General features: G+C 68.7%; 49 protein-coding genes. 29 read left to right on the top strand and 20 right to left on the bottom strand.

Annotation, left to right across the window (positions count from 1 at the left end; genetic code table 11):
• On the bottom strand, positions 1-2,218 hold a 2,218-nt coding region (locus tag QQK25_RS12340; RefSeq protein WP_284188202.1), incomplete at its 3' end, for a penicillin-binding protein 1A.
• A 364-nt stretch (positions 2,219-2,582) separates the two neighbouring features.
• Between QQK25_RS12340 and QQK25_RS12335 the strand changes: the two genes are divergently transcribed.
• Positions 2,583-3,050 (top strand): hypothetical protein, encoded by a 468-nt coding sequence (locus QQK25_RS12335; protein WP_284188201.1) that lies wholly within the window; start codon positions 2,583-2,585, stop codon positions 3,048-3,050.
• 684 nt (positions 3,051-3,734) lie between these two features.
• Here the strand turns inward: QQK25_RS12335 and QQK25_RS12330 are convergent.
• The 6 genes from QQK25_RS12330 to QQK25_RS12305 all read right to left on the bottom strand — a co-directional run bounded on the left by QQK25_RS12330 (position 3,735) and on the right by QQK25_RS12305 (position 6,863).
• Positions 3,735-4,277, bottom strand: a complete 543-nt coding sequence (locus QQK25_RS12330; protein WP_284188200.1) for a ferritin-like domain-containing protein — start codon at positions 4,275-4,277, stop codon at positions 3,735-3,737.
• A gap of 163 nt (positions 4,278-4,440) precedes the next feature.
• Entirely contained in the window at positions 4,441-4,854 is a 414-nt protein-coding gene (locus QQK25_RS12325; protein ID WP_153162925.1) for a response regulator, read from the bottom strand.
• A 263-nt stretch (positions 4,855-5,117) separates the two neighbouring features.
• Positions 5,118-5,366: a hypothetical protein gene (locus QQK25_RS12320; RefSeq protein ID WP_284188199.1), complete on the bottom strand. Its 249-nt coding sequence runs from the start codon at positions 5,364-5,366 to the stop codon at positions 5,118-5,120.
• A 25-nt stretch (positions 5,367-5,391) separates the two neighbouring features.
• A complete protein-coding gene (locus QQK25_RS12315; protein ID WP_153162927.1) occupies positions 5,392-6,039 on the bottom strand; it encodes a YiaD family glycine zipper/OmpA-like lipoprotein in 648 nt (215 codons plus the stop codon).
• 80 nt (positions 6,040-6,119) lie between these two features.
• Positions 6,120-6,449 carry an ElaB/YgaM/YqjD family protein gene (locus tag QQK25_RS12310; protein WP_284188198.1) on the bottom strand — a complete coding sequence of 110 codons (330 nt, stop codon included), beginning with the start codon at positions 6,447-6,449 and terminating at the stop codon, positions 6,120-6,122.
• A 75-nt stretch (positions 6,450-6,524) separates the two neighbouring features.
• Entirely contained in the window at positions 6,525-6,863 is a 339-nt protein-coding gene (locus tag QQK25_RS12305; RefSeq protein WP_153162929.1) for a BON domain-containing protein, read from the bottom strand.
• Positions 6,864-7,185: 322 nt separating this feature from the next.
• On the opposite strand from QQK25_RS12305, the gene QQK25_RS12300 reads away from it, so the two are divergent.
• On the top strand, positions 7,186-9,096 hold the full coding sequence (locus QQK25_RS12300; RefSeq protein WP_284188197.1) for an AsmA family protein: 1,911 nt from the start codon (positions 7,186-7,188) through the stop codon (positions 9,094-9,096).
• A 99-nt stretch (positions 9,097-9,195) separates the two neighbouring features.
• Here QQK25_RS12300 and QQK25_RS12295 read toward each other — a convergent pair whose 3' ends face one another.
• From QQK25_RS12295 to QQK25_RS12275, 5 genes are all read right to left on the bottom strand, one after another.
• Positions 9,196-9,363, bottom strand: coding sequence for a DUF1328 domain-containing protein (locus QQK25_RS12295; protein WP_284188196.1), 168 nt, complete (start codon positions 9,361-9,363; stop codon positions 9,196-9,198).
• Between the two features lie 41 nt (positions 9,364-9,404).
• Positions 9,405-9,608, bottom strand: a complete 204-nt coding sequence (locus QQK25_RS12290) for a CsbD family protein (protein ID WP_153163245.1) — start codon at positions 9,606-9,608, stop codon at positions 9,405-9,407.
• A 247-nt stretch (positions 9,609-9,855) separates the two neighbouring features.
• Entirely contained in the window at positions 9,856-11,601 is a 1,746-nt protein-coding gene (locus QQK25_RS12285) for an ABC transporter ATP-binding protein/permease (RefSeq protein WP_284188195.1), read from the bottom strand.
• 51 nt (positions 11,602-11,652) lie between these two features.
• Positions 11,653-12,744, bottom strand: a complete 1,092-nt coding sequence (locus QQK25_RS12280; RefSeq protein WP_284188194.1) for a zinc-binding metallopeptidase family protein — start codon at positions 12,742-12,744, stop codon at positions 11,653-11,655.
• 21 nt (positions 12,745-12,765) lie between these two features.
• Positions 12,766-13,497, bottom strand: coding sequence for a Crp/Fnr family transcriptional regulator (locus QQK25_RS12275; protein WP_284188193.1), 732 nt, complete (start codon positions 13,495-13,497; stop codon positions 12,766-12,768).
• 153 nt (positions 13,498-13,650) lie between these two features.
• Between QQK25_RS12275 and QQK25_RS12270 the strand changes: the two genes are divergently transcribed.
• The 3 genes from QQK25_RS12270 (at position 13,651) to QQK25_RS12260 (ending at position 16,612) form a co-directional block, all read left to right on the top strand.
• On the top strand, positions 13,651-14,049 hold the full coding sequence (locus tag QQK25_RS12270) for a BLUF domain-containing protein (protein ID WP_284188192.1): 399 nt from the start codon (positions 13,651-13,653) through the stop codon (positions 14,047-14,049).
• A 257-nt stretch (positions 14,050-14,306) separates the two neighbouring features.
• A complete protein-coding gene (locus QQK25_RS12265) occupies positions 14,307-15,215 on the top strand; it encodes a YihY/virulence factor BrkB family protein (protein ID WP_284188191.1) in 909 nt (302 codons plus the stop codon).
• Positions 15,212-16,612: a dihydrolipoyl dehydrogenase gene (locus QQK25_RS12260; RefSeq protein ID WP_284188190.1), complete on the top strand. Its 1,401-nt coding sequence runs from the start codon at positions 15,212-15,214 to the stop codon at positions 16,610-16,612. Before QQK25_RS12265 ends, QQK25_RS12260 begins: the two co-directional genes overlap by 4 nt.
• A 1-nt stretch (position 16,613) precedes the next feature.
• On the opposite strand, the gene QQK25_RS12255 is transcribed toward QQK25_RS12260, so the two are convergent.
• On the bottom strand, positions 16,614-17,645 hold the full coding sequence (locus tag QQK25_RS12255; protein ID WP_284188189.1) for a zinc-dependent alcohol dehydrogenase family protein: 1,032 nt from the start codon (positions 17,643-17,645) through the stop codon (positions 16,614-16,616).
• A gap of 202 nt (positions 17,646-17,847) precedes the next feature.
• On the opposite strand from QQK25_RS12255, the gene QQK25_RS12250 reads away from it, so the two are divergent.
• The 4 genes from QQK25_RS12250 to QQK25_RS12235 all read left to right on the top strand — a co-directional run bounded on the left by QQK25_RS12250 (position 17,848) and on the right by QQK25_RS12235 (position 21,126).
• On the top strand, positions 17,848-19,062 hold the full coding sequence (locus tag QQK25_RS12250) for an RtcB family protein (RefSeq protein WP_284188188.1): 1,215 nt from the start codon (positions 17,848-17,850) through the stop codon (positions 19,060-19,062).
• 156 nt (positions 19,063-19,218) lie between these two features.
• Positions 19,219-19,401 carry a hypothetical protein gene (locus tag QQK25_RS12245; protein ID WP_153163253.1) on the top strand — a complete coding sequence of 61 codons (183 nt, stop codon included), beginning with the start codon at positions 19,219-19,221 and terminating at the stop codon, positions 19,399-19,401.
• A gap of 25 nt (positions 19,402-19,426) precedes the next feature.
• Entirely contained in the window at positions 19,427-19,594 is a 168-nt protein-coding gene (locus QQK25_RS12240; protein ID WP_284188187.1) for a DUF1328 domain-containing protein, read from the top strand.
• A gap of 95 nt (positions 19,595-19,689) precedes the next feature.
• On the top strand, positions 19,690-21,126 hold the full coding sequence (locus tag QQK25_RS12235; RefSeq protein WP_284188186.1) for a sensor histidine kinase: 1,437 nt from the start codon (positions 19,690-19,692) through the stop codon (positions 21,124-21,126).
• Here the strand turns inward: QQK25_RS12235 and QQK25_RS12230 are convergent.
• Positions 21,100-21,735, bottom strand: a complete 636-nt coding sequence (locus QQK25_RS12230; protein ID WP_284188185.1) for a response regulator — start codon at positions 21,733-21,735, stop codon at positions 21,100-21,102. The genes QQK25_RS12235 and QQK25_RS12230 overlap by 27 nt on opposite strands.
• Before the next feature lie 227 nt (positions 21,736-21,962).
• On the opposite strand from QQK25_RS12230, the gene QQK25_RS12225 reads away from it, so the two are divergent.
• Together QQK25_RS12225 and QQK25_RS12220 are read left to right on the top strand one after the other, a co-directional pair.
• Positions 21,963-22,391: a PRC-barrel domain-containing protein gene (locus QQK25_RS12225; RefSeq protein WP_284188184.1), complete on the top strand. Its 429-nt coding sequence runs from the start codon at positions 21,963-21,965 to the stop codon at positions 22,389-22,391.
• Between the two features lie 11 nt (positions 22,392-22,402).
• A complete protein-coding gene (locus QQK25_RS12220) occupies positions 22,403-23,593 on the top strand; it encodes a DUF2252 family protein (protein ID WP_284188183.1) in 1,191 nt (396 codons plus the stop codon).
• On the opposite strand, the gene QQK25_RS12215 is transcribed toward QQK25_RS12220, so the two are convergent.
• Entirely contained in the window at positions 23,583-24,410 is an 828-nt protein-coding gene (locus QQK25_RS12215; RefSeq protein WP_284188182.1) for a metallophosphoesterase family protein, read from the bottom strand. The two genes, QQK25_RS12220 and QQK25_RS12215, sit on opposite strands and share 11 nt — an antisense overlap.
• Positions 24,407-25,375 (bottom strand): diacylglycerol/lipid kinase family protein, encoded by a 969-nt coding sequence (locus QQK25_RS12210; protein ID WP_284188181.1) that lies wholly within the window; start codon positions 25,373-25,375, stop codon positions 24,407-24,409. Before QQK25_RS12210 ends, QQK25_RS12215 begins: the two co-directional genes overlap by 4 nt.
• 265 nt (positions 25,376-25,640) lie before the next feature.
• Here QQK25_RS12210 and QQK25_RS12205 point away from each other — a divergent pair, with 265 nt between their 5' ends.
• Positions 25,641-26,039, top strand: coding sequence for a response regulator (locus tag QQK25_RS12205; protein ID WP_153163261.1), 399 nt, complete (start codon positions 25,641-25,643; stop codon positions 26,037-26,039).
• Positions 26,040-26,142: 103 nt separating this feature from the next.
• Here QQK25_RS12205 and QQK25_RS12200 read toward each other — a convergent pair whose 3' ends face one another.
• From QQK25_RS12200 to QQK25_RS12190, 3 genes are all read right to left on the bottom strand, one after another.
• On the bottom strand, positions 26,143-26,454 hold the full coding sequence (locus QQK25_RS12200) for a BON domain-containing protein (RefSeq protein ID WP_153163262.1): 312 nt from the start codon (positions 26,452-26,454) through the stop codon (positions 26,143-26,145).
• 143 nt (positions 26,455-26,597) lie between these two features.
• Positions 26,598-27,230: a response regulator transcription factor gene (locus tag QQK25_RS12195; protein ID WP_284188180.1), complete on the bottom strand. Its 633-nt coding sequence runs from the start codon at positions 27,228-27,230 to the stop codon at positions 26,598-26,600.
• Positions 27,211-28,716 carry a PAS domain S-box protein gene (locus QQK25_RS12190; RefSeq protein ID WP_284188179.1) on the bottom strand — a complete coding sequence of 502 codons (1,506 nt, stop codon included), beginning with the start codon at positions 28,714-28,716 and terminating at the stop codon, positions 27,211-27,213. The genes QQK25_RS12195 and QQK25_RS12190 overlap by 20 nt, the downstream gene beginning before the upstream one ends.
• 266 nt (positions 28,717-28,982) lie before the next feature.
• Here QQK25_RS12190 and QQK25_RS12185 point away from each other — a divergent pair, with 266 nt between their 5' ends.
• The 11 genes from QQK25_RS12185 to QQK25_RS12135 all read left to right on the top strand — a co-directional run bounded on the left by QQK25_RS12185 (position 28,983) and on the right by QQK25_RS12135 (position 38,072).
• The gene (locus QQK25_RS12185) at positions 28,983-30,305 is read left to right on the top strand and encodes an acetamidase/formamidase family protein (RefSeq protein WP_284188178.1); all 1,323 of its coding nucleotides are present in this window, start codon (positions 28,983-28,985) and stop codon (positions 30,303-30,305) included.
• A gap of 39 nt (positions 30,306-30,344) precedes the next feature.
• Positions 30,345-31,550, top strand: coding sequence for an aromatic ring-hydroxylating oxygenase subunit alpha (locus QQK25_RS12180; RefSeq protein WP_284188177.1), 1,206 nt, complete (start codon positions 30,345-30,347; stop codon positions 31,548-31,550).
• 11 nt (positions 31,551-31,561) lie between these two features.
• Positions 31,562-31,906: a hypothetical protein gene (locus tag QQK25_RS12175; RefSeq protein ID WP_284188176.1), complete on the top strand. Its 345-nt coding sequence runs from the start codon at positions 31,562-31,564 to the stop codon at positions 31,904-31,906.
• 91 nt (positions 31,907-31,997) lie between these two features.
• Positions 31,998-32,477: a nuclear transport factor 2 family protein gene (locus QQK25_RS12170; protein ID WP_284188175.1), complete on the top strand. Its 480-nt coding sequence runs from the start codon at positions 31,998-32,000 to the stop codon at positions 32,475-32,477.
• A 27-nt stretch (positions 32,478-32,504) separates the two neighbouring features.
• Positions 32,505-33,773 carry a styrene monooxygenase/indole monooxygenase family protein gene (locus QQK25_RS12165; protein ID WP_284188174.1) on the top strand — a complete coding sequence of 423 codons (1,269 nt, stop codon included), beginning with the start codon at positions 32,505-32,507 and terminating at the stop codon, positions 33,771-33,773.
• Complete coding sequence (locus QQK25_RS12160; RefSeq protein WP_284188173.1) at positions 33,763-34,302, top strand: flavin reductase family protein; 540 nt, start codon at positions 33,763-33,765, stop codon at positions 34,300-34,302. Before QQK25_RS12165 ends, QQK25_RS12160 begins: the two co-directional genes overlap by 11 nt.
• 165 nt (positions 34,303-34,467) lie before the next feature.
• Positions 34,468-35,250, top strand: a complete 783-nt coding sequence (locus QQK25_RS12155; RefSeq protein WP_284188172.1) for an SDR family oxidoreductase — start codon at positions 34,468-34,470, stop codon at positions 35,248-35,250.
• On the top strand, positions 35,247-36,407 hold the full coding sequence (locus QQK25_RS12150) for an OmpP1/FadL family transporter (RefSeq protein WP_284188171.1): 1,161 nt from the start codon (positions 35,247-35,249) through the stop codon (positions 36,405-36,407). Before QQK25_RS12155 ends, QQK25_RS12150 begins: the two co-directional genes overlap by 4 nt.
• A 52-nt stretch (positions 36,408-36,459) precedes the next feature.
• Entirely contained in the window at positions 36,460-36,792 is a 333-nt protein-coding gene (locus QQK25_RS12145) for a non-heme iron oxygenase ferredoxin subunit (protein ID WP_153163273.1), read from the top strand.
• Positions 36,783-37,799: a 2Fe-2S iron-sulfur cluster-binding protein gene (locus QQK25_RS12140; protein WP_284188170.1), complete on the top strand. Its 1,017-nt coding sequence runs from the start codon at positions 36,783-36,785 to the stop codon at positions 37,797-37,799. The genes QQK25_RS12145 and QQK25_RS12140 overlap by 10 nt, the downstream gene beginning before the upstream one ends.
• Before the next feature lie 3 nt (positions 37,800-37,802).
• Entirely contained in the window at positions 37,803-38,072 is a 270-nt protein-coding gene (locus QQK25_RS12135) for a SemiSWEET family sugar transporter (RefSeq protein WP_284188169.1), read from the top strand.
• On the opposite strand, the gene QQK25_RS12130 is transcribed toward QQK25_RS12135, so the two are convergent.
• Positions 38,069-38,638 (bottom strand): winged helix DNA-binding protein, encoded by a 570-nt coding sequence (locus tag QQK25_RS12130; RefSeq protein ID WP_284188168.1) that lies wholly within the window; start codon positions 38,636-38,638, stop codon positions 38,069-38,071. The two genes, QQK25_RS12135 and QQK25_RS12130, sit on opposite strands and share 4 nt — an antisense overlap.
• A 256-nt stretch (positions 38,639-38,894) precedes the next feature.
• Between QQK25_RS12130 and QQK25_RS12125 the strand changes: the two genes are divergently transcribed.
• The 6 genes from QQK25_RS12125 to QQK25_RS12100 all read left to right on the top strand — a co-directional run.
• Positions 38,895-40,946 (top strand): TonB-dependent receptor plug domain-containing protein, encoded by a 2,052-nt coding sequence (locus QQK25_RS12125; RefSeq protein WP_284188167.1) that lies wholly within the window; start codon positions 38,895-38,897, stop codon positions 40,944-40,946.
• Between the two features lie 19 nt (positions 40,947-40,965).
• Positions 40,966-41,502 (top strand): YfiR family protein, encoded by a 537-nt coding sequence (locus QQK25_RS12120; RefSeq protein WP_284188166.1) that lies wholly within the window; start codon positions 40,966-40,968, stop codon positions 41,500-41,502.
• Positions 41,499-44,909, top strand: a complete 3,411-nt coding sequence (locus QQK25_RS12115) for a sensor histidine kinase, YfiR-like protein-associated (protein WP_284188165.1) — start codon at positions 41,499-41,501, stop codon at positions 44,907-44,909. The genes QQK25_RS12120 and QQK25_RS12115 overlap by 4 nt, the downstream gene beginning before the upstream one ends.
• Positions 44,906-47,845 carry an EAL domain-containing protein gene (locus QQK25_RS12110; RefSeq protein WP_284188164.1) on the top strand — a complete coding sequence of 980 codons (2,940 nt, stop codon included), beginning with the start codon at positions 44,906-44,908 and terminating at the stop codon, positions 47,843-47,845. The genes QQK25_RS12115 and QQK25_RS12110 overlap by 4 nt, the downstream gene beginning before the upstream one ends.
• 65 nt (positions 47,846-47,910) lie before the next feature.
• Positions 47,911-49,023 (top strand): metallophosphoesterase family protein, encoded by a 1,113-nt coding sequence (locus QQK25_RS12105; RefSeq protein WP_284188163.1) that lies wholly within the window; start codon positions 47,911-47,913, stop codon positions 49,021-49,023.
• Positions 49,020-49,937, top strand: a 918-nt coding sequence (locus QQK25_RS12100) for an AAA family ATPase (RefSeq protein ID WP_284188162.1), incomplete at its 3' end; no start/stop codon positions are given. The genes QQK25_RS12105 and QQK25_RS12100, both read left to right, overlap by 4 nt.

Raw genomic sequence — 49,937 nt, 5'->3', positions numbered from 1 at the left:
CCGGCGGCGGCGCATCCGGCCGGGCCGCACGGCGGCTGCGGCGGGGTTCGGGGGGCGGCGCCTCGGGCTCGGCGCTGGCGAAGAGCCCGGTCACCCAGTTCCAGCCGCGCCGGAACAAGCCCGGCGTCTCCTTCGACACGAAGCGCGCCTTGCCATCCACCAGCCGGTTGCGCAGGGCGTAGTGGAAGGCGTCGCCCACGATGGGCAGCGCGCTCTTGGCGCCCTGGCCCCAGTAGTCGCTGCGCAGGGTGATCCGGTTGTCGTTGAAGCCGACCCACGCGCCGCCCACCAGCTGCGGGTGCATCAGGATGAACCAGCCGTCGGTGTTGTCCTGGGTGGTGCCGGTCTTGCCGGCGAGGTCGGCGGAGAGCCCGAACTGGTTGCGGATCGCCACGCCGGTGCCCCGGTCCACCACGCCGCGCATCACGTCGAGCAGCGTCCACGCCGCGGCAGGGTCGAGGGCCTTCTCGGGCGCGGCCGGGGCAAACTCGGCCAGCACGTTTCCATCCCGGTCCTCGATGCGGGCCACGAACATCGGCTCGCGGTATTCGCCGCCGCTGGCGATGGTGGTGTAGGCGGCGACCATCTCGCGCAGCGTCACCGGGCTGGTGCCCAGGGCCAGGGACGGCACCGCCTCCAGCGGGCTCTGGCGCACGCCCATGGCGCGGGCGAGCTTGGCCACCCGGTCGGCGCCCACCTTTTCCACCAGCTGGGCGGTGATGCGGTTGCGGGAATACACCAGCCCGTCGCGCAGCGTCATGGGTTTGCCGCTGGGGGGCGCCTCGTCGGTGGGCTGCCAGCGCTCGCCGTTGGGCAGCACGATGTCCACCGGCTGGTCGATCAGGGTGTCGTCGGGGCGCATGCCCTTGTCGAAGGCCGCGCCATACACGAAGGGCTTGAAGGTGGAGCCGGGCTGGCGGCGGGCCTGCTGGACGTGGTCGAAAGGGTCCTGCACGAAATCCCGGCTGCCCACCCAGGCGCGCACCTGCCCGCCCCGCGGGTCGATGGCGACGAAGCCCACCTGCACGCGGGTCTTGTCGCGACGCAGGGCGTCGATGAAGGCCTTGTCGGCGGCAAGGCGGGCCTCGACATCCTCCGGCGTCTGGCCGGCGGCCACGGCGGCGCGGAATTCCTTCGATTCGCGGATGAATGCCGACACCAGCTCGGGGCTGCCGGCCCAACCCTTGCGCCCGGCCCAGGCCTGATCGGCCAGCCCCTGCAGCTGGTTGCCGCGGCGGATCACCGCCTGGGTGGCCTGGGCCTGCAGGCGCGCGTCGATGGTGGTGCGCACCACCAGCCCGTCGGCGTAGATGTTGTAGTCGTTGCGGTCGGCCCAGCCGATCAGCCACTTGCGCACCTGCTGGGCAAAGTGGGGGGCCGGGCCCGGGGCTTCCAGCTGGCGCTCGAAGTCGATGCGCAGGGGCTTTTTCTGGAGGGCGTCCAGCCGCGCCTCGTCGAGCTTGCCGCGCTTCACCATCTGGGCCAGCACGGTGTTGCGGCGGGCCACGGCACGCTCGGGGTTGATCACCGGGTTGTAGTAGCTGTTGCCCTTGAGCATGCCCACCAGGGTGGCGGCCTCCAGCACATCCAGCCTGCGGGCGGGCTTGTCGAAGTAGGTGCGCGCCGCCATCTCGATGCCCCAGGCGTTGTAGAGGAAGGGCACGGTGTTGAGGTAGGTCTCGAGGATCTCGTCCTTCGAATACACCGCCTCGATCTTCAGTGCGGTGATCGCCTCCTTCAGCTTGCGGTTGATGGAGCGGGCGCGCCCCACTTCATCGGGAAACAGGTTGCGGGCGAGCTGCTGGGTGAGCGTCGAGCCGCCCTGCTTGTCGCCCGAGAAGGTGCGCAGCATGGCGCCGCCCAGGCGGTAAAAGTCGATGCCGTGGTGCTCATAAAAGCGGTGGTCCTCGGTGGCGATCAACGCCGCCGTCACCTGCGGCGAGATGTCCGCCAGCCCCACCCATTCCCGGTTGGCCCACTTGAACACCGCCAGCTCCTTGCCATCCGCCGACAGCACCCGCGCCGGCTGCTCCACCTTGGCCTTGCGGATGTCGCCGATGCCCGGCGTGAAGGGGATCAGCACCAGCACATAGGCCACGAAAGCCAGCACCACGCCCAGCGCCCCCCGTCGCAGCTCGCGCCCCGTAGGCCGACGCAGGCGCGCCAGCAGCGGACGAAGACGGTCGAGGGTGCGCAGCAAGGCGGGCGGAAGCGACATCGGGTGATTGGTGAGACGGGGGAAGGCGGGTTTTTAACACATCCGGGCGCCCGCTTCCGCCCCCTCGGCGCCAGCGCGGGGCTGACACCGCCCCTGGGACGATTCCACCAGAACCCAATGGCGTGGCGATCAGCGCCCTCACGCACGCCACGGCGGCGTATTCGGCCAGCGCATCACGCCGGCCCCTGCGCACCCGGATGTCGTCACCCGTGAGCGCCGAACGTCCGGTGAGACGGCACCGACCGAGGGCACCCCAGCCCACTCCAAAATCATCTGATTGGGATATCATCGCACCCCTTAAATGACATGAAGCTAAAACCTTCGTCATCCAGACCGCTTTTCATCCACACCCAGGAGACATCAGATGAATCAAAACCTCGTATCCCTCGAATTCAGCCCGGCCGAACTCGACGCCATTGACGGCGCCCTGGCGGTGCTTGAAGCCAAGCTCGACCGGCTCATCGTGCTCAGCCCCGAGCAGCGCCACCAGGCCCTCAAGATGGGCGACAAATCCGAGGCCTTCTGCCGCCAGACCGAGATGGTGCTGCGCCAGAACCCCGGCATGGTGCCGGGCGATTTCTCGCTGGAGGAATACCGCCTCGATCTGGCCGCCCTCGACGCCCTGCGCCCCCGCCTGCAGCGCCTGCGCACCCTCACCGACCGCGCTGACGACACCGAACTGGCCCTGGGCAGCGACATCATGAGCGCCGCCCTCGACGGCTACCGCTTCGCCAAGATCGCCGGCAAGGGCACCGCGCTGGATTCCCTCAAGGAAGCCATGCAGATCCGCCTCTCCCGCAAGCCCCGCGACGCGGGCAAACCGGAGGCCTGATCGCCGCCCGCAGCCGGTGCCTCGCCCACCGGCGGGGCAGCCCCGGTGGCCCGGGGCAGGCGCTCAATCCACCGCCGGTCCTGCTCCGGGACCGGCGCTCCCATCCCCAGGCCCGGCCCGACCTTCCCCAAGCCCCGGCCGGCCATCCCAAAGCCCCAGATCTGGCACTCCAGGAATGGACACCTCACTCCCAAAGCCCCAGGCGAGAGACTTTAGGACACCGCCCCGGTGTCGCCCGGATAGGGCACGTCACTCTAAAAGCCCCGGGGTTTGGTCTTTTTGCCCCACGCGAGGGACAAAAAGACCGGGGTCGCCTATCCGGACGACAGACCCCCTGTATCCCGAAGCACCAGACCTGGGACTTTCCGCCCCAAGCGCGGGACTCCGGGCATGGTGCGCCTATCCGGGAGAGGGTCGCGAGTATCCCGGAGATAGTCGCGAGGGGCGCTGGGATAGGCGCCAGGGGCCTGGAGACAGGCGCGAGACATCAATCGCATCGCACGCGGGCAACGCCTCCTCCCGCCCCTCACGCTCCCCCACCACCCACCCTGTAGGTCGGACTTCAGTCCGACATCGGGGCTTGGGCGGGTGTTTGTGTCGGACTGAAGTCCGACCTACAGATGGAGCGCTGGGACAGGCCATGGAAGCCGCCCCCGCAGCACAGCCGCAGGCAGGCCGCAGCGATCATTCGAGCAGGTCGGCCAGCTCGTCGGCGTGTTCTTCCTCGGTGGCGAGGATGCCTTCGAGCATCGATCGGGTGGTGGAATCCTTGTCGCCGAAGAAGCGGATCAGCTCGCGATAGCTTTCGATGGCGATGCGTTCGGCGACGAGGTTCTCGCGGATCATCTGCTTGAGGTCGTCACAGGCGACGTATTCGGCGTGGCTGCGCTCGGTGAGGCCGGCCGGGTCCATCATCGGGGTGCCGCCCAGCTGGACGATGCGCTTGGCGAGCAGATCGGCGTGGGCCAGCTCTTCGTTGGAATGCACCAGAAACTCGGCGGCGATGGGCTCGGAGTGGATGCCGGTGGCGGCGATGGCGTGCTGGCGGTAGCGCAGCACGCACACCAGTTCGGTGGCGAGGGCGTTGTTGAGCAGGTGGATGGCCTGGTCCGGGTCGAGCTCGTAGTCGGGCGTGAGGGCGCCGTCTTCGATCTGCTTGCGGGCGCGGGCGCGCAGGGTCTTCACGTCGGTGAGGAAGGCGGAATCGCCGGGGGTTGCCTTGGCCATGACATTCTCCTGATGGGTTGGGGATCGGAGACGGTCCGGCGGGGCCTTGCGGCATCCACCACCGTCATGCATCCATGATGGGCCGGCGGCAGGTGCTTCGATGTCGGAGAGGACAGCAGCGCGATGTCGGACGAATCCTATCGGCGTGGCGGCGGGGGCCTGTTCAGGCGAGGGCAAGGGCGTGCGCGCCGGCCTCGCCCTCGATGAAACTGAGCAGCTCGTCCATCTGGAAGGACTTGTCGAAGAAGGCCGCAGCGCCGAGCATCCGGCACTTGGCCTGGACCACGGCGTGGGAGTGGTTCGAGAACACCACCGTACGCGGGGTGCCGAAGCGCTCGGGGGTGGCGTGCAGGGCGGCGAGCAGGCCCATGCCGGTGCCGTTGCGAAGTTCGAGATCCACGATGACGAGGTGGGGTCGTTCGCGCTTGAGCACGAGCAGTCCATCGACTTCACTGTCGGCCGTGCCGACGATTTCGACATGTTCGATCCCACCGAGCATGGCTGTGAGCAAGTCACGCAATACGGCCGAATCTTCGATCAAGACCACCCGGAGGGGTGTGGGGGCTTGGGCATCCATGGCAGCGTCTTCCTGAGTTCTATCCGTCTGAAGCGGCGCGTTGCGCATCCGCCTGGGGATGCGCCGCACCCTGTTTCCTCATTTGTAGTTTAGTGAATGCTGATTTTCCGATTCGTCAGGGGATGGCCGAAGTTGGCGTAGGTGAGGTCTTACGCGCCAAGAAAAAGCAGCCCACGAAGGAGCTGCCGGCCCGGGAGATGGAGCACAGGGAGAGGGCTGGTCGATGATCGGACGAGGACGAGCGTCGCCCCCAGCCGGGTCGATCAACGACTGCCTCGGGGCGGGGTTGGACAGGGGCTGGCGACATGCCACGCCACCGGACCGATCATCCGGTGCAGGCGCGCGGTGTCGGCGGCGCAGCGCTGCTCGCCGGAATGACCGAAGACCACGTTCGAGAAGAGCATGCCGACGCTGAGGAGGACGGTGCCGACGAAGGACAGGGCAACCGTCCAGTCCCATTGTCCGGGGGGCGCCCAGGCGGGCTCCCCTGGATGAAGGCTGACGCCACGCATGATTCGACCCCTCCTGCCTGCGGGCTTACTTGCCCGGCTCACCCACGAAGATCTCGATCCGGCGGTTCTTCGCCCGGCCCGCTTCGGTGGCATTGCTGGCGATCGGTTCCTGCTCGCCGCGCCCCGTGACGCCCACGCGCGACGCGGCAACGCCACGGTCCACGAGGAAATCCCGGGCGCTCATGGCGCGGTCCAGCGACAGGGGGCGATTCACGGCCTCGCCGCCGGTGCTGTCGGTGTGGCCGACGATGCGGATGGCGGTCGCCGGGTTGTCCTTCAAGGTCTGGGCGAAACGGGCGAGGATCGGACGCATGTCGGGCTTGATGTCGCTGCGGCCCACGTCGAAGGAGATGTCGCTGGGAATCTCCAACTTGAGCTGGTCGTCGGCGGTGCGGCTGATCTCGACGCCGGTGCCGGCGGTGGCCTGGCTCATGGCCTGGCGCTGGGCCTCCATGCGTTGCGACCACACATAGCCGCCGAGGGCGCCCAGGCCTGCCCCGATGGCCGCATCGCGCCCCACCTTGTCACTGCCGGTGGCCTTGCCGATGAGGGCGCCGCCCACTGCGCCACCCACGGCGCCCAGGCCGGCGTTGCGCTGGGTATCGGTCATCGTCGTGCAGGCGCCCAGTCCGAGGACCAGGGCCAGCGCCAGGGGAAGGGTTCGGTGCTTCATCGTGGGGCTCCTGTTGTTGTCTTGGTGCACCGGCCCGACAGCTGCCGGGGCCGGTGCCTGAGGGTCTTGCACGACCCGGTTCAGCGGCGGCGGGTGAGCACGGCGCCGAGCAGCAGGCCGACTGTGCCGATGATCGCGGCGGCGCGCCACGGGTTGCTGCCGATGTAGCGCTCGGCCGCGTCCTTCGAGTGGTGGGCGTCGCGGCGCAGCACGCCGGCCGCATCCTTGGCCGCCGAGCGCAGGTTGTCGATCAGGCTGGAGGCGGCATCGCGGGTGGCGTCGGCGGCGGCGTCCACCTGGCGGCGGACACCCGGGATTGCGTCGCGGGCGTTGTCCTGAAGCTCGCTCGCAACCTGGCGCAGGCTGCCCGGGGTGGAGGTGCTGGCGGGGGTGGATTCGATGGTGTTCATGACAATCTCCTGTCGGTTTTTCTGGGGGCAGCAGGCCCGCCGCTGGCGACATTGCCGGGCGGGCTCAGGTCACGATCAGTTGGCGCGGACGATGATGTCGTTCTTCACCGACTTCACGCCGGGCACCGTCTTGGCGATCTCTTCGGCACGCGCCTTCTCGGTGTTGGACGGGGTGAAGCCGGAGAGCTGGACGACACCGTTCTTGGTTTCGACGCCGATCGCCGTCACCCGGACCGACTTGTCTTCGGCATGCTTGGCCTTGATGTTCGCGGTGATCGAGGCGTCATCGACATACTGCGCGGCGGCAGATTTGTCGGTCTTCTCGGCGTGCATCTTGTCAGCGGCATACACCGAGGAGGCGGTGGCGAGGGCCAGCAGGCTGGCAACGAGGATTCGGGTAACGGGCTGTTTCATGGCGTTCTCCTGAAGTTCTGGGGTTTGAGGAAACTCGTCTGTCGTTTGAAGGCTGACGTCCGCGTTTCCATGGCTTCACTTTATGCGTGGGCCGGGGGCCGATATGTCCGACAAGCGCCGAATGCAATGTAGGAATCGACCGTCGGCGGCGTGGGAGGGGCGCGGGGGCGGCGCGGCACGTCAGCCGCGCCAGGCCCGCCGGATGGCGGGTTGTGCCGTGTCATACTGAAGGAGGATTCCGACAACGGGCTCGTCCGGCACCGACACCGGTGCCGGACGGACGTGCATAAGATGTGAGCTGTATACGTCTGGTACCACCGCCATGCCCTCATCCGCCTCCCCTTCCACGCGCCGCCGACGACGCCTGCGCACCGCCGCGGCGACCCTCGCCGTCATTGGGCTCGGCGTCGCCCTGTTCGACTGGAACCTGCTGCGCCGGCCGATCGAGCACATCGTGAGCGGCCGCCTGGAGCGGACTTTCCGGATCACCGGGCCGCTGTCGGTCCGGCCGTGGAGCCTGCACCCGAGCTTCAGCGCCGACGGGCTGTCGGTGGCGAATGTCACCGGGGGCAAGGCGCCCCATCTGGCTGCCGTCGGGCGGCTGAGTTTCTCCGTCGACCTGCGCGCCCTGCTGCGGGGCGAGTGGATGCTGGACGGCATCGAGCTGGACGGTGCCAACATCCACCTTGAAGAAGACGCCGACGGCAAAGGCAACTGGCTGCTCGGCAAGGACTCAGGCGGCAGCGCACCCGTGCTGCGCCTGGGCACGATCCGCATCCGCGACAGCGTGCTCTCCGCCCGTCTGCCCTCGCGACGGACCGACGTGCAGTTGCGCGTCGCCAGCGACGACACGGGCGGCGCGCTGCGCTTCAGCGCCACCGGGCGCTGGCAGGGCGAGGCCCTCGACATCCGGGGCAAGGCAGGGAGCGTCGAGGGCTATCTCGATGGCGCCAGGCCCTATCCGGTGGAGGCCAGCGGCAACATCGGCGCCACCCGTTTCAGCGTGGCCGGCAGCGCCGCAAACCTGCCGGACCTCGACGGGCTGGACATCCGTTTCACCCTCGCCGGCCCAAGCCTCGCGCCGCTCTATGCCCTGACCGGTGTGCCGCTGCCCGCCACCCCGCCCTATCGGCTCGCCGGGCACCTGATGCACAGCGGCCAGCGCTGGCAGTTCGACGAGCTGGACGGCCTGGTCGGGTCGAGCGATCTGCGTGGCACCTTCCAGGTCGATCGCAGCACCCGGCCCCAGCGGCTGGAGGGACGCCTGCGCTCGCGCCGCCTGGATCTGTCGGATCTGTCGGGCTTCATCGGCGCCCGCGCCACGTCGGGGCAGGAGATTGCGCCACGGCCGGGCAAGGTGCTGCCGTCCCGCGCCCTTGGCTTCGAGAAGATCGCGGCGGCCAATGTGGATGTGGATTTCGCCATCGACGACATCCGCAACACCGGCCTGCCCCTGGAGGCGGCGGAAGGCCATCTGCGCATCGATGACCGTCGCGTCACCCTGGCGCCCCTGCGGCTGGGGCTGGCCAAGGGCAAGGTGGATGGGCGGCTGGAACTCGACGCCCGCAGTCAGCCTGCCAAGGCCGTGCTGGATGTGCGCGCCACCCGGCTGCAGCTGCGCGAACTGATGCCTGGCACCGAATCGCGCAACTTCACGTCGGGGCTCCTGGGCGGCCAGGCGAAACTCGCCATGCGGGGGCAGTCGGTGGCCGAGCTGCTGGGCAGCGCCGACGGCGAGGTGGCGGTGGCGATGACCGGCGGCAGCACCAACCGCCTGCTGGTGCGGCTGGCCAATCTGGACGTGGCCAATGCCTTGCTCACCTGGCTGTCGGGAGGCCAGAAGGAGGACATCCGCTGCCTGGTGGGCGACATGACGGCCAGCGGCGGCGTGCTCAAGCCGCGCACCCTCGTGCTCGACACGACCCGCAGCCGGGTGATCGGCCAGGGCACGATCAGCCTGCGCGACGAGCAGTTCGACCTGCATCTGCGGACGGAACCGAAGGACGGCAGCCTGCTGGCCCTGCGCGGGCCCTTGTATCTCGGCGGCAGCTTTGCCGCGCCGGTGGTCCGGCCGGAACCGATCCCCCTGGGGTCGCGGATCGCCGGGGCGGTGGCGCTGGGGCTGATCTCCCCGCCCCTGGCCCTGCTTGCCCTCATCGAGACCGGCGGCGCGGAAGACACGCCGTGCGCCGCCCTCCTCGCCCACCGCCGGGAGACGCCTGCCAAGCCCTGAGTTTTGCCCTGGCCGCCCGCGCGGAAACCCGCCGGGCACGCAAGAAGCCGGGGGCAGACCTTTCGATCTGCCCCCGACTTTCCTCGGCTGGCGGCGGGCTTACCCCTTACCGCGAGCGCCGTTGAAGATGAAACTCACGATGGCGAGGATCAGGAAGATGAAGAAGAGGGTCTTCGCGATTCCCACCGCACCCGCGGCGATCCCGCCAAAACCGAAAACGGCGGCGATCAGCGCGATCACGAAGAAGACGACGGCGTAGTGCAGCATGGCGGTTCTCCTGGGTTGGGGTTGGGTTCAGGGCGCGACGATCAGGCGTCGAACTTCTTTTCCCATTCCTTGACGTGCTTTTCGGCCTCGTCCTTGGTGATGCCGTAGCGTTCCTGGATCTTGCCGGCCAGCGCTTCGCGCTTGCCTTCGATCACGTCGATGTCGTCGTCGGTGAGCTTGCCCCACTGTTCCTTGAGCTTGCCCTTGAGTTGCTTCCAGTTGCCTTCGATGATGTCGCGGTTCATGGTGCTTCTCCTTTTCGGGTTGATCTGCGATCCGGGCTGAGGCCCTGTTTCGCGGTGATGCAGTGGTTTCTGCATGGTTCTACTTTAGCGGTGCGCATTTTTCCGGGCAGTCGGCCCCATCCGAATGGAATGTGAGAATGCGCTTACGGCCGTGTGGGAATCCTGAAAAAGGAAATGGCCTGCCCGATGCAGCACATCGGACAGGCCATCAGAGGGATCGGGTCGGCTTCGTTTGCGCCGCGACGGGTCAGACCACCACCACCGCCGGTGCCGGGGTATCGACGTCGTTCCGCCGCCTGAATTCGTCGGGCGTCAGCAGGCGCCAGCCGCCATCGCCGGTGAGTTCGAGCACTTGGGTGTGGTAGGTGAGCAGGGATTCCCGGTGGGCAATGCTCACGATGGTGGTGTTGCGCTCGCGCAGGCGACGGTAGAGCACGGCTTCGTTGGCGCTGTCGAGGGCGCTGGTGGCCTCGTCGAGAATCGCCACCCGGGGGTTGATGAGGAGGAGCCGGGCAAAGGCCAGCCGCTGCTGCTCGCCGATGGAGAGCACCCGCGACCAGTCGAGCTCCTGGTCGAGTCCGCCGCAGCGTTCGATCAGCCCGCCAAGCTGCACGGCCTCCAGCGCCTCGGCGAGGTGGGCGTCGTCCACATCCCGGTTTGGGCGCGGGTAGAGCAACTGGCTGCGCAGGCTGCCGATCTGCATGTAGGGCCGCTGGGGCAGGAACAGGGTGTCGATGTCGGGCGGACGCTGGATCTCGCCTTCGCCGCTGTTCCACAGGCCCGAGATCGCCCGCAGCAGCGAACTCTTGCCGCAGCCACTGGGGCCGACGATCAGCAGCCCGCCGCCGGTGGGCAGCTCGAAGTTGAGGTCGGTGACCAGGGTCTGCTCGCCCTGGGGCGTCTCGACGGTGACGTGGCGGGCCGCGAGGGTGCTGCCGTCGCTGCTGCGGATGCGGCGCTCGGACGGGCCGGCGCCCGGCTCCGATTCGAGCGCCCGGGCGAGGGTGTCGAGCCGGTCGATGCCGGCGGCAAACCGGCTGAGGCTCTCGAAGTTCTCGACGATCAACGAGACCGCACTGAGCACCACCGCAAACGCGCCGGCGGCCTGGATCGCGCGCCCGACCTCCACCTCGCCCGACAGCACGGCGTCGGCAATGATGATGCTCGGCAGGACGACGGTGAGCTGGCTGTAGGCCTGCTGGAAGAAGTTGAGACCGAACTGCTTGCGGATCAACCTGCGGTAGTTGGCATACGCCGCGGCGAACGTCCCCTTGATCTGCTGGAGCTCGGGCGCCTCGCCACCATAGAACGCGATGGATTCGGCGTTCTCGCGCACCCGCACGAGGCCGTAGCGCAGGTTGGCTTCGCGCCGCAGCTGCAGGAAGTTGAGCCGCATCAGCGGCATGCCGAACACGCCAACCGCAAGCGCGGTGCCGACGGTGGCGTAGGCCGCGAGGAAATACACCAGCTTCGGCGAGATCGACCACAGCACATGGCTGAAGGCCACCAGCTGCATCAGCGAGCCGATGACGATCAGCAGGAAGAAGAGCGACCGCTGGGTGAAGACGTTCACGTCCTCGGCGATGCGCTGGTCGGGGTTGTCGATCTCGTCGCTGATGCCCAGCCGGTAATACCGGCGCCGGGCGAAATAGCGGCCAAGGAGCCTGTAGGTGAGCCAGCGCCGCCAGTGGATGCCCATGTAGTCACGGGCGTAGTAGTACAAGGCGTGCACCGGCACGAAGACCGCCAGCACCAGCAGGCAGGTGCGGATCGCCGTCCAGAAGCGATCCCGGTCGCCACCCGCGAGGGCCGAGGTGAACTCGCCGGTCTGGGCGTTGAGCATCACCGCGAGGCGGGTTTCGGCCAGCATCAGCAGCACCAGCACGAGGAGCAGGCCCCACGCCCGGAGGCGCTGCTCGCCCCGCCAGTACGGCGAGGCGATGGCCCAGAAGCGGCGCCACAGATGCTGGGAAAACAGGGAGACGGGTTTCATCACATCCTCACGATCGGGCGCCGGCGGGCAATCAGGATTTGAGTCGGAGCATCATTCCCGTGGGTCGGAGGGCCAGTCGCGCCAGGCCACGCAGTGCGCGCTGCGCACCACCTCATCCACAAAGGTCAGCTTGTCGAGGACGGGGTCAGGCAGGACGAAGGGATAGACGTCGCCATGCCCCAGACTGCGGCTCATGCTGTTGAGAAAGCGCGAGAGCGGCAGCCACGCAAACGTCAGGCGCTCCCGGAAGGGCTTGCTGAAGGACTCGCCCGGGTCGGCGGCGGCCGGGCCCTCGGCTGAGCCGTCCAGGTGAAGCCCCCAGTGGTCGGCGGTATCCAGAGCGTCGACCACATGCAGGTAATGGGCCCAGGTTTCGGCCCAGTCTTCCCAGGGGTGGGACGCGGCATAGGCGCTGATGAAATGCGCTGGCCAGTCGGGGCGGGGGCCGTCCCTGTAGTGTGTCTCGAGCGCCTTTGCGTAGTCGGCGCGCTCATCGCCGAAAAGGGCGCGGTATGGCTCGAGCCAGCCGCCCTGAGCCACCAGCGCATCCCAGTAGTAGTGGCCGATCTCGTGGCGGAAGTGCCCAAGCAGGCTGCGGTAGGGCTCGCCCATCGCCGTCCGGCGTGCCTCGCGTTCGGCGTCGTCGGCCTCGGCAATGTTTACGGTGATGCAGCCGCTGTCGTGGCCGGTGAGCACCGGGTCGCCGCCTTCGACGGCCTCGAGAAACTGGAAGCGCAGGCCACGCTCCGGGTCCTCGGCGAGGCCCGGCCGATCCAGGCCCAGGGTATCGAGGGCGTAGTAGAGGCGCCGTTTGGCCGCCTCCAGGCGCGCCCAGTAAAGGCGGTTGTCGGGCTTCTCCAGGGTGGGGATCACCTCGGTCTGCCGGCAGCAGGAACACAGGGCCGCCGGGTCGTCGGCGGGCACCATCCAGTTGCAGACCTGCGGGCCGGCGTAGTTGGCGCAGGGCTTCCACTTACCTGTGACGCGTTTCCCAAGCGCCTTCCAGGGGCCTTCCGGCGCGGCTTCGAAGGCGGCCATGGCCGCCTCGGAGGGCAGGTAGCCGAGCGCCACCCCGCAGGCGGCGCAGGCGGTGTTCTCGAAATAGACCGGCTGGTCACATTGGCTGCATCGGAATGTCTTCATGGGGAGTGAGCATCTCGGTGATCAGATGAGGGGACGCGCCCGCAACGGCAAGGCGTAATAGTCTGCGAGCCGCTGCAGTGCTTCGACCTTGAGGATGCGCAGACGATTGGCAGAAAGTTCGTGCAGCCCGTAGGCGTGCAGACGCCGCAGCGACTTGTTGGTATGCACCAGGGACAGGCCCAGGGCATCCGCGATGTGTTGCTGGTTCAGGGGAAAATTGACGCCGGATTCATCCCCCTCGCCCACGCTGCGGGCGCGCTTGTAGAGATGGACCAGCAGCATGGCGATGCGCTCCATGGCGCTGCGCTGGCCAACGCCGAGCAGGTTCTCGTCGACGATCAGCTCCTCGTGGGCGCTGAGCCAGGTGAGGTCGTAGGCGAGCCCCGGAAAGCCACGGTAGAGATCCCACAGCTCGTCACGGGGGAAGACACACAGGCGCACGGGGGTGAGCGCTTCGACACCGTGGGGCACCTGGCCGGAGAGCTCCGCCTGGAGCCCGATGAAGTCGCCGGGGAGCAGGAAATTGAGGATCTGCCGGCGGCCGTCGGGCAGGCTGCGGAACCGGAATGCCCAGCCCGCCCGCAGGGTGAACAGCAGGCTGGAGGACTCGCCCTCCCGCAGGATCGCCTCGCCCGGCCCCAGGGTGGATTCCCGCCGGCGGAATTTCTCGATGAAGGCCAGCTCCGCATCGCTGACCTGCGTGAAGCCCCCCTGCGCCCGCAACGGGCACGCCGCACAAGACGTATCGCTCATGACTCCCCCCTGACAATCACACCCTTGTCCATTTCCTGGACAAGGTTCTGTACAGATCAGAAACACCGCTCAACCACAATGTCTTATGACGTACCCAGGATTCGCCAGACGCGCTAGATTTCCTCCGGACTCACTGCGCCGAACGATAATTCAATGGAAAACCTCTACCAGTACGCCTATCTCAGCTGCATCCGCCCTGAGGTCAGCCTCACCCGGGTGTACGAAATCGTTCAGGTTTCACGCAAGAACAACCGGAACGCGAACATCACCGGCATCCTGGTCTTCGACGGCTGGCGCTTTTTCCAGTACATCGAAGGGGCCGACGACACCGTGCTCGATCTGGTACGGAAACTTCGTCAGGATGAGCGCCATCATCAGTTCACCGAGCTGCTCTCCACGCCGTTTGCCGGCCCCCGTCTGTTCCGCAACTGGTCGATGGGTTACTCGGTCACGGCGGATGAGACGCTGCTCACTGCATTCACCCGGCTCACGCCGGGTGAGGTGGTTTTGCGGATTCCCGATCTCGTCGACAGCGTCGACCTCGAACCCTGACCAGTTTCCTCCTTCGGCACCGCCGCGTCCTGCTCCATTCGCCAGTCTGCCTGTCGTCATTTCAACCGGAGCGCACGCCCGAGGCTGTCGGACTGACGCGAGAACACGCGTAGGACAGCACCCACAGCCAGCGCGCCGCGCCAGACGAGTCCTACGCGGATGTCAGCGAGGCCCGCTGGCGTCGTCAGCCAATCCGCCCATAATGGCTGCGTGATGCCAACGCCTCCGCGTTGGTCGCTTCAGCAGGGTTGAGTGCCATGCCCCCTACCCGCTCCCCAACCGCGCCTGCGCGGCGGGCGTCGCGCCTCGCCACGCTACCCGCCGCCCTGTGGCCTGCGGCCAAGGTGTTTGTCGAGCGCGATGCGCCCCGGCACGGCGCGGCGCTGGCCTTCTATACGGTGTTCTCCCTCGCCCCGCTGCTGGTCGTCATCACGGCGGGGATTGCCGTACTGCTGGGCACCGCCACCGCCCGGAACGCCATCGGTGAGTACATCCAGCGCATGCTCGGCCCGGAGGAGGCCCTGGTGATCGCCGCGATGACCCGCAATGCGCTCGAACGGCTCCAGGCCAGCGGCGCCGCCGCGTGGCTGGCGATGGGCAGCACCTTGCTGGGGGCGAGCGTCACCTTCCTCGAACTCAAGGCGGCGCTGGCGTCGATCTGGGACGTGCGGCCCGTCGCCCGCTCGGCCACGTCGACCTTGATCGTCGGGCGCCTGAGCGGGCTCGCGCTGGCGCTCGGCGTGGGCTTCCTGCTGGGCGTGACCCTGCTCGCCGAGGCCGCGATGCACGCGGCGGTAGCGTGGCTTGGGAAAGACATGCCGGGGCTCGACATCGCCGCCGGGCTGGTGGACCTGACCCTCATGAATGCCTTCAGCGCCGCGTTGTTCGCGCTGCTCCTGGCGCGCCTCACACCGGGGCGGACGCGCTGGCTCGATGCGCTGCCAGCGGCACTGGTGGTCACGGTGCTGTTTGCCATCGGGCGTTACCTGATCGCCGCCTACCTCACCCACGCGGGTGTCGCCTCGGCCTACGGCGCCGCGGGCTCGCTGGCCGCCGTGCTGGTGTGGTGCTACGCGTCGGCGCAGATCTTCCTCTACGGCGCGTGCGTGTTGTACGTGCAGACCCGGCGGGACACCCCCGTCGCCCCACAGGAGCCCTCTCCATGAATTCTCTCAAGGTGGATGTCGCGATCATCGGCGCCGGTTCGGCCGGCATGAGCGCTTACAAGGCTGCCCGCAAGCACACCGACCGCGTGGTGGTGATCGAGCAAGGCCCGTACGGCACGACCTGCGCCCGCGTCGGCTGCATGCCCAGCAAGCTGCTGATCGCGGCCGCCGATCACGCCCACGCCGTGGCCACCGGCGAGCCCTTCGGCGTCACCGTCGCCGGCCTGAAGATCGACGGCGCGGCAGTGATGGCGCGGGTGCGCCGCGAGCGGGATCGCTTTGTCGGCTTCGTGCTCGACACGGTGGATGGCTGGCCCGACGCCCACAAGCTATCCGGGGCCGCCCGCTTCGAGGCGCCCGGCCAGCTGAGGGTGGCCGACACGTCCGTCGAAGCGGCACGCATCATCATCGCCACGGGCGCCACGCCCGCGGTGCCGGCCGGCTGGCGGGAGCGCCTGGGCGACCGGCTGGTGGTGAACGACGACGTGTTCGAGTGGGACGCCCTGCCCGAGTCGGTGGCTGTGGTCGGCACCGGCGTGGTTGGGCTGGAGCTGGCCCAGGCGCTGCACAGGCTCGGGGTGCGGGTGCGGCTGTTCGGTCGCAGCCAACGGGTCGGCCCGCTGACCGACCCGGCCCTGCAGGCCGCGGTTGCGGGCTGGATCAACGCGACCCTGCCCTACAGCGGCAATGTCGGCGAACCCGAGGTGGACCGCGACGGGGACGGCGTGGTCGTCACCTGGAAGGATGAGCGGGGCCACGGGCGCCGCGAACGCTTTGCCTTCGTGCTCGCCGCCGCCGGCCGCCGTCCTGCGCTTGCCGGGCTCCATCTCGACAAGGCGGGCATTCCGCTGGACGCGCGGGGCAGGCCGGCTTTCGATCCGGCCACCGGACAGATCGGCGACACGCCGGTGTTCATCGCCGGCGACGCGGACGACGATCGTCCCGTCCTCCACGAGGCAGCCGACGAAGGGCGCATCGCCGGCGACAACGCGGGCCGCTATCCCGACGTGCGCCCGGCGGCGCGTCGCACGCCCCTGACGATCGTGTTCACCGATCCCCAGATGGCCATCGCGGGCGCCAGCCACGCCAACCTCACCCGCAGCGGCGTGGCCTTCGCCCAGGGCGCAGCGTCCTTCGCCGACCAGGGTCGGGCCCGGACGATGGGCCGCAACCTGGGGGAGCTGCGGGTGTATGCCGGCAAGGCGGACGGCCGTCTGCTGGGGGCGGAACTGTTCGGGCCCGACGCCGAGCACCTCGCCCACCTGCTCGCCTGGGCCATCCAGCGCGGCGACACCGTGACGGACGCCCTCGCCGCGCCCTTCTACCATCCGGTGGTCGAAGAGGGGCTGCGCACCGCGCTGCAGAACCTCGCCAGGGCGCTGCGCGACGCGACCTGATTCAATCCATCGCCAGCACCGCCGCACCCTGCAGCGCGCCACGGCGGAGGGTGTCGAGCGCGAGGTTGGCATCGGCCAGCGCAAAGCGGGTCACCGCGGTGTGCACCGGCACGCGGGGGGCGAGGTCGAGGAAGTCGATGCCGTCCTGCCGCGTAAGGTTGGCCACCGAGCGGATCATCCGTTCGCCCCACAGGTCGGCGTACGGAAAAGCCGGGATGTCGCTCATGTGGATGCCGGCGCACACCACCACGCCGCCCTTCTCCAGATGCGTCAATGCGGCCGGCACCAGCGGGCCGGCGGGGGCGAAGATCAGCGCCGAATCGAGGCGCTCCGGCGGCCGCTGGCTGGCATCGCCCACCCACGCGGCGCCCAGCTGGCGGGCGAAATCCTGACTCTCCCCATCGCCCGGGCGGGTGAAGGCGTAGAAGGGCCGCTGCTGGTGGCGCAGCACCTGGGCCACGATGTGGGCCGCCGCACCAAAGCCGTAAATGCCGACCCGCTGCGTGTCCCCCGCCAGGCGCAGCGCCCGGTAGCCGATCAGACCGGCGCACAGCAGCGGGGCGAGCTCCAGCGCCGAGGGCAGCGCCGCGCTCTCCATCAGCGGAAAGCAGTAGCGGGCGTCGGCCACGGTGAATTCAGCGTAGCCACCGTCGATCTGGTAGCCGGTAAAGCGGGCGTGGTCGCACAGGTTCTCGCGGCCACTGGCACAGAAGTGGCAGGTGCCGCAGGTCCAGCCCAGCCAGGGCACGCCGATGCGCTGGCCGGGGGCGAAGCCGGCAACCCCGTCGCCAAGGCCCGCCACCCGGCCGACGATCTCGTGGCCGGGGATGATGGGCAGCGCCGGGTCGGGCAGCTCGCCATCCACCAGATGCAGGTCGGTGCGGCACACGCCGCAGGCCTCGACCTTCAGCAGCACCTGACCGGGGCCGGGCTGCGGGACGGGGCGGATCTCCGGCACCAGCGGCGCGCCCGGGCGGTGGAGGACCATCGCGCGCATGGTGGCGGGGAGGGTTTCAAAGGTGTCGGCGGTCATGGGAACGCTCCGGATTCGGTTCGGGCCCGCCGGCGGCGAGCTGCGCCAAACTGCGCACGCTGGCGAGGGCTTGGGGAATGGCGAGCGGGTGGATCTTCATCGGACCGATCGCGAACGAGCCACCACCTACTTTACGGCCGGAAGCGCCCCGCCAACCGGATCTGGATCAAGTTTGTGGCGGGCGATCGGCGATAATCCGCCCATGCCCACCCACGACATCCTCCCCGTTCCCGGCGGCGCGCCGATCCGGCTATGGACCCACGGCGTCCCCGTCGAGGACGACGCCCGCACGCAGCTGATGAACACCGCCCGGATGCCCTTCATTTTCCGGCATCTGGCGGTGATGCCGGACGTGCACCTGGGCAAGGGCTCGACCATCGGCAGCGTCATCCCCACCGTTGGCGCGATCATCCCGGCGGCGGTGGGCGTGGACATCGGCTGCGGCATGATGGCGGCGCGCACCTCGCTCACCGCGGCGGATCTGCCCGACAGCCTCCACGCCCTGCGCAGCGCCATCGAAGCCGCCGTGCCCCACGGCAAGACCTTCGGCCGCCGCGACACCGGCGCCTGGGACGAAGCCCCGGCAGCCGTCGACGCCGAATGGCGCCAGCTTGCCGGGCGTTTCGCGCGGATCACCGGCAAATACCCGAAGCTCGAACGCACCAACAACCGCCTGCACCTGGGCACCCTCGGCACCGGCAACCACTTCATCGAGGTGTGCCTCGACGAGGGCGGGCGGGTGTGGTTCATGCTGCATTCGGGCTCCCGCGGGGTGGGAAACGCCATCGGCAACCTGTTCATCGCGCTGGCCCAGGACGACATGCGCCAGCACATCGCCAACCTGCCCGACCGCGACCTGGCCTACTTCAGCGAGGGCAGCCGGCATTTCGACGACTACGTCGAGGCCGTCGGCTGGGCCCAAGATTTCGCCCGCCACAACCGCGCGCTGATGATGCAGGCGGTGGTCGCCGCCGCCCGGCGGATCATCCCCAAGCCCTTCGCCGCCGACGTGGAGGCGGTGAACTGCCACCACAACTATGTGCAGCGCGAGACCCACTTCGGGCGCGAGGTGCTCGTCACCCGCAAGGGCGCCGTCGCCGCCCACCGGGGCCAGCTGGGCATCATCCCCGGCTCGATGGGCGCGAAGAGCTTCATCGTCCGCGGCCTCGGCAACGAAGAGGCGTTCTGCTCGTGCAGCCACGGCGCCGGCCGCACCATGAGCCGCACCCAGGCGAAAAAACGCTTCAGCGTGGCCGATCAGGTGCGCGCCACCGAAGGCGTCGAGTGCCGCAAGGACGCCGGCGTGATCGACGAGATTCCCATGGCTTACAAGGACATCGACGCGGTGATGGCCGCCCAGGCCGATCTGGTGGAGATCGTCCACACCCTGCGCCAGGTGGTCTGCGTGAAGGGCTGAGACCTTCGTCCCACGCCCGCGTCGTAAGACGATTCCCACATCGCATTCGGCCCGCGCCGACGGCCCCGCATAGCACGTCAGCCTAAAGTGGAAGCATGCAGCGAGGGCCATGCATCCCGGCCAGACTGCCCCACCGGATCAGCACAGGAGCAGGCCATGAAGCGCGTCAACATCGAGTTCCCTACCCGTCCCGTCCGTGCCGCCCGCCGCGGTGAAGCCCGCAGCGGCTGGAACGAATGGATCGAGGACGAGATCGACATGCGCAAACTGCGCTCCGGCCGCAAGCTCGACAAGGTTCGCCGGTCGATCGCCAACCAGGCGAACGAAGCCCCGCGCTGATCCGCCAACACCCCGGGAGACCATCATGCTCCACTACGCCGTCGTGTTTTTCGTGATCGCCCTGATCGCCGCCGTGTTCGGTTTTGGCGGGATCGCCGCGGGCGCGGTCGAGATCGCCAAGATCCTGTTCTTCATCTTCATTGTGCTGGCCATCGCCAGCTTCCTCATCAACGCCTTGCGCGGCCGAAGCTGACGCGGCGACACCCCGGACCCGGCTGGCGCGGGCGGCCCTGCCCCGCCAACCATGCCGGCGTCTGGCAAGTCTGGCAGACTCCCGCCTAGCCTTCGATGCCGCCCCCGCCCATGCCGCCGTCCGACCGTCTTCCCCTCCGCCAGCAGATCACCCGGCTGCTACCGCACAAGCTGTGGTCCTACCTCCTCGTCACCACCGGCTGCCTGGCGGTGATCAGCCTGCTCGCCTTCGGCCGGCTCCATTCGGAGTTTGGCATCGAGGCCATGCGCAGCACCCAGGATTACAAGGCCCGGCTCGACCGAATCGACGCCCTGCTCGTTGCGGTGCTCAATGCCGAAACGGGGGTGCGAGGCTATCTGGTGTCCGGGCGCAACCCGGTTTACCTCGATTCCTATGAGTTGAGCGAGAAGGAGGTCGGCCCGCTGCTGGAGAAGATGAGCCAGGATTTCCCTGAAGGCAGCCCCGACCGCGCCGAGTTCGAGATGCTCCGCGGCCTGGTGGCGCTCAAGCGCTCGCTCCTCGACGAGTCCATCCGGTTAGGCCAGCCTCCGCCGCTGATCTCGCAGGGCGCGGGCGGACCGGGCAAGGCTTACATGGACCAGATCCGGACCTCGATCGACGCCCTCCGCGCGCGCCTGGAAGAGCGCAACCATCAGGTCGTCGAGGAATCGGTGCGGCGCCTCAGCAGCATCCAGCGCACGGTCACCGCGCTGGCGGCGGGGGCGCTGGGCCTCATCATCGCGCTGTTTGCCGTGCAGCAGCGGCAGGCCGCGCTGCGGGCGAGGATCGCCGAACTGCTCAAGCACGAGAACGACGTGCTCGAATCCACCGTCGTGCAGCGCACGCGGGAGCTGTCTGACCTGGCCAGCTACCTCACGGACAGCCGCGAAGCCGAGAAGGCCCGGCTGGCCCGGGAGATGCACGACGAGCTGGGCGCCCTGCTCACCGCCGCCAAGATGGACGCGAGCTGGCTGCTGCGCAGCCTGGGCGCCAACAGCAGCCCGGACATCCAGGCGCGCTTCCGCCGCCTGATCGACACCATCGGCTCCGGCATCACCATCAAGCGCCGCATCATCGACGACCTGCGCCCGCCGCTGCTGCAGGGGCTGGGACTGGTGGAGGCGCTGCGCGCCGTGTCGGACGATCTGCGCCACGAGTACGAACTCAAGCTCAACCTGCCCGACAAGGACATCCACTGCCCGGAGCAGCAGGCCCTCGCCGTCTTCCGCATCGTTCAGGAAGCCATCACCAACATCCGCAAGTATGCCAACGCCCACCACCTGGAGCTGGGGCTGGAGGTGAAGGGCAGCGACATCCACCTGTGGATCGCCGACGATGGCGATGGTTTCGACGTCGCCAGCCCCACCCTCAACCGGCACGGGCTGGCCGGGATGAAGCACCGGGTACAGATGTTCGAAGGCAACTTCTCGCTGATCTCAGCCCCCGGCAAGGGCACCCGCATCGACGCCCGGATGCCCCTGCTGGATGGCCCTCCACCACCCGAATCAGTCCACCATCAGCCCGTGGCGTAGGGCGTAGGCAGCCAGCTCGGCGTTGCTGCTCACGTCAATCTTCTCGAGCAGCCGCGAACGATAGGTGCTCACGGTCTTCACGCTGAGGTTGAGCAATTCGGCGATGCTCGACACGGATTCGCCCTTGGCAAGGCGCAGGAAGACCTGCAATTCGCGCTCGGACAGGCTCTCGTGGGGCAGCGAATTACCCGCTCCGGCCAGATCGTCGGCCATCAGCTCGGCCGTCCGTGCCGACACGTAGCGGCGGCCCTGGGCCACGGTGCGGATCGCCTTGATGAGCTCATCCCGCTCACAATCCTTGCACAGATAGCCATTGGCGCCGTTGCGGATCATCGGCAGCGCGTAGCGCTCCTCGGGAAAACCGCTCAGCACCAGCACCTTGAGGGATTCATAGCGCTGGCGCACCGCGCGCAGCACGTCCACCCCGCTCTGGCCGGGCAGCGAAAGGTCGAGCAGCAGGACGTCGCAAGGGGTCTCGCGCAGCTTCTGCATCGCCTCCTCGCCACTGGCGGCCTCGAATTCGACGCGAATCCCGAGCTCGTCAGAGAGCATCTCCCGGAAACCCGCCCGCACGATTTTGTGATCGTCCACGATGGCCAGACGCAGCATGAGAGTTCTCCACGATTCAATGATCAAATTGTATCGGACACCCACTGGGCCGGCCGTCTTCGCTGTCTGACATTGATGCAGGACTCGTCCTACATCCAACGCCAGAAACGTAGGACAACACCTACATCGCTATCGGCATTGAACGACTGGCTACCGGGTGTAAACGGGCAGATCATGGAAGCATCGTAGTCCTTCCGCCGACTACGCACGCACTATCGGGAGTCATCATGCACACGATCCGCCGCCTTCAGCGTCTCAGCCACAGCCCTGCCCTGCTGGGCCTGCTTTCGGGCTTGCTGATTGCCGCCTTCGCCGCAGGCGCGATCACCGCCCAGACCCTGTCCTCGGCCAAGCGCCCGTCGATCGAACTCGTCTCGGCCACCACCGGCGACAAGTCGGCATCGGCCATCGACAGCCACGCCATCGGGCGCGACGTCTACTCCATCCGCGGCACGCCCCTCGGACGCCTGACCGCCATCATCCGCGGCACCGACACCGGGAGCAGCTTTGCACTGATCTCCACCTACGATCGGGACGCCAGCCTCGCCGGGGAGATTGCCATTCCGGTGACCCAGCTCGACCTGCAGGGCGATCGCATCGTGCTCGGCAGCGGTGGCGGGCGCGACGATCCGGCACCGCAACGCTGGCTTCTCTGAGCGTTTCAGCCGTGCGTGCGGCGCCCAGGCCCCGCGATCGGCCGTCGCTGCTCAAGCAGCGGCGATGGAGCAAGATGGCCTGCTCGGCGCACGCCTACGTGCGTGGCAACACCGCGCGTTTCTATGACTGGCTGGAGGAAAGCAGCCAGGACGCGATCCCGGCCGGGCCGCCCGTCTGGATCTGCGGCGACTGCCATGTGGGCAACCTCGGCCCGGTGGTGGGTGCCGACGGGCGGATCCAGGTCGTGATCCGCGATCTCGATCAGGCGGTGATCGGCAACCCGGCCCATGACCTCATCCGCCTCGGCCTGTCCCTCGCCAGCGCCTGCCGCAGCGCCAACCTGCCGGGCGCCGTCAGCGTCAAGGTGGTCGATGCGCTGCTGGACGGCTATGCCCGCGCCTTCACCCGCCGCCCCCACCACAAGGACGCCCCCGAGACCATCAAGGCACTCCTCCGTGAGGCCATCGGGCGCAGCTGGAAGCAGCTGGTGCGCGAACACCTCACCCATACGCAGCCGCACATTCCCCTCGGCAAGCGCTTCTGGCCCCTCTCGAAGGCCGAGCGCCGTGCGATCGCCGCGCTGCTGTCGCCCGATGCCCTCGGCCCGCTCGCCGTGGGCCTGGGCATCGCCCGCCCCGACGACGCGGTACGGATGGCCGACGCCGCCTACTGGGTGAAGGGTTGCAGCAGTCTGGGGCGGCCCCGCTACGCGGTGTTGCTTGAAATCGACGAGGCAGGTGGCCACACCCGCCTGGCCATGCTCGACATCAAGGATGCACCGCCGGCGGCCGCGCCACGCACCACCTCCTCCGCCATGCCCCGGGATAACGCCGAGCGGGTCGTGGCGGCGGCGATGGCGCTCTCCCCCGCCCTCGGCGAGCGCATGGTCGCAGTGCGCCTGCTCGACCGCCCGATGGTGCTGCGCGAACTCGCGCCCCATGATCTCAAGATCGAGCCCGACCACATGCCGCCGGCCGCCATCGACGAGATCGGCGCCTACCTTGGGCGCATCGTCGGCGATGCCCACGCCCGGCAGATGTCGGCTGCGCAGCGCAAGGCCTGGCACGGCATCCTGCGCGCCTCCCGCAGCAGCCAGGTGGATGCGCCGTCATGGCTGTGGCAGGCCATCGTCGATGCCCTCGCCAGCCACGAACGGGGCTATCTGCAGCACTGCCGCAGGCACATCGCCCTTATCGGGTGATGACCGTCAGCACGCGATCGGAGAGATCGCGGGTGGCCGCCACACGGAAGGCCTGCCGTTCGCTGTCGTAATCCCGCTGTTCCAGCACGCGCCGGACCTCCCCGGCAAAGCGGTCGACCCGGATCACATTGACCGAATTCGGATGCCCGCCCCGGATGCGGTAAGACGTGGCGGTGCCCGCCACCGCCGTCCAGCAGGCGCCCGCTTCCGGGCCGTAACGCACGGCCAGTGGTCGGCACAGGGGCACATGCACATGGCCCGACAACACCAGATCAGCGCCTGCGCGCGCCCACGCTCGCACGGCCTCGGATGCGCCGTGGACGATGTCGCCCAGATCACCGGCGTCATGCACGTCGAGCGGATGGTGCACCACCACGATCCGCATGGGCGTCGGCCCCGCGCGGCGCAGCCGCTCCGCCACGGCCTCGATCTGCTCGGGCGACAGGCTGCCGTGCTTGTGGCGCCAGGCGCGCACGCTGTTCACCCCGGTCACGAACACATCGGGCAAGCGGCGTGAATCCTCCAGCGCCGAACCAAGACACTGCCGGTAGCCCTGGAAGGGATCGATCACCCGTTGAAGCACATTGAACAGCGGAATGTCGTGGTTACCCGGCACGACCAGCCGCGGCCCGGCTGGCAGCCGCGCCACGAACGCTGCGGCGGCGGCGAACTCTGCCGGAAGGGCGCGCTGGGTGACATCGCCCGACAGCACGATCAGATCGGGCTGGAGCTGCCACGCCAGGGCCAGCAGCGCCTCCACCACAGGCGGCTGCTCTGTGCCGAAATGGGTGTCGGATATCTGGAGGATGACGCTCATCCGCTCGCCTCGTCCTGCGGCGGATCGGGCGCCACCAGCCACAGGGGCTGCGATGCCACCTCGAACACCAGCGGGGTCCGCATCAGGTATTGCTCGCCGTCCATCGCAACCTTGACCTGACGCCTGCGCCACCACCCGCCCTGGGCCACCCGCAAGCGGCGAAAGACCAGCCGCTCGATCTCCTCGGCGTCGGCGAGGCGGCCGAGCGCCCCTTGCAGTGCCAGGCGGACCAGCCCAAGGCGGCCAACCGGGCGCAGTACCAGACCGACCAACTGCCCCTCATCCACCTCGCCGGCTTCCGGCAGGCCGATGTCGCTCAGCTGGAGGCGATTGTTGCCGACGAAAAGCGTCGAGGCGAGCAAGTGCTTGTCCACGTCGCCGGACTGGAGATGGAGGCGATGCAGACGATGCCGGCCCAGCAAGGTCAGCAGCGCGGCGCCCCAGGCGGCCGGGCGGCTACGGCCCCACTGCTGCTTGAAGGACTCGCGGTCTTCCAGCAGTTGGGGATACAGCCCGAGACTGGCATTGACCAGGAAGATCCGCTCATTCACCCGCCCCACCTGGATCGGCCTCAGGCGGCCGCCCAGCACGGCGTGGATGGCCGCCTCGGGTTCGGTCGGAAAGCCATTGTTGCGGCCGAAGTAATTGAACGTCCCGCCGGGGATCACCGAGTAGGCGGCCCCCACCTCGAGGGCGGCCGCGGCCACCGTGTTGAGCGTACCGTCGCCCCCCACCGCCACCAGCAGGCCATTGCGGTCCCGAGCCTGCCCCGCCGCTTGCCGAGCCGTCTGCTCGAGTTCTTCGGCGTGGGTCACGAGCCGCACACTCACCTGATGCCCGCGGGCGCTCACCGTGTCGCGGATCAACGCGGCGATCGCGTCGCCCTCCTGCCGGCCGGAGGCGGCGTTGACCACCACCAGCCACGGCGCGTCGGCATCAAGACGGGGCGCGTCGGCCATCCCCATGACTCAAACTCGCCCCGTCGCTGGGCGCCCGGCTGCGGATGGGGTGGGCTGGCAGGGCAAGGCACGCATCGGTCGGTTCCTGGTTGAGCCCCCGCGGAAACCGCGGGGGACGCCCAAAGCTTAGCCCCGGCTGCCCTGGCAGGAATGTGGGCGGACCGCCCGAGGCGCTGTAGGACGTAGCCGACAGACAGACGGCGCGCGTGGCGCTAACCTGTGAACCGTAGTTGTCACTGTTTCTGACCGACTTTTGTACCGAGCTATCCGCATGTCGTCTGCCCCTACATCGCTGAACACGGTGATTGTCGAAGACAACCCGGCGCTCCTCGAGTTGCTGTCCGGCATGCTGGGCGGCATCGAGCGGGTCGAGGTCGTCGGCACCGCCGCCAGTGAAGCGGAAGCGATTTCGATGATCCGCAGTACCCGCCCCAAGCTCGCCATCGTCGACCTTGAGCTGCGCGCAGGAACCGGACTCAAGGTGCTCGGCGCCATCCAGAGCAACGCCGCCGATTTCGGTGCGCCGCGGACGGTCGTGTTTTCCAATCACGCCCACCCGATCGTCAAGTCGCGCTGTCTGGCCCTTGGCGCAGAGGCGTTCTTCGACAAGTCCTTCCAGATGGACGAACTGCTCGAGTTCGTCCAGGCGCTCGCCGAACGCACCAACTGAACGCGCAGCACCGCAGGGCCAGCCCTCTTGCAGATGGCCCGGCACCAAAAGAAAAGAGGGGCGGTCTTCCGCCCCTCTTTCTTGTTGCCCTTCGGCAGGCCGGTTACGGCTTGACCACGATGTCGTTCTTGATATTCACGACGCCCGGGGTGCCGCGCGCCAGATCTTCGGCCTTGCTCCGTTCCGCGCTGCTCTTGGCAAAACCGGAGAGCTGCACCACGCCCTTGAGGGTTTCGACGCTGATGGCCATCGCGCTCACGGTGGAGTCTTCGGCAAACTTGGCCTTGACGCGGGTGGTGATGGTGGCGTCGTCCACATACTGACCGACGGTGGATTGTTCGCGGGTGACGGCGCAGCCGGCAGCGGTGAAGGCGAGCAGGCCGGCAAGGGCCAGGGAGGCGGCGGTGGTTTTCATTTTGAAACTCCTTTCGGTCTTTATTCTGGCCGGGAAAGCGTGCTTCCCGATTCGTGCTGCTGATTCCAGAATAATTCCGGGCCTTGCGCCGGACTGTCCGACAGGGCGGATTGGCCTGTAGGACAAATCTGGCCGGGCCGACCTCAGCGCCCGTCGTTGTTCAGCACCAGCCGCACCAGCTCGGCCACCGAGCCGATGCCGAGCTTCTCGCGGATGTGGCAGCGGTGCACCTCCACCGTCTTCTTGCTGATGCCCAGCTCCACGCCGATCTCCCGGCTCGAAAGCCCGTCGATCAGCAGATCGAGCACCTCCCGCTCCCGCGGCGAAAGCAGCGCCAGCAGCTGGTTGATGGAGCGCGTATGGCGCTGCTGGCGGTGGAGTTCGGCAGCGCGATTGACCGCGTCCTGCACCCGGTCGAGGAGCGCCTGATCGGAGAAGGGCTTCTCGATGAAATCGAAGGCGCCGTTGCGCATCGCCCGCACCGACATGGGGATCGATCCATGGCCGGTGAGGAACAGGATGGGCAGCGCGGGATTGTCGATGCGCAGCACCTCCTGCAGCTCGAAGCCGCCCATCAGCGGCATGCGCACATCCAGCAGCAGGCAGCCTGGCTGGTCGGCGTCGTAGCCGTCGAGGAACTCCCGCCCGTTGCGGAACACCCGCACCGGATGCCCAACCGATTCGAGCAGCCAGCGCAGGGATTCGCGCACCCCGTCGTCGTCGTCCACGACGAACACGGTGGGGATGGCGGCGGGCTTAGCGGTCGGGGTCGACATGGCTCGATTCTCCGGTAGCCAGCGGCAGGCTGAAGTGAAATTTGGCACCACCGCCGGTAACCCGGGTGGCCCACAGGTGGCCGCCGTGGGAATCGACGATCGACCGGCACAACGAGAGCCCGATGCCCAGGCCCTCCTTCTTGGTGGTGTAGAAGGCGTCGAAGAGGCGATCCGGGTTGGCCTTGGGCAGGCCGTGGCCGCGGTCCTCGATGGTCACGTTCACGGTGCCGGCGGCGGTGAGGGTGGTGGCGATGACGAGCTGGCGGCGCTCCTGGGGCGTGTCGACCATCGCCTCGATGCCGTTCCGGGCGAGGTTGGAGATCACCTGCTCGATCAGCACCCAGTCGCAATCCACCAGCGCGGGCTCGCGCAGCAGCCGGTAGCGCACCGGAATACGCCGGCTGCGCGCCTCGATCTCGATGAAGGGGGCGATCTCCTCGACGATGGTGCGGATGTCCACCGTCTCGCGGTGGTAGCCGCTCTTGCGGGTGAAGTTGCGCACCGTGCGGATGATGCGCCCGGCCCGCTCGGCCTGGACGCGGGTGTTCTCCAGCACTTCCTTCAGGGTGGCGTCGTCGAGCCGGCCGGCATCGGCGCGGCGGATCGCCCCGCCCACAAAATTCATGATCGCGAAGAAGGGCTGGTTGAGCTCGTGGGCCAGCGCCGAAGCCATCTCGCCGGTGGTCGATAGCCGCGCCATGTGCGAGAGCTCCATGTCCCGCTGGCGCACCCGGGCCTCGGCCTCAATTCGGCTGGTCACGTCGCGGAAGGTGACCAACAGGCCGTTCACGCAGTGGTCTTCCAGCAGATTGACGCAGCTGCCTTCGTGCTGGCGCCAGCTGCCGTCCCGGTGCTGGATGCGGTAGGCCAGCGGAAACACCCCGCCTTCGTCCCGCGCCGCCTTCTCGAGCAGCGCCGCCAGGCGGTTGGCGTCGTCGTGCTCCATCCGCCGGAACACGCTGAAGCCGCGCACCTCGCGCTCGCGAAAGCCCAGCACCTGGCGGATCGACGGCCCCACCCAGCGCACGTGGCCGAGGCGGTCGAGGATCGCGATGCCGTCGCTGATGCTGCCGATCAGTCGCCGGTAGTAGGCCTCGCGGGCCACCAGCCGGGCCTCGGCCTCCTTGCGCTCGCGGATGTCACGCACCAGCGCGATCACCCGCGGGTGGCCGTCGGAGATGATGCGCTTGAGGTTCACCTCGGCGGGCAGATCGCTGCCGTCGGGCCGGCGCAGCCACCACTCGAAGATCTGCGGGCCATCGCGGATCACCCGGTGGATCAGCGCCCGCGCCGCGCGGCTGTCGCAGCCGCGCCGGGCCGAGCTGATGTCGCCCACGTCCATGCAGCGCAGCAGCTCCACCGGATAACCGGTGAGGCTGGCCGCCATCCGGTTGGCGTCGAGGATCGCGCCGCTGTCCTCGTCGTGGATGAAGATCGCGTCGTTGGCGTGATCGAACACGTCCTGATAGTTGGTCGCCACCTGCATGGCATCTCTCCGCCGGCCGCTCCTGCTTTAGGCCGATAAGCACTTGTACCTAGTCGCTTAGATGCGACGCCCGATTTACGCCCCGAAACCCCGCCGATAGCCTTGTCAGCACCTGCCGTCGATGACGGAACGACGCTCGTAAATGTGAAATTACAGTGTAAATCGAATTGAAAAATTAGCTATCGGCTTCCGGCCTGCGGGATCTCGCCCACCCCGCGTACCGGTGCCAAGCGTAACCCCAGCCCCCAACGCAAGGAGTGAATTCCATGAGCCAGAAGCCAACCAGCGCACAGCGCGAAGTGGTCGTCTCCACCTACACCCGCGGTATCGTCGGGCCGGGCAACCCGATGCTCGGCCCGGTGGCCGACGGCGGCACCATCCGCGTCGGCACGCCGCCGGGCTGCTGGGGCCCGATGATCACCCCCAAGTTCCAGGGCGGCCATGAAGTCTCCCAGCCGGTGGCCGTCGAAGGCGCCCAGGTGGGCGACGCCGTGGCGATCCACATCCAGCGCATGGAGGTCACCTCGCTCGCCACCTCGTCGGGCGTGATGGCCTTCGTGGATGGCCGCTACCTGGGCGACCCCTTCGTGGCCAAGCTGTGCCCGAGCTGCGGCACGGTCAGCCCGCCCAGCCACATCGAGGGCATCGGCGACGAGGCCGTGCATTGCGACGTGTGCGGCGCTGAAGTGAATGCCTTCCGCTTCACCAACGGCTACGTGATCGTCCTCGACAAGGACAACAACGTCTCCCTCACCGTCGACAAGGCCGCCGCCGAGCGCCTCGCCGCCCACGCCAAGGACAACGCCCGCCTGCCCGAGCACTCCGAGCAGCACTCGATTTTGTCGCTGGCCCGCGCCGACATCGTCGGCCTCGCGGCCCACATGCAGCCCTTCCTCGGCAACATCGGCACCACCCCGTCGAAGGATCTGCCGGATTCCCACAACGCCGGCGACTTCGGCAGCTTCCTGGTGGACGCGCCCCACGCCTACGCCATGACCCAGGCCGAGCTGGAGCAGCACAAGACCGACGGCCACATGGACACCAACTCGGTACGCGCCGGGGCGATCCTGATCTGTCCGGTCAAGGTGCCCGGCGCCGGCATCTACATGGGCGACATGCACGCCCAGCAGGGCAACGGCGAAGTGGCCGGCCACGCGACGGACGTCTCGGGCATCACCGAGGTGAAGGTGGAGGTCATCAAGGGCCTCGCCATCGACGGCCCGATCCTGCTCCAGCGCCCCGACGACCTGCCGCCCATGGCCCGCCCCATGAACCGCGAGCAGCGCGCCGCCGTGAAGGCCCTGGCCGAGCGCTTCGGCCAGGCCACGATCGAGGAGAACGGCCCCATCACCTTCATCGGCACCGGTCGCACCCTCAACGACGCCACCCACAACGGCGTCGACCGCGCCGCCAAGGTCACCGGCCTGTCGCCGGAAGAGATCCTCAACCGCGCCACCATCGCCGGCTCCATCGAGATCAGCCGCCTGCCTGGCGTGGTGCGCGTCACCTTCCAGTGCCCGATGAGCATCCTCGACCGCATCGGCGTCGGCCACCTCGTGCGCAAGCAATACGGCCTCGACGCCGCCTGAACTCCCATCCACACCCACCCAAACTGAAGGAGCACACCCATGAATGCCCCCAACGACCTGAAATGGGCCGCGAAATACCCTGATCTCGGCACCGGCCCGATCCCGGTCGAACCCTGCATCTCGCCGGAGTTTTACGAGCAGGAACGCCAGAAGGTCTTCCTCAAGAGCTGGCTGAAGGTCGGCCGCGTCGAGGAGATCGCCAAGCCCGGCGACTACAAGGTCAAGAAGCTGGCCTTCGCCAAGACCTCGGTGATCCTCATGCGCGGCAAGGACGGCCAGATCCGCGGCTTCCACAACACCTGTTCGCACCGCGGCAACAAGGTCGTCGTCGAGACCGGCGAGGAGACCTTCGGCCGCAACAAGGCCGCGGTGGTCACCTGCCGCTTCCACGGCTGGGTGTACAACGCCCACGGCAGCATCGTGCAGGTGCCCGAGGAGAACAAGTTCTCGGCCGACTTCGACAAGGCCAGGAACGGCCTCACCCCGGTGCACACCGACGTGTGGGAAGGCTTCATCTTCGTCAATCTCGACCCGTCCGAGAACGTCACCCCGCTGGCCGAATTCCTGGGCGGCATCGGCACCCACCTGGCCGGCTTCCCGTATGACGAGCTGTCCCAGTGCTTCAGCTACCACACCTACCTGGACTGCAACTGGAAGGTCGCCCACGACGCCTTCGCCGAGGCCTACCACGTGGCCACCATCCACGCCGGCTCCTTCCCCAACGTGTTCTCGTCGGGCCTGCAGAACGTCGAGCTGTTCGGGCCCCACCGCACCACCGCGATCTGCCTGTCCCTCAACGCCGAGCCGACCCCGGTCGCCAAGATCGCCAACGCGCTGGCCACCGGCTCGCTGGTCGCCCAGCGTGGCGCCTCGATGCTGCCGCCGACGGTGAACCCGGATCGCCGCGACGACTTCTCCTTCGAGCTGTCGGTGCTATTCCCCAACCTGCTGCTGCACGTGTCGGAAGGCATCTGGTTCACCCACCAGTTCTGGCCCATCGCCCACAACAAGACCCTGTGGGAAGGCAAGTACTACGTCCGCCCGGCCAAGACCAACAGCCAGCGCTGGGCCCTGGAACACGCCCAGTGCCTGCAGCGCAACGCCTGGCTGGAAGACACCGCGACGATGGAAGACACCCAGACCGCCCTCGAATCCGGCGCCAAGCAGTGGATGTACCTGCAGGACGACGAAATCCTGATCCGCCACGGCTACCACGCCCTCGAAGCCTACATGCACGCCAAGTAAGGAACACCGCGATGACCGACCTTTCCCTGCCCAAGTCCTTCGAAGTCCTCGAGCCGCTGGTCGCCACCTGGGCGCTGGCCACCCAGGACGAACGCCAGCAGCGCCGCATCCACAGCAGCCGTGGCGAGCTGCGCGCCTTCTACGAGGCCATGCTGCCGCGCCTGCCGGACATCCTCACCCACGTGGACACCTTCCCGCTCGGCGAGCTGCCGCCGGCCTCGGCGCGCCTGTTCCACCTGGCCCTGTCGCTGGCCGAAGTGGCGCCGCACATCGAGCTCTACGGCGGCGACCCGAAGGTGCCCTACAGCTTCGACGAAGCCCGCTTCGTCGCCGACCACGGCCGCGTCGCTGCTTAAGCGCGGACATGACGCCCCCACGCTCGCTCCGCTCGCTGCCCCCCAAGGGGGCGCCGGCCTCCCTTGGGGCGGCCCGGCGGGAGGCCGCGCCATGAAGCCCGCGCCCGATCTCGCCGCCCGCCTCACCCGCCTCGAAGACATCGAGGCGATCCGTGCCCTGGTGGCCCGCTACGCCCTCGGCGCCGACCGCAACAACGACCCGGCCATCCTTGGGCCGCTGTTCGCCAAGCGCGCCGAATGGGTCTGCGACGGCTTCGGCCACTACCGGGGCCGCGACGAGATCGCCGCGGAGCTGGCGCGGATCGGCCGCGAGGCCATCCGCTGGTCGCTGCACTACATGGTCTCGCCCCTCGTCGAGCCGTCCCCCGACGGCCGCCGCGCCCGCTGCCACTGGTACCTGTGGGAGCTGGCGCGGGTCGGCGAGGAGGCCGAGGCCCACTGGATCGGCGGCTGGTACGAAAGCCGCCTCAAGAAAGGCAAGAAGGGCTGGCGTTTCACCCACGTCCGCCTGCACCTGAAGCTCCTGAGCCCGCACGCCGACGGCTGGAAGACCCTGCCGGCGGCCGACTGAACCCACACAGATTCCGAGGACCCAATCATGCGCAAGATCTCCATCATCGGTGGCGGCCAGGCCGGCCTGCTGCTCGGTTTCGCCCTCCTCGACAAGGGCTATTCCGTCTCCCTCTACACCGACCGCAGCCCCGAGCAGGTGCTCAACAGCCGCATCCCCAGCACCGCCTTCCTGTTCGAATCCACCCTCGCCACCGAGCGCGAGCTGGGCCTCAACTTCTGGGAAGACCTCGTCCCCTACGGCGAAGGCATGCACGTGGATTTCCGCGGGCCGGACGGCAGCATCGGCCTCACCGTGCAGGGCCGCCTGGGCGACCTGCAGGGCCAGGCGCTGGATCAACGCACCAAGTTCTCCCGCTGGCTGCAGGAATTCCCCCGCCGCGGCGGCAAGCTGGTCATCCAGGCCGTGTCGGTGGCCGATCTCGAGAAGATCGCCGCCGAATCCGACCTCACGATGGTCGCCGCCGGCAAGGGCCAGATCAATGCCTTCTTCGCCCGTGACGACGAGCGCAGCGTGCACAGCGCCCCGCCGCGCAACCTCGCCGCGATGCTCCTCACCGGCCCCAAGCTCACCGGCGACCATCCGTGGAAGCGCGTGCCCTTCCGCCCGCTGCGCTTCAACTTCATCGCCGGCGTCGGCGAATACTTCTCGCTGCCCTTCTACACCCACACCCGCGGCGAGTGCCGCAGCTTCCTGTTCGAAGCCATCCCCGGCGGCCCGATGGACCGCTTCCAGGACGCCAGGGACGGCCACGAGCTGCTGGAGATCGCCCGCCAGGTGATCGCCGAGTTCGCCCCGGACGACCTGCACCACATGGAAGGCGCCGAGCTCACCGACGAGGACGCCTGGCTGAAGGGCGCCTTCGTGCCCACCGTGCGCAAACCCATCGGCCAGCTGCCCTCCGGCGCCTGCGTGATGGCCATCGGCGACACCGCGGTGCTCAACGACCCGATCGCCGGCCAGGGCTCCAACAACGCCGCACGGATGGTGCGTCACCTGGTCGCCCGCATCGTCGCCAACGGCAACGCCGCCTTCGACGCCGCCTGGATGAAGGACACCTTCGAGACCTTCTGGGACGAATCCGCCAGCTACACCACCGCCTTCACCAACGCCCTGCTCAACCCGCCGGGCGAGCCGGTGATGACGGTGCTCGGCGCCGCCTCCCAGCACCCGCCGGTGGCCGACGCCTTCATGCGCTGCTTCGACAACCCGCGCAACTACTGGCCGTGGATCGCCGATCTCGACGAAGCCCGCCGTTTTGTGGCCGAACGCACGGAGGAACGCTGTGCAGCCTGACACCCACGCCGCCCGCTGGGCGGGGGATGGCCCGAGCGGCGATCCCCAGGCCCTGCGCAAGGCCCTCGGCAGCTTCGCCACCGGCGTGACGGTCGTCACCACCGTCGCGCCGGACGGCAGCCCCGTCGGCCTCACCGCCAGCTCCTTCAACTCGGTGTCGATGGACCCGCCGCTGATCCTGTGGAGCCTCTCCAACCGCTCGCCCAGCCTGGCCGCCTTCACCGAAGGCAGCCACTTTGCGGTGAATGTGCTGACCGACGAGCAGGTGGACCTGTGCCACCGCTTCGGGCGCCCGGTGGCCGACAAGTTCGCCGGCCTCACGGTGACGCCCGGCGCCGGCGGCGCACCGCTGCTGCCGGGCGCGGCGGCGCAGTTTGAATGCGCGCTGGAAGCCGTCTATCCCGGCGGCGACCACCAGATCCTGCTCGGCCGGGTGCTGCGCTTCCGCTGGAGCGAGCGCACGCCGCTGCTGTTCTGCCGCGGCAAGCTCGGCGCCGCGGTGCCGTCCGAGCCGGCCCTTGCCGGCTGAGGCCGGCAAGGGCCGTGAGGAGTAAGGGGTGAGGAGTGAGGAGGCCGGGCTGACACACAGTGCGCTGGCGCTCGGGGGCAAGTCGGATCGGTTGGCCCCCTGACTCCTCAAGCCTTACCGCTCACGCCTGACGCATTTCGAATCAAAGAACATCAAGGAACCGACATGAGAGGACTCAAGGACAAGGTGGTGATCGTCAGCGGCGGCGCCACCCTCATCGGCGCTGCCATCGCCCGGGCCTTCGTGGCCGAGGGGGCGAAGGTGGTCATCGCCGACATCGACAGCACCGGCGGCATGACGCTCGCGGCCGAGCTGGGCGAGACCACCCGCTTCGTCGCCACCGACGTGAGCCGCGACGCCGACATCGACACCTGCGTGCAGGCCACGGTGAAGGCCTTCGGGCGCATCGACTGCCTGGTGAACGTGGCCGCCGTCTACGCCGACAACGGCCCCGCCTCGCCGCGGGAAGACTGGGAGAAGGCCTTCGCAGTGAATGTGTTCGGCGCGGCGATGTTCCTGCGCGCCTGCCGCCCGCACATGGCCCGCGGCAGCGCGGTGATCAACTTCGGCTCCACCAGCGCCGGCGTGGCCCAGGCCGGGCGGTGGACCTACCCGGCCACCAAGGCTGCGGTGCTGCAGCTCACCCGCAGCGCAGCGCTCGATCTCGCCGCCGACGGCATCCGGGTGAACGCCGTGTCACCGGGCTGGACGTGGTCCGGCATCCTCGACCAGATCTCCGGCGGCGACCGCGACAAGGTGAACACCGTCGCCCGCCCCTTCCACATGCTCGGACGCATTGGCGATCCGGCCGAAGTGGCCGACGCGGTGCTGTTCCTCGCCTCCGACCACGCCCGCTTCATCACCGGCAGCAACCTGCCGGTGGATGGCGGCTACGCGGCGCTCGGCCCCGAGCAGGCCACTTCCCCCATCTCGGAGCTGCTGTCATGACCCGCCTGCCCCTGCGCCTCACCTTCATCTCCGCCGCGCTCGCCACCAGCCTGCCGGCCCTCGCCACCAACGGCACCATGCCCCACGGCTACGGCATCAAGGCCCAGGGCATGGGCGGCGCGTCCATCGCCCTGCCTCAGGATGCCCTGGCCGCCGCCAACAACCCCGCCGGCATGGCCTTCGTGGGCAACCGGCTCGACCTGGGCCTCGCGGTGGTGATGCCCAAGCCCGCCTCCACCTTCGGCGGCACCGACTTCGACGGCGACGGCGTGAAGGCCATCCCGATCCCCGAGTTCGGCTACAACCGCATGCTCGACAGCCGCCAGTCGGTGGGCGTGTCGGTGTACGGCAACGGCGTGACCACCAAGTACGACACCAACATCCTCGGCGGCCCCGGCAGCGGCAAGGACGGCGCCAAGCTGATGCAGGTGATCGTCTCGCCCACCTACGCGGTCAAACTCTCCGACACCCAGGCCGTCGGCGTGTCGCTTGACCTCGCCTACCAACGCTTCCGCGTGGATGGCGTGCCCGACGCCACCGGCCAGGAAGGCCAGGGCACCGAGACCTCCATGGGCGCCGGCTTCAAGCTGGGCTGGACCGGCCAGGTGAGCGAGCGCGTCACCCTCGGCGCGATGTACGCGGCGCGGATGCGCATGGGCAAGCTCGACGCCTACCGCAACCTCCTCGCCAACCGCGGCGAGTTCGACGTGCCCGAGCGCTACGGCGTGGGCATCGCCCTGCGGCCGGTGGAGGGCGTGGTGATCGCCGCCGACGTGATGCGGGTGAACTGGGGCGACATCAACTCCCTGGCCAACCCCCTCACCGCGCCTCAGGCGGGCTTCGGCTGGCACAGCCAGACCATCAGCCGCATCGGCGCCAGCTGGCAGGCCACCCCGGCGCTGCAGGTGCGAGGCGGCTTCAGCCACGGCACCCAGATCGTCGCCGGCAAGGACACCACCCTCAACTACCTGGCCCCCGTCACGCCCCAGAACCACGTGACCGCCGGCGCCACCTGGACGCTCCCCGACCGCAGCGAGCTGTCGGTGGTGTACGCCCGCGTGCTGGGCGAGGAAGTGAAGGGCACCGGGCCCAGCGCCGGCGTCGACGTGCGCATGTCGCAAAACTGGATCGGCGCCGCCTACGCCTGGAAGTGGTAACCCGGCCGGCCGGGCTTCGGCCCGGCCCACGACGACAAGAAAGGACATCCCCATGAAACAGCTCTGCTCCACCCGCGACGTGCCCGCCGGCGGCTGCCACCGCATCGAACTCACCGACCGTCCGCCCCTGGCGGTGTTCAACCTCGACGGCCGCTTCTACGTCACCGATGACACCTGCACCCACGGCGACGCGTCCCTGTGCGACGGCGAGATCGACTGCGACGACGGCGTAGTCGAGTGCCCCTACCACCAGGGCGCCTTCGAGATCGCCACCGGCCGCCCCGCGGGCGCGCCGTGCTCCATCCCGCTGCGCGTGTATCGCGTGGAAGTGAAGGACGAGGCCATCTACGCCGCCATCGACGAGACGGAGGCCGCATGTCCGTGATCACCGTAAACGACGGCGAGGCCACCTTCGACTGCGCGGAGGGCGACACCCTGCTCCGCGCCGGCCTGCGCGCCGGGCTGGCGCTGCCCTACGAGTGCGGCGTGGGCGCCTGCGGCTGCTGCCGCTGCGAGGTGACGGCCGGCGAAGTGGCCAACCTGTGGCCCGAGGCACCGGGCCTCTCTGACCGCGACCGCCGCAAGGGCCGCGTGCTGGCCTGCCAGAGCCTGCCGGCCGGCGACGTCCACCTCAAGCTGCGCCTGCATCCCCAGCCAGAGCCGGCGATCCGCCCGGTGCGCCACCGCGCCACTCTCGTCGCCAGCCGGCAGATCACCCACGACATCCGCGAGTTCGTGCTGCACACCGATGCCCCGGCGGATTTCCGACCCGGCCAGTACGCGCTGTTGCCTCTGCCCGGCCTCGACCGGGAGCGCGCCTACTCCATGGCCAACCTGCCCAACGCGGCGGGCGAATGGCACTTCCGCATCCGCAAGGTGGCCGGCGGCGGCGCCACCACCACACTCTTCGAGCGCCTCGCCATCGGCGCCAGCGTCGGCCTCGACGGCCCCTACGGCCTCGCCCACCTGCGCACCGACAGCCCACGGGACATCGTGTGCATCGCCGGCGGCTCGGGCCTCGCGCCGATGCTGTCGGTCGCCCGCGGCGTGGCGGCCGATCCGGCGCTGGCCGGGCGGCGGGTGGATTTCTTCTATGGCGGACGCACCCCGTCCGACCTCTGCGGCGAGGCCGATCTGGCGGCCCTGCCCGGCTTTGGCGAGACGATCCGCTACCACGCCGCGGTGTCGGATGCCGACGCCGCCGCCCGCGATGGCTGGCGCGGCCCGGTGGGCCCGGTGCATCAGCTGGCCGAAACGGTGCTGGGCGAGCGGCTGACCGAAGCCGAGTTCTACCTCGCCGGCCCGCCGCCGATGGTCGAAGCCGTGCAGCAGCTGCTGCAGGTCACCCACCGCCTGCCGCCCGAGCGCATCCACTTCGACCGGTTCTTCTGAGCGATGGACATCGACACCCTCATCGGCACCATCGCCGGCTGCCTCAGCACCGCGGCCTTCGTACCCCAGGCCTGGCAGATCTGGAAGACCAAAAGCGCGCGGGACGTGTCGTGGGCGATGTACGCGGTGCTGATCGCCGGCGTGGCCCTGTGGATCGTCTATGGCCTGCGCCGGGGCGCGCTGCCGCTGGTGCTCACCAACGGGGTGATCCTGCTGGTGGCGCTGGTGATCCTGGCGATGAAGCGCCGGTTCGGCGACGGCGACGCCGGCTAGGAACGGGTGGTGAGCACCCGGGCGGCCTGGTCGTACAGGCCGATGAAGTGGCTCATCACCTTGGTGGCGCCGCGGAGCTGCTCGCGCAGCTGCTCCATCTCCTCGGCCGGCGCCAGCACCAGATCACGCCGGCGGGCCACGAAGGCGGCCACCACCTCGCGGCCGTCCTCGGTGGTGCGGTAGGTGGTGCCGCGGGCCGAACGATCGCTGGCCTTCTCGATCAGCCCGGCCTTCTGCAGCTTGCGCACGCTGTACTGGATGTTGGCCAGATCGTCCCGGTTCATGAAGCGGCTGATGTCCGACAGGCTCTTGGGCCGGTCGAGGGTCTGGATGATGTGCAGCACCATGTTGTCCTGCCCCGAGAAGCTCATCTCCCCTGGCACCCCGGCCAGCCCCTGCATGTTGTAACGCCCGAAGGCCTCGCACAGGCAGATCAGGGCATGCTCGAACTCGGCCACCACCCGCTCGGCGTCGGAGGCGGCCAGATGCCAGGGCTGCGCCGCCACCGCGTCTGGGGCGGGCGCATCATCGACGGCATCGGGGGTGGCAGTGCGTCTTGCGGTCACGGCGGGGCACTCCATCGGTTGGAACAGGCCAGAATCTAACCCAGATCCGGCCCGCCCGCAGGCCACCCCATCGGCCTACGACGAAAGGTGTAGATCGCAGGGCGGCCTCACCGGCCCCGAAAACCCTGCCAGAATGGCAAAAATATGCCCGTATCCGTTTGATCTTCAGGCGATGGCGCTATAACATTCCGGCCTCATATTGTTAAAAAACGTTGCCGGACGAATCGCATACTCACGGCATGTCGTGGAAGGATCCATGAAGCCGCAGCATCTCACCCCTGTCATCGCTCTTTCCTGCGCGCTCGCCCACGCCGACGCGCCGCCATCGGCTTCCGGCGACATCACGAACCTTCCCCTCAGCGGTTTTGTCGAGGCCACCAGCCTCGAACAGCTCGCCGATCTGGTGGTCACCGACACCAAGCTCGGCCAGACCCCGGATTCCGTCACCCAGCGCATCGTCGTCCTCAAGAGTGACGAGATCGCACGCCTGCCCACGCCCAACGGCAACCTGGCCGAGCTGATGCGCCACACCTCCGGCCAGTTCGTCAATGTGCTGTCCCGCAACGACGCCAACTGGGGCTCGTACGCCGGCCTCGGCCCCAAGTACAACAGCTACCTCCTCGACGGCCTGCCGATCGACGCCTTTGCCGACGCCATGAGCCTCGACAGCTCGGCCATCGAGCGCATCGAGATCCACAAGGGCCCGGCCTCGGTGCTGTACTCCAACTACCTGACGATGGATTTCGTCGGCAACGAGGCCCCGCTGGCCGGCACCACCAACTTCGTGCTGAAGAACCGCGTGGACACCCCGCTCACCCGCTTCGCCGCGGGCTTCGGCTCGTGGGGATCGCGCGCGGCGCGGGCTTACACCCAGGGCGCCAGCGGCCCGCTCAGCTACATCGTCAGCGCCAGCCACGAGCTCGCCGACTACCGCCAATACGGCAACCCCGGCTCGTGGCTGCAGACCACCAGCCGCCCCCACTACGAGAAGGACCGGGTCTTCACCAACCTGTCCTACGCCCTGGGCCGGCCCGACCACACGGTCAGCCTGTATTACCAGTTCACTGCCCACCAGGGCACCATGGGCCGCCCGAACCGGGATTTCGACCACACCTACAACACCTTCAACTTCGCCTACAACAACGCCATCAACGACGACTGGCACCTCCAGTTCAAGTACGGCGAACGCCACTACGACCGGCGCTTCGCCAACGACGATTACCCGTCCAGCCTGGCCCTGGTCAATCGCGACATCAACCGCCAGACCATCCGCCCGGCCGACCTGACCGCCAGCTACCGCCACGCCCGGGATTCGCTGCTCACCCTGGGCGTCGATGGCCAGTGGGTCGACTACGAAACCGAATCCCGCAGCCCGGCCGGCGCCACCACCCCCGCCAACCGGGCCGAGGCCCGCTCCACCGGCTACTTCATCCAGGAAAAGCTGCGCTGGAACGACTGGGTGCTGCGCGCCGGCCTGCGCCGCAACACCATCCACCACGACTACGCGCTGCTGGGCGGCAACGCACCCACCACCACCAGCGCCGCCTGGAGCAAGAACCTCTGGAGCGTCGGCGCGCGCTACAACCTGTCGCCCGGGCTCGCCTTCTATGGCAACGCCGGCTCCAGCTTCATGGTGCCCACCGCCAAGCAGATCGGCGGCACGGTGCCCACCCCCGGCGCCAGCGGCGAGCTGCCCAACCCGGCCCTGCGCCCCGAAAGCGGCATCGGCCGCGACCTGGGCGTCGACTGGCAGGCCACCTCCGCCCTGCACCTGAACCTGCGCGGCTTCTTGAACACCATCAGCGACGCCATCGTCACCAACATTGTGAGCGCCGTGCCCTCCCAGGTGCGCTCCGAGAACGCCGGCGGCGCCCGCTCGGCCGGCTTCGAGCTCGACTCCCGCTACACCCTCGGCGCCGGCCTCACCGCCTTCGCCAACTTCACCCACACCCGCACCCGGATCAGCGACAACCTCAACCCCGGCAACGACGGCAGCCAGATCCCCTTCGCGCCGGATCGCCTCGCCAACGCCGGGCTGGTCGTCCCGTTCCCCGGCGAACTCGTCGTGGCGGCCTATTACCACTGGGTCGGCCGGTACTACGACAGCACCGACCGGGCCGGCCGGCAGTCCTTCGGCAACTACGGGGTGATCAACCTGCGCGCCCAGAAGGTGCTCTCCCGCACGGCCAGCTACACCGCGCTCGCCACCGCCGACCTGAACAACCTCACCGATCGCCAGTACCGCATGCCCTTCGACTTCCGCGATCCGGGCATCAGCGGCTTTGCCGGCGTCGAAGTGCGCTACTGATCACCGCGGCCGCCACGCGATGCGCGCATCTGCCTCCCGATCACGCCGCAGCCCGTTCGTCCTGGGCGGGCTGCTGAGCCTGCTGCTGGCCTTCGCCTACACCCCGGCCTGGGCCGCCGGTGAGCTCGAAGCCAAGATCAAGGCCGCCTACGTGTTTCATGTGCTCAAGTTCGTCGACTGGCCCCAGGCCGGCAGCGAACCCCTGCGCCTGTGCGTCACCGGCACCGACGCCGTGGGCCAGCTCCTCGCCGAGCTCTCCGGCAAGCAGATCAAGGATCGCAGCCTGCGGGTCGACATGGACCCGGGCGCCGATCTCGGCGGCTGCCACGCCCTCTACATCGGCCGTTCCGAACGCCGCTGGCACGACATCCTCGGCCGGCTGCGGGGCAGCGTCCTCACCATCAGCGACGTGGACGGCTTCGCCTCGGCGGGCGGCATCGTCGGCTTCTTCTCCGACAGCGGGCGGATCAAGCTCGACATCAACCCCGACGCGGCCCGGCAGGCCAACCTCAAGATCAGCGCCAAGCTGCTCGAACTGGCAAGAACGGTGCAATGATGCGGCCCTCAACCGACAGGCGCGGCTTCCTCGACCGCATGCAGATCAAGACCAAGCTGGTCCTGCTCATCGTGCTGACCAGCGTGGTCGCACTGATCGTCCAGGCCGCCGGCTTCGTGGCCTACGAACGGATGCGCGTCACCGACCAGCTGATCGGCGACCTCTCCTCCCTCGCCCGGATCGTCGCCAACCGCAGCACCGCCGCGCTCATCTTCAACGACGACAAGGTCGTGGGCGAAACCCTCACCGCCCTGAAGGTCAAGCGGGCCATCGTCGCCGCCTGCGTCTACGACGCCGACGGACGCGTCTTCGCCCGCTACGACAGCGGCGAGGAACGCCCCTTCCGCTTCCCGCCCCCCGCCACCGCTGGCGGCACGGTCATTGAAGACGGCTACCTGCATCTCACCGAACCGGTCATCGAGGACGGCGTGCAGCTGGGCACCGTGTTCATCCGCGCCAGCTTTGCCGAGCTCAACCAGCTGTGGCGCGACTACCTGCTGTTCGCCGGGCTGATCGCCCTGGCGGTGTCCTTCATCGCCCTGCTGGCCGCCACCCGCTGGCAGCGCGTCGTCGCCGGGCCGATCGAGCGCCTCACCCGCACCGTCAAGACGATCTCCACCAACAAGGACTACCGCCTGCGCGCCAGCGCCGAAAGCGAGGACGAGGTGGGCACCCTGGTGGATGTCTTCAACGGCATGCTCGACGCCATCGAGGAGCGCAACCAGGCCCTCATCGACAGCAACCACCGGCTGTCCGACAACGAAGCCCAGCTCAAGCTCGCCAACGAAGAACTCGAAGAACGGGTGCGGGCCCGCACCGCCGAGCTCCAGGCCCTGTTCGACTCGGCCAGCGTCGGCATCGTGCTGGTGCGCGACGGCGCCATCACCCACCAGAACCGGCGCATGGACGAGATGTTCGGCCTCGGCGACGTCACCGCCAGCGAACTCGCCAGCCTGTGGCGCAGCGGCCCGGAAGGCGCCGAGGCCGAGGCCGCCCTGGCCCGGGGCGAGACGATCCGCCGCGAGCTGGAGATCCCTCAGCCCGAGGCCGGCCGGATGTGGGTGCGCATGTCGGCCCGGGTGATCGACCCCGCCGACCCGTCCCGCGGCATGGTGGGCGTCGTCGAGGACATCACCGCCGAGCGCGCCGCGATGGACGAGATGATCCGCGCCAGGACCCTCGCCGAAGACGCCTCGCGGATGAAGTCCGAGTTCCTCGCCACCATGAGCCACGAGATCCGCACCCCGATGAACGCCATCATCGGCATGCTCTACCTGGCCCTCAAGACCGAGCTGCCGCCCGGCCTCTCCAACTACCTCTCGAAGGCCCAGGGCGCCGCCCACTCGCTGCTGGGCATCATCAACGACATCCTCGACTTCTCGAAGATCGAGGCCGGCAAGCTCGAGATCGAATCCATCGAGTTCGGCCTCGACGCGGTGCTCGAACAGCTCAAGGACACCATCGTCCTGCAGGCCGAACAGAAGGGCATCGAGTTCCTGATCCGCTACGACGTGACCATCCCGCCGGTACTGGTGGGCGACCCGCTGCGCCTCGGCCAGATCATGCTCAACCTGTGCAGCAACGCGGTCAAATTCACCGAGAAGGGCGAGGTCGAACTCGCCTTCCGCTGCATCGAGGCCACCGACACCGACCTCACCCTGCACTTCTCGATCCGCGACACCGGCATCGGCATGACGCCCGAGCTCGTCAGCCGGCTGTTCCAGAAATTCACCCAGGCCGACCAGACCACCACCCGCCGCTTCGGCGGCACCGGCCTCGGCCTCGCCATCAGCAAGCACCTGGTCGAGCTGATGGACGGGCGGATCTGGATCGAGGAATCCGTGCCCGGCAAGGGCACCACGGTGTGCTGCACCGTGCATCTCAAGGTCTCGCCGGAAGCCCAGACCCACCGCCAGCGGCTGGTGGAGAAAGCCGGCCCGCTGCTCGCCGGCATCCACGTGCTAGTGGTGGACGACAACGAGGTGTCCCGGGAGATCGTCGCCGAGATGCTGCGTTTCTTCAACCTGGAAGTCAGCGTCGCCTCCAACGGCCCCACCGCGATGGCCATGCTCCAGGCCGCCGACCCACCCTTCGACATCGTGCTGATGGACTGGCGCATGCCGATGATGAACGGCGACGAAGTCACCCGGCGCATCCAGGCCAACCCGGCGATCCAGCACAAGCCCAAGATCGTGATGATCACCGCCTACGGCCGCGAGGACGTCATCCGCGCCTCCGAGCAGGCCGGCGCCGACGCCTTCCTGGTCAAGCCGGTGTCGCCGTCGATGCTCCTCGACACCATCCTCACCAGCCTCGGCCGCGGGCGCATCCTCGAAGAGCGGCGCACCAGCGCGCTGCGCCCGGGCAGCTGCGACCTGCGCGGCGCGCGCCTGCTGCTGGTGGAAGACAACGACATCAACCGCGAATTCGCCACCGAGCTGCTGCGCAGCATGAACACCGTGGTGGACGCCGCCGTGAACGGCGCCGAAGCCGTCGCGATGGTCCGCGAGCACCACTACGCCGCGGTGCTGATGGACATCCACATGCCGGTGATGGACGGCCTCGAAGCCGCCCGGCAGATCCGCGCCCTGGGCAATCAGCCCGGCGGCCAGCGCTTCCGCGACCTGCCCATCATCGCCATGACCGCCCTGGCGATGGCCCACGACGAGCAGCGCAGCCTCGCCGCCGGCATGAACGACCACATCACCAAGCCTGTCGCCCCCGACCGCCTGCAGGCCGCCCTCGCCCGCTGGCTGCAGATTCCCCAGACCGCCCAGCTCCTGCCCGCCAGTAGCAGCCACCTCGACGACGACCTGCGCCACCTCACCACCATCGACTGCGAGCAGGGCGTGCGCCGCATCGGTGGCGACCAGGGCGCCTACCGCAAGCAGCTCCTGCGCTTCCGGGCCCGCTACGCCGGCGCCGCCGACACCCTCGCCTCGATGATCGACGAGCGCCCCCTGCGGGAAGCCGAGGAGTTCTGCCACGCCCTCAAGGGCGTCTGCGGCAACATCGGCGCCGACGCCCTGTTCGCCTGCGTGACCGACATCGACAACCAGCTCAAGCAGGAGACCCGCCCCGAGCCCGCCGACCTGGCCCGGATGGCCCGGCTGCTGGGCGAGGTGATGGCCGACATCGAGCGCCTCGAAACCCCGCCGGAAGCCGCACCATCCGCCACCAGCATGGGGCCTGCCGAGGCAGGCCAACAGGTGGCACAATTGATCGAATTGCTGGAATCCGACCTGGGCGCTGCCCAGGCGGTCATGACGACGCTGCGCGCAGGCGTCGCCGGCACGGCGGTGGAAACCGTCATCCGCGAGATCGCCGAGAAGCTCGATCTCTTCGAGATCGACGAAGCCATCGCCCTGCTCAAACGCCTGCACGCTGAACTGGCCGGCCCGCCATGAACGACACCCCCGCCGCACCCGCCGACAAGAACCACAAGCCGCGCATCCTCATCGTCGATGACGTGCACGAGAACCTGCACGTGCTGGTCGGCATCCTGCGCAACGAGTTTGCCGTCGTCGTCGCCACCTCCGGCCCCAAGGCCCTCGAGCTGGCCACCCGCCAGCCGGCCCCCGAGCTGATCCTCCTCGACATCCGGATGCCCGGGATGGACGGCTACGAGGTGCTCCACCGCCTCAAGTCCGACCCCGTCACCGCCGACATCCCGGTGATCTTCGTCACCGCCCTGGCCGAAACCGCCGACGAAGCCGTCGGCCTGCGCCTGGGCGCCGCCGACTACGTCACCAAACCGGTGAATCCCGAGCTCCTGCTGCTCCGAGTGCGCAACCAGCTCGAGCTGCGCAGCCACCGCCGCAAGACCGCTGCCGGCAACGGCGCCGAAGCCGTGCTGCGCGCCGAGAAGCCCACCCTGCTGCTGGTGGACGACATCCCCGAAAACCTCCACGGCCTGTCCACAGCGCTTCACGACGACTACCGGATCATGGTCGCCGCCAACGGCCAGCGGGCGGTCGAGCTGGCCACCGGCCCCAATCCGCCCGATCTGGTGCTGCTCGACATCATCATGCCGGGCATGGACGGCTACGAGGTGTGCCGGCGGATCAAATCCAGCCCCAGCGGCGGGCGCATCCCGGTGATCTTCGTCACCGTCGCCGACAGCGTGGTGGACAAGCTCCACGGCTTCTCCATCGGCGCCGCCGACTACATCACCAAGCCCTTCGACATCGACGAAGTGCGCGCCCGGGTCCGCACCCATCTCGATCTCAGCCGCCTCCAGCGCTCCCTCGAACAGCTCATCGAAGAGCGCATGGCCTCGCTCCAGGAAGCCAACGAGGCCCTCGCCGAGAGCAAGGAGAAGTACCGCATCCTGGCCGAGTACTCCCCCAACTGGGAATACTGGATCGACCCCCAGGGCCACTACCTCTACGTCTCGCCGGCCTGCCAGGACGTCTCCGGCTACAGCGCGGTGGATTTCGTCGGCGACCCCGACCTGATGCGCAAGATCATCCACCCGGACGACCTCCCCATCTGGGACGCCCACGACGAACAGCAACCGTCGCCCGACGGCCACCACCTGCCCAACTTCCGCATCCGCGCCCGCGACGGCTCAGAGCGCTGGATCGAGCACATCTGCCAGCCGGTGGTGGACGCCCGTGGGCGCTTCCTCGGCAGCCGCGGCAGCAACCGCGACATCACCAGCCGGGTGCGCGCCGAAGAAGAACTCCACCTGGCCGCCACGGTGTTCGCCACCACCTCCGAGGCGGTGATGGTGATCGACGCCACCAACCGGGTGCTCACCGTCAACCCGGCCTTCACCGAAATCACCGGATTCAGCCAGGAAGAAACCGCCGGCCACGAGCCCGTGATGCTGCCCGCCGACCCCTCCGACCCGGAGCCCTACCGGCACCTGTGGGCGGCGGTCAACAGCACCGGCCGCTGGCAGGGCGAGATCACCAGCCGGCGCAAGGACGGCCGCGAGTTCATCGCCTGGGCCACCGTCAGCACCGTGTACCGTGAGGACGCCTCGGTGCATCGGCGGGTCGTGCTGTTCTCCGACATCACCGAAAAGAAGAAGGTCGACAACCTCATCTGGACCCAGGCCAACTACGACCACCTCACCCGCCTGCCCAACCGCCGCCTGTTCAACGACCGCATGGAGCGCGAGGTGCGCAAGGCCCAGCGCAACGGCACCACGGTCGGCCTGCTGTTCATCGACCTCGACCGCTTCAAGGAGGTCAACGACACCCAGGGCCACGAGATCGGCGACCTGCTCCTCATCGAAGCCGCCAGCCGCATCCGCCAGTGCGTGCGCGACTACGACACCGTGGCCCGGCTGGGCGGCGACGAATTCACCGTGATCCTGTCCGAGCTCCACGGCGGCAGCGAGATCGGCCGGATCGCCCAGGACATCATCGATCGCCTCTCCGAGCCCTTCCTCCTCGCCCACCAGGAACACTTCGTCTCGGCCAGCATCGGCATCGCCGTGTTCCCGGAAGACGGCCTCACCATCAGCGAGCTCATCAAGCACGCCGACCAGGCCATGTACCTCGCCAAGGACGCCGGCCGCGGCTGCTTCCGCTTCTTCACCCGGGCCCTCCAGCAGAGCGCCGAGCAGCGCGTGCGCCTCGCCGGCGAGCTGCGCCGGGCGGTCGAGGCCGAACAGCTCGAGGTCTACTACCAGCCCATCGTCGAGCTCGACACCAACCGCGTCACCAAAGCCGAAGCCCTGCTGCGCTGGAAGCACCCCACCCAGGGCACGGTCAGCCCGGCGGTGTTCATCCCCGTCGCCGAAGACACCGGGATCATCCACGACCTGGGCGACTGGGTCTTCCGCCAGGTCATCCGCCAGGCCCGCCGCTGGCGCGACACCCTCGGTGAAGACTTCCAGGTGAGCATGAACCTGTCACCGGTGCAGTTCAACGTCAGCGGCCCCAGCTGCCGCCAGTGGGCCGAACTCCTCGCCAGCGGCGACCTGCCCGGTGCCAACCTGGTCATCGAGATCACCGAAGGCCTGCTGATGAACACCGAGCCGGGCATCCTCGACATCCTGCTGCGCTTCCGCGACGCCGGCATCGGCGTGGCCATCGACGACTTCGGCACCGGCTACTCGTCGCTCGCCTACCTCAAGAAGTTCGACATCGACGTGCTCAAGATCGACCAGTCCTTCACCCGCAACCTGAGCCCCGACGCCCCCGACTTCGCCCTCTGCGAAGCCATCGTCGTGATGGCCCACAAACTGGGCCTGAAGGTCATCGCCGAAGGCGTCGAGACCGAGCTCCAGCGCGACCTGCTGCGCCAGATCGGCTGCGACTACGCCCAGGGCTACCTGTATTCCCGCGCGGTGCCGGCCGACCAGTTCGAAGCCTTCTGCCGCGCCTGAGCAGCCCGCCCGCCGCCCCGGCGTGCCACAATCCGCGCCGCCTCCCCGTTTTTCGATTGCCGCCCGTGATCACCCTCCTGCACACCGCCGACTGGCAGATCGGCAAGCTCTTCGGCCAGTTCGACCCCGATGACGCGGCCCTCCTCGCCGAAGCCCGCTTCGCCGCAGTCGAACGCCTCGCCCGCCTCGCCACCGACCACCGGGTCGACGCCGTGCTCGTCGCCGGCGACGTGTTCGACGCTCAGGGCGTCACCGACCGCACGATCTACCGCCTGTTCAACGCCATGGCCGGCTTTGCCGGGCCGTGGGTGATGATCCCCGGCAACCACGACGCCGGCCTCGCCGAATCGGTATGGACGCGCGCCGCCCGGCTCGGCGCCATCCCCGCCAACGTCCACGTGTGCCTGCAGCCCGCGCCGCTCGTCGTCGCCGGGCTGGCGATCCTCCCGGCGCCGCTCACCCAGCGCATCACCCACGCCGACCTCACCGAATGGTTCGCCAGCGCCGAAACGCCCGTGGGCCTGCCGCGCATCGGCCTCGCCCACGGCAGCGTGCAGGGCCTGCTGGCCGACGGCATCGACTCCTCCAACCCCATCGCCGCTGGCCGCGCGGCCCAGGCCCGCCTCGACTACCTGGCCCTGGGCGACTGGCACGGCACCCGCCGGGGCGATGAACGCTGCTGGTACGCCGGCACCCCCGAGACCGACCGCCACCGCGCCAACGACTCCGGCCAAGCCCTGCTCGTCCGCCTTGCCGGCCCCGGCGCGCTGCCCGAAGTCACCCCCGTCGCCACCGGCCAGTACCGCTGGCTGAGCGAAACCATCGACCTGCAGGTGCCCACCGACCTCGACGCCGCCCTCGAACGCATCGACGCCTTCGGTCCGGCCGACGTGGTGCAGATCAGCGTCACCGGCCAGACCGACCTCGCCGGCCACCGCCGCCTGCAGGACGCCGTCGCCCGGGCCGGCGGCAAGGCCCGCAGCCTCAGCGCCGATCTCGATGCCCTGCGCCTCGAACCCACCGACGCCGACATCGCCGCCCTCGACGCCGACGGCTACCTGGGCGACGTGATCGCCGAGCTGGGTGCCGACCTCAAGGCCCGCCCCGACGGCCCTGCCCGGGACGCCCTGGCCCTGCTGGCCGGTTTTCTTGCCGACGACCGGAGCGCCGCCCGATGAAACTCACCCGCCTGCGCGTCGAGCAGCTCCGTCAGTTCCGCCAGCCGCTGGAGATCACCGGCTTCGAGCCCGGCCTCAACGTGTTCACCGGCCCCAACGAAGCCGGCAAGAGCACCCTCGTCGCCGCCATCCGCGCCGCCTTCTTCGAGCGGCACCGCTCGAAAAGCGTCGATGACCTGCAGCCCTGGGGCGACAGCAGCGCCGCGCCCACCATCGAGCTGGATTTCACCCTCAACGGCCAGCCCTGCCGGCTCACCAAGCGCTTCCTCGGCCGTGCCCGCTGCGACCTGCAGCTGGGCGCCCGCCACTTCGACGGCGCCGACGCCGAGGACCAGCTGGCCGAACTCCTCGGCTTCCAGTTCGCCCAGAAAGGCAGCAGCAAGAGCGAGCACTGGGGCATCCCCGGCCTGCTGTGGATCACCCAGGGCACCGCCCAGTCCATCGCCGAGCCGGTCAGCCACGCCGCCGGCCACCTCAACCGGGTGCTCGGCCAATCGCTCGACCACTCCCTCGGCGAAGTCGCCAGCAGCCGCGGTGACGCCATCCTCGCCAAGGTCGAGGCCGCCCGCAACGAGCTGCTCACGCCGGCCGGCGGCCGTCCCCGCGGCCCCTTCGCCGACGCCGAAAGCCAGGTGGCGGCCCTCGAAACCCGCCTCGCCGAACTCGACAGCGCCATCGCCAGCTACTGCCGGCAGGTGGACAAGCTCGCCGCCCTGCGCCGCGAGCACCGCGCCGAAGAAGCCGAGCAGCCCTGGCTCGGCTTCCGCGCCCAGGCCCGGGATGCCGCCGAACGCCTCGCCGCCATCCAGGACGTGGAGCGCGATCTCACCGCCGCCCGCCAGCAGGCCGGCCAGTTCGACGAGCGCATCCGCCTGCTGCGCCAGCAGCTCGACACCCTCGCCCGCCAGGAAGAC

The organism is Zoogloea oryzae (assembly GCF_030161255.1).
Taxonomy (GTDB): Bacteria; Pseudomonadota; Gammaproteobacteria; order Burkholderiales; family Rhodocyclaceae; genus Zoogloea; species Zoogloea oryzae.
The sequence above is the reverse complement of the archived record's forward strand: the minus strand, read 5'-3'. Positions and strand labels throughout refer to the sequence as shown.

What these genes read in the sequence shown, in the direction of transcription:
- QQK25_RS12335 (WP_284188201.1), top strand. Translation starts at nt 2,583, where the DNA reads ATGAATCAAAACCTCGTATCCCTCGAATTCAGCCCGGCCGAACTCGAC.
- QQK25_RS12330 (WP_284188200.1), bottom strand. Translation starts at nt 4,277, where the DNA reads ATGGCCAAGGCAACCCCCGGCGATTCCGCCTTCCTCACCGACGTGAAG.
- QQK25_RS12325 (WP_153162925.1), bottom strand. Translation starts at nt 4,854, where the DNA reads ATGGATGCCCAAGCCCCCACACCCCTCCGGGTGGTCTTGATCGAAGAT.
- QQK25_RS12320 (WP_284188199.1), bottom strand. Translation starts at nt 5,366, where the DNA reads ATGCGTGGCGTCAGCCTTCATCCAGGGGAGCCCGCCTGGGCGCCCCCC.
- QQK25_RS12315 (WP_153162927.1), bottom strand. Translation starts at nt 6,039, where the DNA reads ATGAAGCACCGAACCCTTCCCCTGGCGCTGGCCCTGGTCCTCGGACTG.
- QQK25_RS12310 (WP_284188198.1), bottom strand. Translation starts at nt 6,449, where the DNA reads ATGAACACCATCGAATCCACCCCCGCCAGCACCTCCACCCCGGGCAGC.
- QQK25_RS12305 (WP_153162929.1), bottom strand. Translation starts at nt 6,863, where the DNA reads ATGAAACAGCCCGTTACCCGAATCCTCGTTGCCAGCCTGCTGGCCCTC.
- QQK25_RS12300 (WP_284188197.1), top strand. Translation starts at nt 7,186, where the DNA reads ATGCCCTCATCCGCCTCCCCTTCCACGCGCCGCCGACGACGCCTGCGC.
- QQK25_RS12295 (WP_284188196.1), bottom strand. Translation starts at nt 9,363, where the DNA reads ATGCTGCACTACGCCGTCGTCTTCTTCGTGATCGCGCTGATCGCCGCC.
- QQK25_RS12290 (WP_153163245.1), bottom strand. Translation starts at nt 9,608, where the DNA reads ATGAACCGCGACATCATCGAAGGCAACTGGAAGCAACTCAAGGGCAAG.
- QQK25_RS12285 (WP_284188195.1), bottom strand. Translation starts at nt 11,601, where the DNA reads ATGAAACCCGTCTCCCTGTTTTCCCAGCATCTGTGGCGCCGCTTCTGG.
- QQK25_RS12280 (WP_284188194.1), bottom strand. Translation starts at nt 12,744, where the DNA reads ATGAAGACATTCCGATGCAGCCAATGTGACCAGCCGGTCTATTTCGAG.
- QQK25_RS12275 (WP_284188193.1), bottom strand. Translation starts at nt 13,497, where the DNA reads ATGAGCGATACGTCTTGTGCGGCGTGCCCGTTGCGGGCGCAGGGGGGC.
- QQK25_RS12270 (WP_284188192.1), top strand. Translation starts at nt 13,651, where the DNA reads ATGGAAAACCTCTACCAGTACGCCTATCTCAGCTGCATCCGCCCTGAG.
- QQK25_RS12265 (WP_284188191.1), top strand. Translation starts at nt 14,307, where the DNA reads ATGCCCCCTACCCGCTCCCCAACCGCGCCTGCGCGGCGGGCGTCGCGC.
- QQK25_RS12260 (WP_284188190.1), top strand. Translation starts at nt 15,212, where the DNA reads ATGAATTCTCTCAAGGTGGATGTCGCGATCATCGGCGCCGGTTCGGCC.
- QQK25_RS12255 (WP_284188189.1), bottom strand. Translation starts at nt 17,645, where the DNA reads ATGACCGCCGACACCTTTGAAACCCTCCCCGCCACCATGCGCGCGATG.
- QQK25_RS12250 (WP_284188188.1), top strand. Translation starts at nt 17,848, where the DNA reads ATGCCCACCCACGACATCCTCCCCGTTCCCGGCGGCGCGCCGATCCGG.
- QQK25_RS12245 (WP_153163253.1), top strand. Translation starts at nt 19,219, where the DNA reads ATGAAGCGCGTCAACATCGAGTTCCCTACCCGTCCCGTCCGTGCCGCC.
- QQK25_RS12240 (WP_284188187.1), top strand. Translation starts at nt 19,427, where the DNA reads ATGCTCCACTACGCCGTCGTGTTTTTCGTGATCGCCCTGATCGCCGCC.
- QQK25_RS12235 (WP_284188186.1), top strand. Translation starts at nt 19,690, where the DNA reads ATGCCGCCCCCGCCCATGCCGCCGTCCGACCGTCTTCCCCTCCGCCAG.
- QQK25_RS12230 (WP_284188185.1), bottom strand. Translation starts at nt 21,735, where the DNA reads ATGCTGCGTCTGGCCATCGTGGACGATCACAAAATCGTGCGGGCGGGT.
- QQK25_RS12225 (WP_284188184.1), top strand. Translation starts at nt 21,963, where the DNA reads ATGCACACGATCCGCCGCCTTCAGCGTCTCAGCCACAGCCCTGCCCTG.
- QQK25_RS12215 (WP_284188182.1), bottom strand. Translation starts at nt 24,410, where the DNA reads ATGAGCGTCATCCTCCAGATATCCGACACCCATTTCGGCACAGAGCAG.
- QQK25_RS12210 (WP_284188181.1), bottom strand. Translation starts at nt 25,375, where the DNA reads ATGGGGATGGCCGACGCGCCCCGTCTTGATGCCGACGCGCCGTGGCTG.
- QQK25_RS12205 (WP_153163261.1), top strand. Translation starts at nt 25,641, where the DNA reads ATGTCGTCTGCCCCTACATCGCTGAACACGGTGATTGTCGAAGACAAC.
- QQK25_RS12200 (WP_153163262.1), bottom strand. Translation starts at nt 26,454, where the DNA reads ATGAAAACCACCGCCGCCTCCCTGGCCCTTGCCGGCCTGCTCGCCTTC.
- QQK25_RS12195 (WP_284188180.1), bottom strand. Translation starts at nt 27,230, where the DNA reads ATGTCGACCCCGACCGCTAAGCCCGCCGCCATCCCCACCGTGTTCGTC.
- QQK25_RS12190 (WP_284188179.1), bottom strand. Translation starts at nt 28,716, where the DNA reads ATGCAGGTGGCGACCAACTATCAGGACGTGTTCGATCACGCCAACGAC.
- QQK25_RS12185 (WP_284188178.1), top strand. Translation starts at nt 28,983, where the DNA reads ATGAGCCAGAAGCCAACCAGCGCACAGCGCGAAGTGGTCGTCTCCACC.
- QQK25_RS12180 (WP_284188177.1), top strand. Translation starts at nt 30,345, where the DNA reads ATGAATGCCCCCAACGACCTGAAATGGGCCGCGAAATACCCTGATCTC.
- QQK25_RS12175 (WP_284188176.1), top strand. Translation starts at nt 31,562, where the DNA reads ATGACCGACCTTTCCCTGCCCAAGTCCTTCGAAGTCCTCGAGCCGCTG.
- QQK25_RS12170 (WP_284188175.1), top strand. Translation starts at nt 31,998, where the DNA reads ATGAAGCCCGCGCCCGATCTCGCCGCCCGCCTCACCCGCCTCGAAGAC.
- QQK25_RS12165 (WP_284188174.1), top strand. Translation starts at nt 32,505, where the DNA reads ATGCGCAAGATCTCCATCATCGGTGGCGGCCAGGCCGGCCTGCTGCTC.
- QQK25_RS12155 (WP_284188172.1), top strand. Translation starts at nt 34,468, where the DNA reads ATGAGAGGACTCAAGGACAAGGTGGTGATCGTCAGCGGCGGCGCCACC.
- QQK25_RS12150 (WP_284188171.1), top strand. Translation starts at nt 35,247, where the DNA reads ATGACCCGCCTGCCCCTGCGCCTCACCTTCATCTCCGCCGCGCTCGCC.
- QQK25_RS12145 (WP_153163273.1), top strand. Translation starts at nt 36,460, where the DNA reads ATGAAACAGCTCTGCTCCACCCGCGACGTGCCCGCCGGCGGCTGCCAC.
- QQK25_RS12140 (WP_284188170.1), top strand. Translation starts at nt 36,783, where the DNA reads ATGTCCGTGATCACCGTAAACGACGGCGAGGCCACCTTCGACTGCGCG.
- QQK25_RS12135 (WP_284188169.1), top strand. Translation starts at nt 37,803, where the DNA reads ATGGACATCGACACCCTCATCGGCACCATCGCCGGCTGCCTCAGCACC.
- QQK25_RS12125 (WP_284188167.1), top strand. Translation starts at nt 38,895, where the DNA reads ATGAAGCCGCAGCATCTCACCCCTGTCATCGCTCTTTCCTGCGCGCTC.
- QQK25_RS12120 (WP_284188166.1), top strand. Translation starts at nt 40,966, where the DNA reads ATGCGCGCATCTGCCTCCCGATCACGCCGCAGCCCGTTCGTCCTGGGC.
- QQK25_RS12115 (WP_284188165.1), top strand. Translation starts at nt 41,499, where the DNA reads ATGATGCGGCCCTCAACCGACAGGCGCGGCTTCCTCGACCGCATGCAG.
- QQK25_RS12110 (WP_284188164.1), top strand. Translation starts at nt 44,906, where the DNA reads ATGAACGACACCCCCGCCGCACCCGCCGACAAGAACCACAAGCCGCGC.